Source organism: Streptomyces sp. NPDC058307, from assembly GCF_042880295.1.
Classification (GTDB): Bacteria; Actinomycetota; Actinomycetes; order Streptomycetales; family Streptomycetaceae; genus Streptomyces.
In genome coordinates, this window is sequence record NZ_JBHVYZ010000040.1 from 1 (window position 1) to 56,505 (window position 56,505).

General features: G+C 71.7%; 50 protein-coding genes and 2 pseudogenes (1 of these 52 only partly in view). 25 read left to right on the forward strand and 27 right to left on the reverse strand.

The genetic code is table 11. From position 1 onward, the window contains the following. The 4 genes from ACFVYN_RS26155 to ACFVYN_RS26170 all read right to left on the reverse strand — a co-directional run. A partial coding sequence (locus ACFVYN_RS26155; protein ID WP_390002368.1) for a phosphatase PAP2 family protein occupies positions 1 to 565 on the reverse strand: 565 nt, incomplete at its 3' end. Then, positions 562 to 729 carry a hypothetical protein gene (locus ACFVYN_RS26160; RefSeq protein ID WP_390002370.1) on the reverse strand — a complete coding sequence of 56 codons (168 nt, stop codon included), beginning with the start codon at positions 727 to 729 and terminating at the stop codon, positions 562 to 564. The genes ACFVYN_RS26155 and ACFVYN_RS26160, both read right to left, overlap by 4 nt. A 79-nt stretch (positions 730 to 808) precedes the next feature. Then, a complete protein-coding gene (locus ACFVYN_RS26165; RefSeq protein WP_390002372.1) occupies positions 809 to 1,408 on the reverse strand; it encodes an acyltransferase in 600 nt (199 codons plus the stop codon). A 151-nt stretch (positions 1,409 to 1,559) separates the two neighbouring features. Beyond that, entirely contained in the window at positions 1,560 to 2,576 is a 1,017-nt protein-coding gene (locus ACFVYN_RS26170; protein ID WP_390002505.1) for a zinc-binding dehydrogenase, read from the reverse strand. A 739-nt stretch (positions 2,577 to 3,315) separates the two neighbouring features. On the opposite strand from ACFVYN_RS26170, the gene ACFVYN_RS26175 reads away from it, so the two are divergent. From ACFVYN_RS26175 to ACFVYN_RS26210, 8 genes are all read left to right on the forward strand, one after another. Further along, entirely contained in the window at positions 3,316 to 5,028 is a 1,713-nt protein-coding gene (locus ACFVYN_RS26175; protein WP_390002373.1) for an IlvD/Edd family dehydratase, read from the forward strand. A 110-nt stretch (positions 5,029 to 5,138) separates the two neighbouring features. Next, positions 5,139 to 5,261, forward strand: coding sequence for a putative leader peptide (locus ACFVYN_RS26180; RefSeq protein ID WP_390002375.1), 123 nt, complete (start codon positions 5,139 to 5,141; stop codon positions 5,259 to 5,261). Between the two features lie 107 nt (positions 5,262 to 5,368). Continuing rightward, positions 5,369 to 6,235: a glutathione S-transferase C-terminal domain-containing protein gene (locus ACFVYN_RS26185; protein ID WP_390002377.1), complete on the forward strand. Its 867-nt coding sequence runs from the start codon at positions 5,369 to 5,371 to the stop codon at positions 6,233 to 6,235. Between the two features lie 441 nt (positions 6,236 to 6,676). Further along, entirely contained in the window at positions 6,677 to 7,660 is a 984-nt protein-coding gene (locus tag ACFVYN_RS26190; protein WP_390002379.1) for an amino acid ABC transporter permease, read from the forward strand. Further along, a complete protein-coding gene (locus ACFVYN_RS26195) occupies positions 7,657 to 8,421 on the forward strand; it encodes an amino acid ABC transporter ATP-binding protein (RefSeq protein ID WP_390002381.1) in 765 nt (254 codons plus the stop codon). Before ACFVYN_RS26190 ends, ACFVYN_RS26195 begins: the two co-directional genes overlap by 4 nt. 46 nt (positions 8,422 to 8,467) lie before the next feature. Then, positions 8,468 to 9,490 (forward strand): transporter substrate-binding domain-containing protein, encoded by a 1,023-nt coding sequence (locus ACFVYN_RS26200; RefSeq protein ID WP_390002383.1) that lies wholly within the window; start codon positions 8,468 to 8,470, stop codon positions 9,488 to 9,490. Positions 9,491 to 9,890: 400 nt separating this feature from the next. Continuing rightward, the gene (locus ACFVYN_RS26205) at positions 9,891 to 11,093 is read left to right on the forward strand and encodes an LLM class flavin-dependent oxidoreductase (protein ID WP_390002385.1); all 1,203 of its coding nucleotides are present in this window, start codon (positions 9,891 to 9,893) and stop codon (positions 11,091 to 11,093) included. Positions 11,094 to 11,123: 30 nt separating this feature from the next. After that, positions 11,124 to 12,503, forward strand: coding sequence for an NtaA/DmoA family FMN-dependent monooxygenase (locus ACFVYN_RS26210; protein ID WP_390002387.1), 1,380 nt, complete (start codon positions 11,124 to 11,126; stop codon positions 12,501 to 12,503). 7 nt (positions 12,504 to 12,510) lie between these two features. Here ACFVYN_RS26210 and ACFVYN_RS26215 read toward each other — a convergent pair whose 3' ends face one another. Further along, complete coding sequence (locus tag ACFVYN_RS26215; RefSeq protein ID WP_390002389.1) at positions 12,511 to 12,879, reverse strand: hypothetical protein; 369 nt, start codon at positions 12,877 to 12,879, stop codon at positions 12,511 to 12,513. 472 nt (positions 12,880 to 13,351) lie between these two features. On the opposite strand from ACFVYN_RS26215, the gene ACFVYN_RS26220 reads away from it, so the two are divergent. After that, positions 13,352 to 13,807: a GNAT family N-acetyltransferase gene (locus tag ACFVYN_RS26220; protein WP_390002508.1), complete on the forward strand. Its 456-nt coding sequence runs from the start codon at positions 13,352 to 13,354 to the stop codon at positions 13,805 to 13,807. On the opposite strand, the pseudogene ACFVYN_RS26225 reads toward ACFVYN_RS26220, so the two are convergent. After that, positions 13,788 to 14,299 (reverse strand): annotated as a pseudogene (locus tag ACFVYN_RS26225) (AAA family ATPase). The gene ACFVYN_RS26220 and the pseudogene ACFVYN_RS26225 overlap by 20 nt on opposite strands. Positions 14,300 to 14,441: 142 nt before the next feature. Further along, a complete protein-coding gene (locus ACFVYN_RS26230) occupies positions 14,442 to 15,527 on the reverse strand; it encodes a M12 family metallopeptidase (RefSeq protein WP_390002391.1) in 1,086 nt (361 codons plus the stop codon). Positions 15,528 to 15,622: 95 nt separating this feature from the next. Here ACFVYN_RS26230 and ACFVYN_RS26235 point away from each other — a divergent pair, with 95 nt between their 5' ends. Next, complete coding sequence (locus ACFVYN_RS26235; RefSeq protein WP_390002393.1) at positions 15,623 to 17,473, forward strand: LuxR C-terminal-related transcriptional regulator; 1,851 nt, start codon at positions 15,623 to 15,625, stop codon at positions 17,471 to 17,473. Between the two features lie 137 nt (positions 17,474 to 17,610). Here the strand turns inward: ACFVYN_RS26235 and ACFVYN_RS26240 are convergent, their stop codons facing one another. Beyond that, positions 17,611 to 20,178: a CHAT domain-containing protein gene (locus ACFVYN_RS26240; protein ID WP_390002510.1), complete on the reverse strand. Its 2,568-nt coding sequence runs from the start codon at positions 20,176 to 20,178 to the stop codon at positions 17,611 to 17,613. 148 nt (positions 20,179 to 20,326) lie between these two features. Here ACFVYN_RS26240 and ACFVYN_RS26245 point away from each other — a divergent pair, with 148 nt between their 5' ends. The 3 genes from ACFVYN_RS26245 to ACFVYN_RS26255 are packed head-to-tail and all read left to right on the forward strand — an operon-like array spanning position 20,327 to position 22,889. Then, positions 20,327 to 21,754: a S8/S53 family peptidase gene (locus ACFVYN_RS26245; RefSeq protein WP_390002395.1), complete on the forward strand. Its 1,428-nt coding sequence runs from the start codon at positions 20,327 to 20,329 to the stop codon at positions 21,752 to 21,754. A 59-nt stretch (positions 21,755 to 21,813) separates the two neighbouring features. Continuing rightward, positions 21,814 to 22,389 (forward strand): RNA polymerase sigma factor, encoded by a 576-nt coding sequence (locus ACFVYN_RS26250; RefSeq protein ID WP_390002396.1) that lies wholly within the window; start codon positions 21,814 to 21,816, stop codon positions 22,387 to 22,389. After that, positions 22,386 to 22,889 (forward strand): hypothetical protein, encoded by a 504-nt coding sequence (locus ACFVYN_RS26255; RefSeq protein WP_390002398.1) that lies wholly within the window; start codon positions 22,386 to 22,388, stop codon positions 22,887 to 22,889. The genes ACFVYN_RS26250 and ACFVYN_RS26255 overlap by 4 nt, the downstream gene beginning before the upstream one ends. On the opposite strand, the gene ACFVYN_RS26260 is transcribed toward ACFVYN_RS26255, so the two are convergent. After that, complete coding sequence (locus tag ACFVYN_RS26260) at positions 22,890 to 23,675, reverse strand: N-formylglutamate amidohydrolase (RefSeq protein WP_390002399.1); 786 nt, start codon at positions 23,673 to 23,675, stop codon at positions 22,890 to 22,892. A 130-nt stretch (positions 23,676 to 23,805) separates the two neighbouring features. After that, complete coding sequence (locus ACFVYN_RS26265; protein WP_390002400.1) at positions 23,806 to 26,025, reverse strand: NADP-dependent isocitrate dehydrogenase; 2,220 nt, start codon at positions 26,023 to 26,025, stop codon at positions 23,806 to 23,808. A gap of 224 nt (positions 26,026 to 26,249) precedes the next feature. Between ACFVYN_RS26265 and ACFVYN_RS26270 the strand changes: the two genes are divergently transcribed. Continuing rightward, positions 26,250 to 27,782, forward strand: coding sequence for a M1 family metallopeptidase (locus tag ACFVYN_RS26270; protein ID WP_390002401.1), 1,533 nt, complete (start codon positions 26,250 to 26,252; stop codon positions 27,780 to 27,782). A gap of 5 nt (positions 27,783 to 27,787) precedes the next feature. Here ACFVYN_RS26270 and ACFVYN_RS26275 read toward each other — a convergent pair whose 3' ends face one another. From ACFVYN_RS26275 to ACFVYN_RS26285, 3 genes are all read right to left on the reverse strand, one after another. Continuing rightward, complete coding sequence (locus ACFVYN_RS26275) at positions 27,788 to 28,873, reverse strand: mechanosensitive ion channel family protein (RefSeq protein WP_390002512.1); 1,086 nt, start codon at positions 28,871 to 28,873, stop codon at positions 27,788 to 27,790. A 161-nt stretch (positions 28,874 to 29,034) separates the two neighbouring features. Next, on the reverse strand, positions 29,035 to 30,558 hold the full coding sequence (locus tag ACFVYN_RS26280) for an amino acid permease (RefSeq protein ID WP_390002403.1): 1,524 nt from the start codon (positions 30,556 to 30,558) through the stop codon (positions 29,035 to 29,037). 39 nt (positions 30,559 to 30,597) lie between these two features. Continuing rightward, on the reverse strand, positions 30,598 to 31,587 hold the full coding sequence (locus ACFVYN_RS26285) for a hypothetical protein (protein WP_390002405.1): 990 nt from the start codon (positions 31,585 to 31,587) through the stop codon (positions 30,598 to 30,600). Positions 31,588 to 31,929: 342 nt separating this feature from the next. Here ACFVYN_RS26285 and ACFVYN_RS26290 point away from each other — a divergent pair, with 342 nt between their 5' ends. From ACFVYN_RS26290 to ACFVYN_RS26300, 3 genes are all read left to right on the forward strand, one after another. Next, entirely contained in the window at positions 31,930 to 33,369 is a 1,440-nt protein-coding gene (locus ACFVYN_RS26290) for an FGGY family carbohydrate kinase (RefSeq protein WP_390002406.1), read from the forward strand. 88 nt (positions 33,370 to 33,457) lie between these two features. Beyond that, positions 33,458 to 34,906 (forward strand): FAD-dependent oxidoreductase, encoded by a 1,449-nt coding sequence (locus ACFVYN_RS26295; RefSeq protein WP_390002408.1) that lies wholly within the window; start codon positions 33,458 to 33,460, stop codon positions 34,904 to 34,906. Further along, positions 34,903 to 36,135 (forward strand): NAD(P)/FAD-dependent oxidoreductase, encoded by a 1,233-nt coding sequence (locus tag ACFVYN_RS26300; RefSeq protein ID WP_390002410.1) that lies wholly within the window; start codon positions 34,903 to 34,905, stop codon positions 36,133 to 36,135. Before ACFVYN_RS26295 ends, ACFVYN_RS26300 begins: the two co-directional genes overlap by 4 nt. Positions 36,136 to 36,159: 24 nt before the next feature. Here the strand turns inward: ACFVYN_RS26300 and ACFVYN_RS26305 are convergent, their stop codons facing one another. Beyond that, the gene (locus tag ACFVYN_RS26305; RefSeq protein ID WP_390002412.1) at positions 36,160 to 37,134 is read right to left on the reverse strand and encodes a YbhN family protein; all 975 of its coding nucleotides are present in this window, start codon (positions 37,132 to 37,134) and stop codon (positions 36,160 to 36,162) included. 150 nt (positions 37,135 to 37,284) lie between these two features. On the opposite strand from ACFVYN_RS26305, the gene ACFVYN_RS26310 reads away from it, so the two are divergent. Next, positions 37,285 to 39,171, forward strand: a complete 1,887-nt coding sequence (locus ACFVYN_RS26310; RefSeq protein WP_390002514.1) for an ABC transporter ATP-binding protein — start codon at positions 37,285 to 37,287, stop codon at positions 39,169 to 39,171. A gap of 92 nt (positions 39,172 to 39,263) precedes the next feature. Here the strand turns inward: ACFVYN_RS26310 and ACFVYN_RS26315 are convergent, their stop codons facing one another. From ACFVYN_RS26315 to ACFVYN_RS26360, 10 genes are all read right to left on the reverse strand, one after another. Continuing rightward, the gene (locus ACFVYN_RS26315) at positions 39,264 to 39,833 is read right to left on the reverse strand and encodes a hemerythrin domain-containing protein (RefSeq protein ID WP_390002414.1); all 570 of its coding nucleotides are present in this window, start codon (positions 39,831 to 39,833) and stop codon (positions 39,264 to 39,266) included. Position 39,834: 1 nt separating this feature from the next. Continuing rightward, positions 39,835 to 41,037 (reverse strand): hypothetical protein, encoded by a 1,203-nt coding sequence (locus ACFVYN_RS26320; RefSeq protein ID WP_390002415.1) that lies wholly within the window; start codon positions 41,035 to 41,037, stop codon positions 39,835 to 39,837. A gap of 130 nt (positions 41,038 to 41,167) precedes the next feature. Then, positions 41,168 to 41,740: a hypothetical protein gene (locus tag ACFVYN_RS26325; protein WP_390002417.1), complete on the reverse strand. Its 573-nt coding sequence runs from the start codon at positions 41,738 to 41,740 to the stop codon at positions 41,168 to 41,170. Further along, complete coding sequence (locus ACFVYN_RS26330) at positions 41,737 to 42,612, reverse strand: cytochrome c oxidase assembly protein (RefSeq protein ID WP_390002419.1); 876 nt, start codon at positions 42,610 to 42,612, stop codon at positions 41,737 to 41,739. The genes ACFVYN_RS26325 and ACFVYN_RS26330 overlap by 4 nt, the downstream gene beginning before the upstream one ends. After that, positions 42,609 to 43,112 carry a DUF2243 domain-containing protein gene (locus tag ACFVYN_RS26335; RefSeq protein WP_390002421.1) on the reverse strand — a complete coding sequence of 168 codons (504 nt, stop codon included), beginning with the start codon at positions 43,110 to 43,112 and terminating at the stop codon, positions 42,609 to 42,611. Before ACFVYN_RS26335 ends, ACFVYN_RS26330 begins: the two co-directional genes overlap by 4 nt. 23 nt (positions 43,113 to 43,135) lie before the next feature. After that, positions 43,136 to 44,839 carry a cytochrome c oxidase subunit I gene (ctaD, locus tag ACFVYN_RS26340; protein ID WP_390002422.1) on the reverse strand — a complete coding sequence of 568 codons (1,704 nt, stop codon included), beginning with the start codon at positions 44,837 to 44,839 and terminating at the stop codon, positions 43,136 to 43,138. A gap of 171 nt (positions 44,840 to 45,010) precedes the next feature. After that, a complete protein-coding gene (locus ACFVYN_RS26345; protein WP_390002424.1) occupies positions 45,011 to 45,178 on the reverse strand; it encodes a hypothetical protein in 168 nt (55 codons plus the stop codon). 53 nt (positions 45,179 to 45,231) lie between these two features. Further along, positions 45,232 to 45,612, reverse strand: coding sequence for a hypothetical protein (locus ACFVYN_RS26350; RefSeq protein WP_390002426.1), 381 nt, complete (start codon positions 45,610 to 45,612; stop codon positions 45,232 to 45,234). A gap of 47 nt (positions 45,613 to 45,659) precedes the next feature. Further along, positions 45,660 to 46,271 carry a hypothetical protein gene (locus ACFVYN_RS26355; protein WP_390002428.1) on the reverse strand — a complete coding sequence of 204 codons (612 nt, stop codon included), beginning with the start codon at positions 46,269 to 46,271 and terminating at the stop codon, positions 45,660 to 45,662. Beyond that, complete coding sequence (locus ACFVYN_RS26360) at positions 46,268 to 46,978, reverse strand: YqjF family protein (RefSeq protein ID WP_390002430.1); 711 nt, start codon at positions 46,976 to 46,978, stop codon at positions 46,268 to 46,270. The genes ACFVYN_RS26355 and ACFVYN_RS26360 overlap by 4 nt, the downstream gene beginning before the upstream one ends. Before the next feature lie 200 nt (positions 46,979 to 47,178). Between ACFVYN_RS26360 and panD the strand changes: the two genes are divergently transcribed. Both panD and ACFVYN_RS26370 read left to right on the forward strand, forming a co-directional pair. Then, positions 47,179 to 47,598: an aspartate 1-decarboxylase gene (gene panD / locus ACFVYN_RS26365; RefSeq protein WP_390002432.1), complete on the forward strand. Its 420-nt coding sequence runs from the start codon at positions 47,179 to 47,181 to the stop codon at positions 47,596 to 47,598. Between the two features lie 34 nt (positions 47,599 to 47,632). Beyond that, complete coding sequence (locus ACFVYN_RS26370) at positions 47,633 to 47,983, forward strand: GNAT family N-acetyltransferase (protein WP_390002433.1); 351 nt, start codon at positions 47,633 to 47,635, stop codon at positions 47,981 to 47,983. A gap of 380 nt (positions 47,984 to 48,363) precedes the next feature. Here ACFVYN_RS26370 and gndA read toward each other — a convergent pair whose 3' ends face one another. Further along, on the reverse strand, positions 48,364 to 49,803 hold the full coding sequence (gene gndA, locus ACFVYN_RS26375; protein ID WP_390002435.1) for an NADP-dependent phosphogluconate dehydrogenase: 1,440 nt from the start codon (positions 49,801 to 49,803) through the stop codon (positions 48,364 to 48,366). 270 nt (positions 49,804 to 50,073) lie between these two features. Here gndA and ACFVYN_RS26380 point away from each other — a divergent pair, with 270 nt between their 5' ends. Continuing rightward, on the forward strand, positions 50,074 to 51,243 hold the full coding sequence (locus tag ACFVYN_RS26380; protein ID WP_390002437.1) for a transglycosylase family protein: 1,170 nt from the start codon (positions 50,074 to 50,076) through the stop codon (positions 51,241 to 51,243). Here the strand turns inward: ACFVYN_RS26380 and ACFVYN_RS26385 are convergent. Next, a complete protein-coding gene (locus tag ACFVYN_RS26385; protein WP_390002439.1) occupies positions 51,233 to 52,366 on the reverse strand; it encodes a DMT family transporter in 1,134 nt (377 codons plus the stop codon). The genes ACFVYN_RS26380 and ACFVYN_RS26385 overlap by 11 nt on opposite strands. A gap of 210 nt (positions 52,367 to 52,576) precedes the next feature. Here ACFVYN_RS26385 and ACFVYN_RS26390 point away from each other — a divergent pair, with 210 nt between their 5' ends. From ACFVYN_RS26390 to glgC, 3 genes are read left to right on the forward strand one after another with little or no spacing between them, the layout of a single operon-like run. After that, the gene (locus tag ACFVYN_RS26390) at positions 52,577 to 53,323 is read left to right on the forward strand and encodes a (2Fe-2S)-binding protein (protein ID WP_390002516.1); all 747 of its coding nucleotides are present in this window, start codon (positions 52,577 to 52,579) and stop codon (positions 53,321 to 53,323) included. Between the two features lie 38 nt (positions 53,324 to 53,361). After that, positions 53,362 to 54,525 (forward strand): glycogen synthase, encoded by a 1,164-nt coding sequence (gene glgA, locus ACFVYN_RS26395; RefSeq protein ID WP_390002441.1) that lies wholly within the window; start codon positions 53,362 to 53,364, stop codon positions 54,523 to 54,525. Between the two features lie 51 nt (positions 54,526 to 54,576). After that, positions 54,577 to 55,797 carry a glucose-1-phosphate adenylyltransferase gene (glgC, locus tag ACFVYN_RS26400; RefSeq protein WP_390002443.1) on the forward strand — a complete coding sequence of 407 codons (1,221 nt, stop codon included), beginning with the start codon at positions 54,577 to 54,579 and terminating at the stop codon, positions 55,795 to 55,797. Between the two features lie 129 nt (positions 55,798 to 55,926). Here the strand turns inward: glgC and ACFVYN_RS26405 are convergent, their stop codons facing one another. Beyond that, a complete protein-coding gene (locus ACFVYN_RS26405; protein ID WP_390002445.1) occupies positions 55,927 to 56,310 on the reverse strand; it encodes a hypothetical protein in 384 nt (127 codons plus the stop codon). A gap of 75 nt (positions 56,311 to 56,385) precedes the next feature. On the opposite strand from ACFVYN_RS26405, the pseudogene ACFVYN_RS26410 reads away from it, so the two are divergent. Continuing rightward, positions 56,386 to 56,505, forward strand: a pseudogene (locus ACFVYN_RS26410) (hypothetical protein) (its annotated part continues 60 nt past the right edge of the window); the annotation flags it as partial.

Sequence of the window (56,505 nt, forward strand, 5' to 3'; positions counted from 1 at the left end):
CGGTGGGGTAGTGCGCGCCCAGGGCGACCTCTGCCCATCCCATCGCGGCGCCGGCCAGGAGCGCCGCGCAGAGTACGAGTGACGTGCCGGCCGTTCTGCCGAGGCCGAGCCGGTCGGTCGCGAGCAGCGCCACGACGAGGGCGAGTGCGGTGAAGAAGGCGGTGTGCCCGCTCGGATAGGACAGGTTGTCGGCGCCGTGGATGGTGCGCCCCACCAGATGCTTGAGCAGCGTCGCCGTCCCCACGACCATGGCGGCGCCGGCGACGGCGAGCACCGCGGCGCGTGGACGGCGAAGCAGCAGGCAGCCCGCCACGACGACCATGACCAGCAGCACCGAACCGGCAGGCTCTCCCAGGAAATCCAGAGCCAGAGCGACGTGCCGCCACGGGGGCCGCACACTGTCCGCAGTCGGCGGGATGATCCACCTGTCCACCCTGCCGGGCCGGCTGTGGTCGGCGTACAGAGCCCCGAGCGCGATGACCACCAGCGCGGCGAGGGCCGCGACCGGCCCGAGTGGCGCGCGCAGCGACGGGGGCAGTAAAGCGGGCGTCGGCCGACCGGTCACACGCCCACCGCGTCCCGTCCAACCGCGGTGACCGTCTTGTCCGCCCTGCGCGGCGTCGGGCGTCGCGGAACCCTCTCGCCGCCCTGCCGGCGCGGTTCCTGCCGGCCCTCGGTGAAAGCATTCCGGACGCGGTCCACCGTGCCCTTGATCTCACCCGTGATCACGGGCGCCACGTTATCGGAAGGCGCAGGCAGCCGTGGCCGGTCGGTGGCATCCGCGGCGGCGCCGCGGTGGAAACAGGCGTCATGCGCGCTCGACGAGTCCGCCGTCCTTCTCGTCGTACAGCGCACCCGTCTGGGGGCACTCCCACACGTCCGGTTCGCCCGCCCGCCCGACCAGTCGTACGCCGGCCCGGCCCACCCAGCCGATGCGGCGCGCCGGAACGCCGGCCACGAGCGCGTGGTCGGGCACGTCCCGGGTCACCACGGCGCCCGCCGCGACCAGTGCCCAGCGGCCGACGCGGACCGGTGCCACACACACCGAGCGCGCCCCGAGGGACGCCCCTTCGGCCACCTCCACGGCCACGGCCTCCCAGTCGCCGCCGCGCTTGAGCTTGCCCTCCGGGTCCACCGACCTGGGGAAGCAGTCGTTGGTGAGGACCGCGGCCGGGCCGACGAACACCCCGTCGCCGAGCACGGCGGGCTCGTAGACCAGCGCGTAGTTCTGGAGCTTCACGTTGTCGCCGATCCGCACGCCGGGGCCGACGTAGGCGCCCCGGCCCACGATGCATCCGCTGCCCAGCCGGGCGTCCTCGCGGATCTGGGCCAGATCCCAGACGGTCGTCCCGTCGCCGATCGCCGCCGTCTCGTCGACCTGGGCGGTGGGCTGCACCTTGAAGTTCACGGGGCTGAATCCTTCGTCTCGTCGAGCATGTCTGGTCGTCGAGCATGTCGACGGTGTCCTTGTCGACGGTGTCCTTGAGGGACCGAGTCTGATCACCGCGTCGGCGGAATACCGGCCTCCCTTCGTGAGCGCGTCCGCTGCGGGGACGGTCTCAGACCAGGCCGGGATCGACGTGGATCTTCGGGCCGGGACCGGCACCGGGCGGGCGTTCGCCCGCGAGTACGGCGCCGATCGCGTCCAGTGCGACGGTGGCGGCCACCAGCGGCCTCGGGTCGATGACCTTGTCGGCGTACGCCCTGATGGTGGCGTCGAGCCCGGGGGAGGCCGACAGGACGCCCACCGCCGTCACGTCCTTGAGGACGAGCATGCGGGTGTCGATCCGGCTGGGCTCGCCGGCCAGCCCGATGTACACGAGCCGCCCGCCCGGTTCCACCAGCTCCTGGGCCAGGGCGGGCAGACGGACCGCGTTGGTGGCGTCGACGACCGCGTCGAACGGCAGGTCCGGCAGCGTGTCCTCGCGCCACGCGTGCGGGAAGCCCAGTGAGCGCGCGAAGGCGAGGGAGGCCTCGGTGGCGCCCATCAGGTGCACCTCCGCCCCGGCGGCCCGGACGAACAGTGCGACCAGCAGCCCGATGGTGCCCGGCCCCAGCACCAGGACCCGGTCGCCGGGCCCCGCACCGGTGGCCCGCGCGGCGCGCAGGGCGTTGCCGCCGGGCTCGACGAGCGCGCCGAGCTGCGGGTCCACGGAGTCCGGCAGAACGTGCAACGAGGCTGCGGGCACCGCGAGCTGCTCGGCCAGGGCGCCCGCTCGGCCGCCCCGGATGCCCACCTCCTCCCGCTTCTCGCACACATGCCGGCGTCCCCGCCGGCAGCGGCGGCAGGTCCCGCAGCCGAGCATGGTGTCGCCCATGACCCGGCGCCCGACCCAGCCGGCATCGACCCCGGCGCCCACCGCACGCACCCGGCCGGTCCACTCGTGGCCCAGCCGCATCGGATAGCCGGCGTGCCCCTGGTGGAGGTAGGCCATGGCACCGGTGAAGAACTCCAGATCGGTGCCGCACACGCCGACCCGCTCGACGTCGACGACGACCTCACCGGGCGCGGCGACGGGCGCGGGCACCTCCTGGACCGCGAACTCGCCGGGTGCGGTGAGGACGAAGGCCCGCATCTGGCGGCCCGCCGCGGAGGGGAGGTTCACAGAAGGGGCTCCTTCAGGGACTGTGGGTGAGGTGCCGGACCGGGACAGGGCGAGGCAGCCGACGCCCGTCTCGTTCTCCCGGTGGTCCTGGGCGTACCGCCGCCGGCGGTGCAACTCCTCGACCCCACACGGCGTTCGGGGCGGCCGGCGTTCCGGTTCCAGGGGGACCTCGCCGACCCGTTGCCGTACGGCGGCGAGGTGACCGACTCGTGGGCGGCGGCGCGCGGCAGACGACCTCCGGGCCGTCCAGGACGGCGCACTGGGCCGTCTCGCCGAACCTGCCGGCCGGGGTCTCCCGCAGCGGCCGCACACGCATGTGTCCGAGGTGGGACCCGCGAGGGGCGAACGCCATCCGCGGGAACTCGTCGCCGAGCAGCCGACGGCCGCCGGAGTCCTGACCGGCCGGACCGCCGCCCTGCAGGGGGCCGCCGTGTGGGTGCGGTCCCCCGAGCCTGGGTTGCACGTGCGACCGGAGTCCGGTGCACCGTCGGCTCGGGGGTGTCGACCGTCCGGGTGAGTTCGTGGAGCGCCACCCCGCCCGCCTGCCGGGAGCGCTTCAGAGGCACGGCGAGCACCCGGGCCGAGCCCACCGCGCGGTCGCCCTCCGCGCGGTCCGTGACGGGGGCTGTCGAAGCGGAGAACGGCTGCGTAAGCTGCATCGCGTTCCGGATGGTAGACCGCCGTACCGATCACCCGAAAGGGCCGAGCGATGGGCCTTCGCAGCGCGCAGTGGTACGCGGGACAGGACCGCAACGCCTACATCCACCGGGCCTGGATGCGCCGGGGCGTCCCGGCCGACGCCTTCACCGGCCGGCCCCAGATCGCCATCGCCAACACCGCCTCCGACCTCACCCCCTGCAACGCGCACCTGGACGAGGTGGCCAGGTCCGTCCGCGACGGGGTGTACGAGGCGGGCGGTATCCCCCTCGACCTGCCCGTGGTGTCGCTGGGCGAGACCAACGTGCGGCCCACGGCGATGCTCTGGCGCAACATGGCGGCGATGGCCACGGAGGAGATGCTGCGGGCCAACCCCCTCGACGGAGTGGTCCTGCTGGGCGGCTGCGACAAGACGATCCCGTCCCTGCTGATGGCCGCCGCCTCGGTGGACCTGCCCGCCGTGGTCGTGCCCGGCGGCCCGATGCTCACCGGCACCTTCCGCGGCACTCCGCTGGGCTGCGGCACGGACGTGTGGCGGCTGTCGGAGGAGGTCCGGGCCGGGACCCTGTCCCAGGAGGAGTTCACCCGTTCCGAGTCGTCGATGATCCGCAGCCGCGGGCACTGCAACACCATGGGTACGGCCTCGACGATGGCGCTGGTCGCCGAGGCGCTGGGCACGGTCGTTCCCGGGGTCGCCGGAACGCCCGCGCCGGACAGCCGGCTGCTGGAGGCCGCGCACGGCACCGGACGCCTCGCGGTGGAGCTCGTGGCGGCCGAGCGACGCCCGAGCACCTTCCTGACCGAGGGGTCCTTCCACAACGCGATCGTCGCGCTGGCCGCGATCGGCGGCTCCACCAACGCCGTCGTCCATCTCCTCGCCATCGCGGGCCGGCTGGGCATCGAACTGACCCTGGACGACTTCGACCGCATCGGCTCCCGGGTGCCGGTGCTGGTGGACCTCCAGCCCGCCGGGCGCTTCCTCATGGAGGACTTCCACCGGGCCGGCGGACTGCTCGCCGTGCTGCGCGAGGTCGCCGACCTCCTGGACCCCGACGCACTGACCGTGACCGGAAAGCCCCTGGTGGACCACCTCACCGACGCCCCGATCTGGGACCCCGAGGTGATCAGGACCCGGGCCCGGCCCCTCGTCGAGGAGGGCGGCATCGCCGTCCTGCGCGGCAGCCTCGCCCCCGACGGGGCACTGATCAAACCCGCGGCGGCCTCGGCGCATCTGCTGCGCCACCGGGGCCGGGCGGTCGTCTTCGACAGCATCGAGGACTTCCACGCCCGCGTCGACGACCCGGACCTGGACGTCGACGCGGACTCCGTCCTGGTCCTGCGCGGCTGCGGACCCAAGGGCTACCCGGGCATGCCCGAGGTGGCCAACATGCCGCTGCCCACCAAGCTGCTGGAGCAGGGCGTGCGGGACATGGTCCGCGTCTGTGACGGCCGGATGAGCGGCACCGCGTACGGCACGGTCGTACTGCACGTGGCCCCGGAGGCGGCGGCGGGCGGCCCGCTCGCCCTGGTACGGACCGGCGACGTCATCAGCCTCGACGTCGAGGCCCGCCGCATCGACCTGGAGGTGCCCGCCGCCGAACTCGCCGCCCGCACCCCGAACGCGGCCACCGTGGCGGGCTTCGCGAACCCGAGGCGCGGCTGGGAGCGGCTGTACGTCGACCACGTCCAACAGGCCGACCAGGGCGCCGACCTCGACTTCCTCGTCGGCTCCAGCGGCTCCGAGGTCAGCCGCGAGTCGCACTGACCAGGAGGGGGGCGGCGCCCGCGTTCGCCCACCTCGTGGACGCCCCCTTGACGTGCGCCCCGGCCCGATCGACACTCCAAATGGGAATCCTAGTGAACGGGTAGGGAAACATGGGGCGCCTTGAACCGGCCATCGGCCGAGTGAGCCGTACACCTCGGCCTTCGCCTCTTCTGACCTCCCGCCGCCACATCGACCTGCAGCGCGTCTGCAGCGCGATCAGGACCCTGGGCTGAGCCCGGCCGTAGCCGCCCGCGCCGCCCCTCCCTGTCCCGACCCCCCTTCCGGCCCGACGACGCTTCCGCCGCGCGTACGTCTGCGCACCGACACCCCGGGGAGACCTATGTCCGTCACACCGCTCGCCCATGTCCCGGCCACCTACCCGGCCCCCGCCTTCCGGGGCCGGATCGGACGGGACGCGCGCAGTGGGCACTACGCCGTGCCGCGCCGCTACCGGCTCCACCTGGCCGCCGCCTGTGCCGACGGCCTGCGCATCGCCGTCGTGCACAGCCTGCTCGGCCTCGACGACGTCTGTCCCGTGACCTTCCTGGACCCGGTCCCCGACTGTCCCGACGGGGGGCATTCCGCGCTGCGGCCGCTGTACGAGGCCAGCGCGCACCGGTACACCGGCGCGGCCGTCGCGCCGGTGCTCAGCGACGACTGGTCGGGGCGGATCGTCAGCACCCACGCCGCCGACATCACCCGCGACCTCGCCCGGCACTTCGGCGGCGGCCGCCCGGCGCTGTACCCGTGCGGAGCGGAGTCCGAGACCGAGGCCGTCGAGCGGATGGGCAGGGCCATCGAGCAGGCCGCGCAGCACGCCGGGTCGGCGGGCGGCGACAACGCGGACCGTGCCGCCGCGCTGGAGCGACTGCTGGACAGCTTGGGCTCGCTGGAGCGCTGGCTGGAAGGCCGTGCCTACCTGATCCGGGATCACATCACCGCGGCCGACGTCGAGTTGTGGGTCACACTGGTGCAACTCGACATCGTGCACCGCGACCACCTCGACGCCGCCGCGGTACAGCGCATCGCCGACCACCCCACCCTGTGGGCCTACGCCCGCCGGCTGACCGCCCACCCGGCCTTCGGCACCCACCTCGACCTCGACGGCATCGCCCGCAGGCACCACGCCCACTGCCGGGGCCTGGAGGCCGCAGGGGCCGCCGTGCAGATTCTGGACTGGGCCTCGCACACCGCCCGTACGCCCTGACCGTTCCACCTGATGGACCGGCATTGACACCGGTTCGGACCATTGCCTTAACCTACGGGTCAATCAGGGACCTGTTTCAGCCACAGGTCCACCAGGGTCCCGCGAGACCCCCGAGAACAGCGACGGTGACCGACATGTACGCAGCTCCCAGGACGGCCGCACGCCGTTCTCCGGGCTGCGTACGGCCGTACGGCGACCCTCTCGTCGCCAACCGGGCCGTCGACCTGCTCCGCGTGAGCAGCGCACTGTGTACCGCACCGGGCCGTGCCCGCTGTCGGGGCTGACCTTCTGCCTCCGCAGCCCCCGCGTTCCTGACGAACACCGCGCTCGCGGTGTGCCGTTGTCCGCCCCGCCCCCGGTTCCCGTGCGTCGCGTCCTGCGCCTGTAGTACGCCGTGTTCGCCGCGTCCCCGGGGAATCCCGACTCCGCCGGAGCCCCCTCATGAGTGAACCCCCAGGCGCCGCCGTGTCCGTCACCGAGGCACCGCCGCGGGCCGACACACCGTCAGAACAACTGTCCGCCCAGCGGGTGCTGCCCCTGCGGCGGCCCGGCCGCTGGATCGCCACCGCAGTCGTCCTGGTCCTGGCGGCCCAGTTCGTGCACGGTCTGGCGACCAACCCGTTCTACCAGTGGGACCGCTTCGGCTACTGGTTCCTGCGCCCCACCGTCCTGGACGGGCTCCTCATCACCCTCGAAGTCACGGCGTACAGCGCGGTGTTGGGGCTCCTCGGCGGCATTCTGCTGGCCCTGGCCCGGCTCTCGAAGAGTCCGGTACTGCGGGCGGTGAGCTGGACCTATGTCTGGGCGCTGCGCTCGATACCGCTGATCGTCCTGCTGCTCTTCCTCTACAACTTCTCGGCCCTGTACAAGACGTTGAGCGTGGGTGTGCCCTTCGGGCCGGCCTTCTTCTCCTTCGACGAGTCCCGGCTCGCCACCGACATGGTCATCGCGGTGATCGGCCTCAGCCTCAACGAGGCCGCCTACGCGGCCGAGGTGGTGCGCGGCGGCATCCTCTCCGTCGACCAGGGCCAGCACGAGGCGGCCTCCGCCCTCGGCCTGCCGAAGAGCTACCAGTTCCGCAGGATCGTCTTCCCGCAGGCGCTGCGCTCCATCACCCCGAACTACGTCAACCAGCTCATCGGCCTGATCAAGAGCACCTCGCTGGTCTTCTACGTCTCGCTGCTTGACCTGTTCGGCACGGTGCAGTCCATGGGCTCCACCTACCCCGGCGACATCGTGCCGCTGCTGCTGGTCGCCACCGTCTGGTACCTGATCCTGACCAGCGCCGTCTCCGTCGTCCAGTTCTATGTCGAGCGGCACTACGCCCGGGGCGCCACCCGCTCCCTGCCGCCGACGCCGCTGCAGAAGCTCCGGGCCGGTCTGGGCGACCTGCGGGCCCGCATCCGCCGGGAGGCCGCCGTATGACCGCCACAGCCGTCGAGGTGCACGGGGTGCACAAGTGGTACGGCGCGCACCGCGTCCTGGACGGGGTCGACCTGAACGTGCGCCCCGGCGAGGTCACCGTGATCCTCGGCCCGTCAGGGTCCGGCAAGTCCACCCTGCTGCGGGTCATCAACCACCTGGAGAAGCCGGAGATCGGCCACGTCAGCATGAACGGCGAGCTGATCGGCGTCCGTCGGCAGGGCGGCCGGCTGAAGGAGCTCAGCGAGCGGGCGATCCGTGCCCAGCGTGGCCGGATCGGGTTCGTCTTCCAGAACTTCAACCTCTTCCCGCACCTGACCGTTCTGGACAACGTGGCCGCCGCCCCGGTCGCGACCGGCAAGCTCCCGAAGGGAGAAGCCCGGCAGCTGGCGCGTGACCTTCTCGGCAGGGTCGGTCTGGGCGACAAGGCGGCCGCCTATCCACGGCAGTTGTCGGGCGGCCAGCAGCAGCGGGTGGCCATCGCCCGCGCCCTGGCCCTGCGCCCGGGTGTCATTCTCTTCGACGAGCCGACCTCCGCCCTGGACCCGGAGCTCGTCGGCGAAGTCCTGGCGGTCATCAAGGACTTGGCGACCAGCGGCACCACGCTCGTCATCGTCACCCACGAGATCGGCTTCGCCCGGGAGATCGCCGACCGGGTGGTCTTCATCGACGGCGGACGCATCGTCGAGCAGGGGCCGCCCTCCGAGGTCCTGGACCGGCCGCGGCACGAACGGACCCGGGACTTCCTCAGCAAGGTCCTCTGAACGCCCTCTTTCCCCACTCCCGTTTCTCGAACTCCTAAGGACAGTCATGCCCGTTCACCCCTCCCGGCGCAGCCTGATACGCGGCCTCACCGCGGCGACCACCGTCGCCGCCCTCGCCGGCGGGCTCGCCGCCTGCGGCGGTGACAGCGACGCCGCCACCAGGACGACCGACAGTGCCGGCACGGTCACCGTGGGCCGGCTCTCCAACGGCGCCGCCAAGGAGACCGCGCTGAAGGTGTCCGAGGTGAAGTCCATCAGCGCCGAACTGCCAGCCGTGGTCAAGAAGAGCGGCAAGCTCGTCATCGGGTCCGGCACCCTGCCCTCCGGCTCCCCGCCGCTCGGCTTCGTGGGCAGCGACCAGAAGACTCTCACCGGCTCCGAGAGCGACCTGGCCCGCCTGGTCGCCGCCGTCCTCGGTCTGCAGCCCGAGGTCAAGCGGTTCACCTGGGAGAACCTCTTCGTCGGCATCGACAGCGGCAAGGTGAACGTCGGCTTCTCCAACATCACCGACACCGAGGAGCGCAAGCAGAAGTACGAGTTCGCCTCCTACCGCAAGGACGACCTCGCCTTCGAGACGCTCAAGACGTCGAAGTGGACCTTCGACGGCGACTACGAGGCCCTCGCGGGCAAGACCGTCTCGGTCGGCGCCGGCACCAACCAGGAGCGGATCCTGCTGGAGTGGCAGGCCAAGCTGAAGAAGGAGGGCAAGAAGCTGACCATCAAGTACTTCCAGGACAGCCCCAGCATCTACCTGGCCCTCGGCAGCGGCAAGATCGACGCCTACCTGGGCCCCAGCCCCAACTCCTCCTACCACGTCACCCAGACCGCGAACACACCCAACGCGACCCGCATCGCGGGCCAGTACTCCGGTGCCGGCGAGACGCTCCAGGGCCTGATCGCCGCGACCGCGAAGAAGGACAGCGGCCTCGCCAAGCCCCTCGCCGACGCGATCAACTACCTGATCGACAACGGCCAGTACGCCAAGTGGCTCACCGCGTGGAACCTCTCCAACGACGCCGTTTCCAGGTCGGAGGTCAACCCGCCGGGGCTGCCGCTGGACAACTCCTGACACACGGCACGGTCCGGACAGGTCCGGCCCACCGGGGCCGGGCCCTGACCACCCGGCTGGACCACCGCCCACCACCCACCGCGCATGCTGGCTCGGTTTCACCTGTGCCGCCGTTCGCCCGGACTGCCGGTCCGCAGCCCGGGAACACGCCGCGAGGCCGGGGTGTTGTGACTCATGACGAGATCCGCCGGGCGCCGTCGTGCGCCCAGAAGGAGGAGGTGACGGGCGTGACCAGCACACTCCGCTCCGTCCACCTCCACTCCCGGGCGCATATCGACCTCCTGCGCGTGTCTGCCGCGCTCTGTTGTTCCTGACCCGTTCTTCTGCTGTCCCAGCCGCCGTGTCCTGCCCCCGCCCGTGGGCCGGCTTTCTCGTACGGACCTCCAGGAAGGCACCACCCGTGTCCCCTTCTTCTTTGTTGCATCTGGCCGTCGCCCTGGACGGCACCGGCTGGCACCCCGCCTCCTGGCGCGAGCCGGTGGCCCGGCCCCGTGACCTGCTCACCGCCGGATACTGGGCCGACCTCGTCGCCGAGGCCGAGCGCGGCCTGCTCGACTTCGTTACCATCGAGGACGGACTCGGCCCGCAGTCCAGCCACTTCCTGGACCCGGACGAGCGCACCGACCAGGTCCGCGGCCGCCTCGACGCCGTGCTCGTCGCCTCGCGCATCGCCCCGCTCACCCGGCACATAGGTCTGGTGCCGACCGCGGTGGTCACCCATACGGAGCCCTTCCACATCTCCAAGGCGATCGCGACCCTGGATTACGTCAGCAGCGGCCGGGCGGGGGTGCGGGTGCAGATCACCGCCCGCCCGAACGAGGCCGCGCACTTCGGGCGCCGCACCATCCCGCGCATTGAGGCCTACGACAGCCCCGAGACCCAGGAACTCGTCACCGACCTCTTCGACGAGGCCGCCGACTACGTGGAGGCCGTCCGCCGGCTGTGGGACAGCTGGGAGGACGACGCCGAGATCCGGGATGCGGAAACCGGCCGTTTCATCGACCGGGACAAGCTGCACTACATCGACTTCCAGGGCCGGCACTTCAGTGTCAAGGGCCCCTCCATCACACCGCGCCCGCCGCAGGGCCAGCCCCTGGTCACCGCTCTCGGCCACCAGAGCGTGCCCTACCGGCTCATCGCCCGCCAGGCGGACGTCGGTTACGTCACCCCGCACGACAGCGGGCAGGCCCGGACGATCGTCGCCGACATCCGGGCCGAGCAGGAGGCGGCAGGGCGCGGCAGCGAACTCCTGCATGTCTTCGGTGACTTGGTGGTCTTCCTCGACGACGACCCGGCCGACGCCGCCGCCCGCCGGGACCGTCTCGACACGCTCGCGGGAGAGCCGTACCAGAGCGACGCCCGCATCTTCACCGGCACCCCTTCCCAACTGGCCGACCTGTTGCAGGAGTTCGCTGAGGAGGGGCTGAGCGGCTTCCGGCTGCGGCCCGCCGTCCTGGGCCACGACCTCCCGGCCATCACCCGCGCCCTGGTTCCCGAGCTCCAGCGCCGAGGCGTCTTCCGCACCGCCTACGAGGCAGACACTCTGCGCGGTCTGCTGGGCCTGGCCCGTCCCGCCAACCGCTACGCCGCAGCGACCGCCTGAGCTTCCTTGAGCCGGAAGGACCGTACCGACATGAGCAGCAAGCCCCAGAAGCAGATCCATCTGGCCGCACATTTCCCGGGCGTCAACAACACCACCGTGTGGAGCGACCCGAAGGCCGGCAGTCATATCGAGTTCAGCTCCTTCGCGCATTTCGCCAGGACCGCCGAACGCGCCAAGTTCGACTTCCTCTTCCTCGCCGAGGGCCTGCGGCTGCGCGAACAGGGCGGGAAGATCTACGACTTGGACGTCGTCGGCCGCCCCGACACCTTCACCGTGCTGTCCGCGCTGGCCGCCGTCACCGAGCACCTCGGCCTGACCGGCACCATCAACTCCACCTTCAACGAGCCCTACGAGGTGGCCCGCCAGTTCGCCAGCCTGGACCACCTCTCCGGCGGCCGCTCCGCATGGAACGTGGTCACCTCCTGGGACGCCTTCACCGGCGAGAACTTCCGCCGCGGCGGCTTCCTGCCCCAGGAGGAGCGCTACTCCCGCGCCAAGGAGTTCCTCGCCACCACCCAGGAGCTGTTCGACTCCTGGCACGGTGACGAGATCCTCGCCGACCAGGAGGCGGGGGTGTTCCTGCGGGACGCGAAGGCCGGCTCCTTCGTGCACACGGGTCAGCACTTCGACATCCACGGGCAGTTCAACGTCCCGCGCTCCCCGCAGGGCCGCCCGGTCATCTTCCAGGCCGGCGACTCCGAGGAGGGCCGCGAGTTCGCCGCCTCCTCCGCTGACGCGATCTTCAGCCGGTACGCCACCCTCAAGGAGGGCCAGGCCTTCTACACCGACGTCAAGAACCGTCTCGCCAAGTACGGCCGCCGCCACGACCAGCTGCTGATCCTGCCCGCCGCCTCCTTCGCCCTCGCGGACACCGACGCCGAGGCCGAGGAACTGGCGCGGACCGTCCGACGCCAGCAGGTCAGCGGCGCCACCGCCCTCAAGCACCTGGAGTTCGTCTGGAACCGGGACCTGTCGTCGTACGACCCCGAAGGGCCGTTGCCCGACATCGACCCGGATGTCAGTGAGAACCACATCTCCAAGGGGCGGGCCCAGGTCCGGATGTACCGGGACCCGCTGGCCACCGCCCGCGAATGGCGCGAACTGGCCGCCGCCAACAAGTGGTCCATCCGTGACCTGGTCATCAACACGGGCAACCGGCAGAACTTCATCGGCTCACCGCAGACCATCGCCCGCACGATCAACGAGTATGTGCAGGCCGACGCCAGCGACGGCTTCATCCTCGTCCCGCACATCACCCCGACCGGCCTGGACGACTTCGCCGACAAGGTCGTCCCGCTCCTCCAGGAACAGGGCGTCTTCCGCGCCGACTACGAGGGCCCGACCCTGCGCCACCACCTCGGCCTCGCCCATCCGGACGACGTCCACGACGAGCAGCGGGCGGCGTCATGAAGCGAGGTCACTCCTCCCAGTCGAGCTGATGCACGGGCGTACCCACCGACCGCCCGTACTCCACCGCTTCGGTGCGGCCCGCCTCGTCGCCGCGCCGATAGCGGAACACCTTCCCCGCGAAGACGACCACGCGCTCGTCCCCGGCGGTGAAATCGGCGTACCAGCCGAGCTCCGGCTCCAGCGCCGAGGCCAAGGCGTCCGCGAGCGCACCGACGTCCTCGCTGTCGGTCTCCCACTCGACGAGCGTCCACACGGGTGGCTGCGCGTCGCTCGCCCCGCCGATCTCGACCCTGCTGACCTTCCGCAACCGCAGTCCGCGCGGCTCGAACACCGCGCCGGCCCGAAGGCTCTCGCCGATGACATATCCGGTGATCACGTGCTGTCTCCCTGCTGATCGGGGGCTTCGCGGACGACGCTACGGCCGTCAGTCAAACGTCGATGAGGTGATCGCCCGAAACCGGCCGCGGAACGCGAGGTGTCGGTCCGCACCGTCCACCGGGGCCTCAGGCACGATCGCGGTGGGCGCACCGGTGGAGGCGAGCGGCGGCCCGGGCGGCGGTCGCCGCCTCATGCAGGGCCGGCGCAGTCCGCAGCTCGGCATCAGCGCGGAGGAGGCGGTCGCGTCGCTGGCGGTCGCCTCCGGAAGCGGCCCGCTGCAACGGATCGCGCTGGGCGACGCATTGGCCCAGACGCACCTGACGGCGAGCCGCTTCCACATCGACGCCCAGGCCTGGTTCAAGCGGCCGGAACAGGTCCTCGTTGCGAAGGCAGGCGTCCGGTACCTGGTCACCGTAAGCCTGTCGCCCGCAGGGCTCGCCGCCCTTGCGCAGGTACTCCCGCCCCATGCCATGATCGACGTCATGGCCGTCCGAATCGACCTCGCCGATGTCAGCGACCTCCACCAGGTCCTGGCGGACCACGCCCGGTACTGGGGCGAGCGCGACCTCCGCGCACTCCATCTCACGGCACTGGTGCGGGAGTTCGGCTCCACCTGTCTGGTCGGCAGAGCCGAGGACGGAATCCGCGGCTACCTCTTCGGATTCGTCACCCCCGACCACACCGGATACGTCCACCTGATCGCCACCCGCGACGACACCCGCGGCACCGGTCTCGGCCGTACCCTCTACGAGGCCTTCACCGAGACCGCCCGCCGCCAGGGAGCGGTCCGCCTCAAGGCGATCACCTCGGTCACCAACGAGGGCTCCATCGCCTTCCACCGCAGCCTCGGCTTCGACGACCGAGTGGTGGAGGACTACGACGGCCCCGGCCACGCCCGCGTCGTCTTCACCCGCGAGCTGCGGTGAGGATCGCGTCGAGCAGCGGGCCCAGCGACTCCTTGGGCTCCTGTCCCGCGGTGTCGATCACGACGCGCGCCCGGTGCCACGGCTCGTACTCCCGGTCGGTGATCTGCTGCCAGGTGGGCAGCGGCAGGTCGGGGATGTCCACCGTGCGTGAGTCCGCGCGGCGCCGGTGCTCCTCCGGGTCGGAACAGACGACCTCCACCTCGACCACGGGAACCCCGGCCCGCGTCCCCGCGCCGCGCCAGGCATCGCGCGTGATCGCCAGTGGGTTGACGGACTCCGCGATCACCGTGAGCCCCTGCCGCAGCTGCTCCTCGGCCAGGGCGTACCCCACGGCATAGCCCACCGGGCCTACAGGGTGCCGGGTCAGTCCGGAGCGGACGACCGCCTGCTCGATGGTGTCGATCCGCAGATGGACCGCGCCCGTCCTGGCGGCCAGGAGCCGGGCGAGGGTGGTCTGCCGGTGGCCGGCAGGCCGCCGATGACGATCAGCATGCCCACACTCTTTCACCCGGAAGTCCCGCTGAACGCCGTGTGGCCGGAAGTACGTTTCCCTCCCCCGAAGGCTACGTACTTCCGGCCATTCCCCCGGCGCCGGACAGTGGTCCAGCCTCGCCCGTGCGGCCCGTCTGTGCTGTCACCAGCACATGACCGCGGTTTCCCCCGAACCCCACGCGGAGTACAGGCGCACACGGACGAAGTAGCGGCGGCCCTTCACGAGACGGGCCCTGATCGTGGCGTTGTGCGGAGTGCCTCCGTCGTCCCGGCCAGTGAGGTAGCGGGGTTCCCCGCCCCGCTCCTCGAAGACCACGACGACGGTGTCGCCGTCGCCGAAGGTGCCCACGGTGTACTCGCGGGTCTCCGGCGGTTCCACGGTGAAGTCGGCCTGCTCACCCGGGCCGAGCCCGAGCGGCGCGGACCGGAAGGGGGCCAGTGCCGGCGGCCGGGTCGGTTCGGCCGGCGGGTACCAGCGCAGGACGTACTCCTTGTCGGCGGCCGACAGGGTGCCGGGCGGATTGAGACCCGCGCGGAACTGCTCCGGCTCCAGGACCAGCCCCGCCTCGAAGGGATACTCCATGATCGACTGCGGGTCCCAGACGGAGCCGTTGACCTCGTCCGGGTCGAGCTTGCGCAGGATGTTGAAGAACGTCCGGTCCCGGCTCCAGAAGTTCGGCGGGCCCGCCAGATCGGCGTAGACGGCCTCGTCGTCCCAGTGGATCCCGGCGAACGGACTCTGGTGCTCGTGCAGCATGCCGAGCGCGTGCCCGATCTCGTGCAGGGCCGTCCCGCGCTCCCCGGGCGCGGTCAGGTCCCATCCGAAGTTCATGGTGCGTTCGTTCAGTCCGACCAGGAGCGCGTCCTTGCCCACGGTCGACCAGGAGCCGTCGCCGCTCTGGAACCCGATCCGCAGTTCGGCCTCCGAACGGTCGTCGACCTCGGCGAACCTCACCCCGATCCCGAGATCCTGCCACTCCTGGAAGCACTCGCGCACCACGTCCCGCTGCTCCTTGGCGCCGACCCACGACACCCGACGGGACTGCCCGGTCCCCGGAACCGAGATGACCGAACCGTCGGTGTCGCCGTCGAAGAAGCAGTAGTGCAGGACCGTGCCGTTCACCCACACCCGGCTGCCGCCGATGAGCGCACTCAGCCGCTCGGCGGCCAGCCCCGGGACGAACGCCGGAGCCGACTGCTGCGCGAGGGAGCAGTAGCGTGCGGTCATGGGGTTCAGCGTGCCGTCGGGCGCCCCGGGACGCCTGAGTCGGGGGCTACTCAAGTCTCCCTGTATCAGGACTGAGTAGCGGTGCTCTAGCTTCCGTGACGATATTCGAACGGGACGCGAAGACCCTGGAGCTGCCCTGGCCGTTCACCGGGCGGGAGGACGAACTCGAGCTGGTACGCAGGTCTGTTGCCGGAGGACGGCAGGGCATCGTGGTGACCGGTCCCGCGGGCCGCGGCAAGACCAGGCTCGTCACGGAGGCCGTACGCGGCACGGAGTGCGTCAGGGTGGCGGGCACACCCGGGACCCGAGGGCTTCCGTTCGCCGCCTTCGCGCACCTTCTGCCGGAGCCGGTGTCCCTGCATCGGGCGGTCCAACTCCTTTCGTCCGTACGGCTGCTGCTCGTCGACGACGCCCATCTGCTGGACGACGCCTCGGCGGCCCTGGTCCACCAGCTGGCGGTGCACGGCCGCACCCGGCTCCTGGTCGTCGCCACCGAGGGCACGCGGGCGCCGGGCGCGATCTCCCGGCTGTGGACCGGAGAGCTCCTGCCGCGTCTCGCTCTGGAGCCGCTGCCCCACGAGGAGACCGCACAACTGCTCGCGGTCGGCGCCGGCGGCCCGGAAGCCCTCACCGTGAACCGGCTGTACCGCCTGTGCCGGGGCGATCTGCGACTGCTGCGCGAACTGGTGGACGCGGTGCGAGAGCGGGGGCTGCTGCACCGGGTCCCGGACTCGGCCGAGTGGGAGTGGCGCGGTCCGGTTCCGGTCACCGCGACCGTACGCGAGCGCACCGCGCACCTCCTCGACCGCACCGGGCCCGGCGAGCGGGAGACCCTGGACCGCCTGGCTTTCGGCGAGCCGCTCCCGATGGACGCCGGCACGCTCGACCTGGAGGCCCTCGAAGCCCTGGAGGCCGACGGTCTGGTCCACGTCGACGAGCAGGGCGCCGCCCGCCTCGCCCACCCCCTCCACGGCCCCCTGCTGCGAGCCGCCGCCGGACGCCTGAAGACCCTGCGCCTGGCCCGCACCCCGGCCGACCGTACCGAGGCGCTGGAGGCCGAGACGGCCGCACTGGTCCGGGCGATCGCCGAGCGGGACGTACGGGCCTTCTCCACGCCGGTGGGGGAGTGGCTGCTGGACGAGGGCACCGGCGTACCGGCCCCGCACGCCGCGGTACGGGCACGGTTCGCACGCCTGCGGGGGGAACTGCGGGAGGCCGCGGCCTGGGCGAGGGAAGGGCTGCGGGCCGCTGCCGATGACCGGATCTGCCGTCTCGAACTCGCCCTGGCGGCGGCACAGTCGGGGCAGCAGGAGCTCATGGCACCTCCGGGCGGCTCCGGCAGCGGCCGCTTCACCGGGGTCTCGGGCGTGCCGTCGCAGATCGCCGAATGTTCGGCGGCCACCTGGTGGGCCGCCGCTCACGGTGATCTCGACGCGGCTCTCGGCATCCTCGGGGAGGAGCCGTACGACGCCGTCCGCCTGGGTGCGCCCGACCGGGCCGTCGGCCGGCTGACCGGTGTCTTTGCCGAGCACGCCGAGGCACTCGCGCACGACGACGGCCCTGCCCTCGACCGTGCCGCACGGGCCCTGGAGGAGCGCGGTTTCCTGCTCTTCGCTGCGGAGGCGTACGCCCAGGCCGTACGGGCGCACCGCGACCCGAGCGCCGCCCGCATCTCCCGCACCCGGGCCGTCGCCCTCGCCCGGCGCTGCCAGGGTGCCCGCACCCCGGCCCTGTCCGGCCTCGTCCTCGGCGAACTCACCGCGCGCCAGCGGCAGATCGTCACCCTCGCGGCCGCCGGTCTGAGCAACCGCCAGATCGCGGAGCAACTCACCCTGTCCGTCCGTACGGTCGGCAACCACCTCTACAGCGCGTACGCCCGCCTCGGCGCGAGCGACCGCGACGCGCTGCCGTGCCTGGTGGAGCTGGAGCAGGCACAGCCGGCCTGAGCCGGACACCGGACCGGGGCGGTCTGACCCCCAGTATTCGGGGGAGGGGTCAGGCCGCCCCGCACTTCACGCGCCCCCGCACTTCACGCGCCCCCGCACTTCGGGCACTCCTCGGCACTTCACGCACCCCTCGGCCGTCACGCCGCCCCGAACGCCGAGAACGCCCACCCCGTCGCCTGGTGCACCGCGTCCCCCGGCAGCGCGGACCGCGCGTCCCGCAGCGCCTCCGCCATGGACGCCCCCGCACTCAACCCCTTGTGCAGCGTCAGCATCAACGGCACCACCGCCTCGTCGTTGACCGGCGCACTGCACGCCACCACCCCCGCCGTACCCAGCGGCAGCAGCGCGGTGACCAGGCCGAGCAGTTCGTCCGCGCCGACCGAGGCGAACCGGGCGGTGTCGCAGCAGGACAGGATGATCCGGTACGGGCTGCGCTCCAGGCGCTCGAAGTCGTGCACGATGAGCGGCCCGTCGGCCATCCCCAACGACGAGAACAGCGGGCTGTCCGCCCGGAACGTGCCGTGCGCGGCGATGTGCGCCAGCGCCGCCCCGTCCAGTTCCGCCAACACCCGCGGCACGCGCGCGTCGTCGTACTCCAGGACGGTGGCGGAGCCGTACCGTCCGGCCAGTTCGGGCACCTCGGCGCCCTCGGTCGCGAGCCCGGGCCCGCGTACCAGCACCTGACGCCCGCCCGGCGGCGGCACGGTGTCCCGGGCCCGCAGCCAGCTGCTCGCCGACGGCGACACGCTGAACACCCGCTCCCGCAGCGAGGGCAGCAGCGCCCACGGCACCCGGTGCAGCCGCCCCGGCGGTACCACCACGACCGGTCCGGAGCCGAGCTGCGCCGCCGCAGGACCGAGCAGCAGCTCCTCCAGCCGCCGCCCGGCCGCCTCCACCACCGGAAGCCGGGCCTCCGCCCCCGGGTGGGCCAGCCGTCTGAGGCCCGCCTGGACATGCTCCGCCTCGCGCTCGGCGTCGGCCAGCAGTCCGCCCTCGAACCGCCGCACCCGCCCCTGCGCGCACAGCAGCACCTGAACCCGCCCGTCCAGCACGGCGAGTTCGACCAGCCTTACGTCGTCACCGAGCCGTTCCAGCAGTCTGCCGGGCTCGAACCGGTAACCGTCACCGGGAGCGTCACCGCGCATGTGGAGGGTCCGGGAGCGGATCTCCCGTTCCAGGCGGCGCTGTTCGCGCTCCAGCGTCGGCACCGGCCGGCCCTCCATCCGGGCTCCCTCCGCGCGTGCCGCGATCTCCCGGAAGGCGGTCAGGTCGCTGAGCAGTTCGGGATCGGCCGGCGGGCGGGTCGGCGGCGCGGACAGCACGGTGGCCCGCCAGCGCTCGCTCCACACCAGCAGCCGCCGCGGCCCGCCCGACGTGAGCGAGGCCCGCGCCGCGAGTCCGGCCAGCTCGGCGCCCTGAGCGGTGGCCCGCGCCCGCAGTTCGGAGGCGCCGAGCGTCGTACGGTGGTCGTCGAGCACGTCCAGACCCCGGCGGCAGGCTTCCAGGACCCGCCGGTCGGACCCCACGGCCCGCGCCCACAGCGCCCGCGCCGCCCAGCCCGTCATCCGCGCCAGCGGCGGGCCGCTGTGCCGGCTGCGGGCGGCCACCTCCAGATGCCGCCGGGCATCCTCCCGCCACCCCAGGCCGAGCGCGATCCGGCCCGCCAGCAGCGAGGCCTCCGGGGCGGCCGGCGCCCCGAAGGAGGCCAGCCGGTCGGCGACCGCCGCCGCGTCCGCGACCAGCCGGCCCGAGCCGCGCCCGGCGGCGACCCGCGCCTCGATCAGCACCAGCCGGGCATGCGTCTCCCACCAGGTGCGCCGCTGCCCGGCGAACAGCCGCACCGCCATGTCGGCACGCGCGATCGCGGTGTGCGCGTCACCCGCGTGCCGGGCCGCCCGCGCGGCGGCGAGCAGCAGCTCCGCCTTGAGCGTGGACTGTCCGCCGATCCCGTCGAGCACCCTGATCGCCGCGTCCGCCTCCGCGAGCGCCTCCGGGGCGAGCCCCGCGGCCATCAGGACCTCACAGCGCCGGATGGTGAGCATGAACGTCGGTGTGCCGAGCTTGGCGTACCGCTCCTGTGCCTCGTCGAGCAGCCGCAGCGCGGCGGGAATGTCCCCCGACCGGTACGCGGCAAGTCCCCGGCTCTCCACCACGTCGGCCTTGTCGTGCTCCTGGCCGGTCGTGTCCCACAGCGCCTCCGCCGCCGTGAAGTCGGCATCCGCCCGCTCCACCGCCCCGAGCGCCAGATGCACGGTGGCCCGCAGGGTCAGCGCCCGTGCCGTCCAGATCACGTCGTCCGCCTGCCGCAGCACCGGAATCGCCCGCCGTACGTCCTCCAGCGCCGCCCGGTGATGCCCCAGCACCCAGGACGCGTAGGCACGCCGGAACAGAACACGCGCGCGGGTGTGCCCGCTGCCTACCTCGACACCCCGCTCCAGCGCCGCGAGACCCTGCCGGGTGCGCCCCGCGACCACCAGCGCCACCCCGAGCGCGGCCAGCACGTCCGCCTCCCGGTCGGCCGACCCCGAGCGGGCCGCCAGATCGCGGGCCCGGCGCAGATGGTGCAGGGCGAGCCGCATGTCGCCCCAGTCCCGCTGCCAGATGCCGATGACCTGGTGGGCGACGGAGGCATGGAGCGGTGAGGGATCCGAGCCGAGTACTTCCTCTGCCCTCGCCAGCGCCTGGTTGGGGGCGGCGAACACCATCGGCAGCAATTCGAGAATCGGGTCGCTTCCCGCTGTCACTCCATGGATGGTAGTGGCCCAGGTGGCAGGCCACACCGGTTTGGCGCTGTATCAATCACCGGCCCCGCGGCTCTGACTGACGACCGCCGCCTCAGTGGGAGGAAACGCCATGGCACCTCAGCGATTCCACGAGCAGTTCGACCAGATCCAGCGTTCCATGCCCGACGTCCCGCTGGCACTGGGGCCCGACGACGCCTCCGAGTTCATCTACGAGAAGGGCGTGGTCCTCGCCCGGGACGGCCGCGACGCGGCGCTGGTCGAGGAGACCGTGCGCACCCACTTCACCGAGGCCACCGGCCTGACCGGCGACCACGTGCGCCGGGACAGCCCCGAGACCAACCGCTCGGGCATCACCCGGATCAGGGTCGGGGACCCGGGCCACGGAGACCGGCGCGGCGACCGCGCTGTCACCCACGCCCTGCGCGCCATGAGCGAACGCGAGGGACGCGCCGGACACCGCCTGGTCAGCCGCAACCACGTGGTGTCGATCGCGGTCAACTCCTGCCCCGGCGACGAGCCGGTTCCCGCCGCGCTCAGCCAGGGCACCAACCCGGCCCCCGCGGAGGCGGGTCACGACCCCGACACCGCCGTCGGCGTCCTCGTCGTCGACAACGGCCTCACCCACGACCACGCGCTCGTCCCGCTGCTCGCCCATGTCGAGGGCGACCTGCACGGCACCGAGACCGACGGGGCCGGGAACCTCCTCCAGTACGTCGGCCACGGCACGTTCATCGCCGGTGTCCTCGCGGCCGTCGCGCCCAACACCGACATCACCGTCCGCAACACCCTCAACGACGCGGGCGCCATCCTGGAGTCCGAACTCGGCGAGAAGCTCTTCGAGGCGGTCGCCGACGGCTGGCCCGACATCATCAGCCTCTCCGCGGGCACCTCCAACGGCCGCACCGACGGCCTGCTCGGCATGGACGCCTTCATGCGGGAACTGCGCGCCCACGACACCCTGTTGGTCGCCGCGGCCGGCAACAACGCCAGCGCCAGCCCCTTCTGGCCCGCCGCCTACGCCGACCTGCCCGACTACCAGGGCGCCGTCCTGTCGGTCGGCGCGCTGCGCGGCGACGGCGAGTTCGGCGCCTGCTTCAGCAACCACGGCCCCTGGGTGCAGGTCTACGCCCCCGGCGAGCGCCTCACCAGCACCCTCACCGGCTTCGACGCACCGGTGCCGTACCTCTACCAGCACTCCACCTACGAGGCCTGCCGGTACGGCTTCACCTACGTGTGCACCTGCCAGTCGCCTTCCCACACCGGTGCGTTGAGCGAGGACGGCACCACGGCGAAGCCGGACCAGGTGATGTTCGAGGGGTACGCGCACTGGAGCGGCACCTCCTTCGCCACCCCGGTCGTGGCGGGCCTGGTCGCCGCCCACATGACCGCGAACAAGGAGACCGACCCGCGCGCCGCCCGGCAGCAACTCCTTGCCACCACCACGCAGTTCGCCGAAGTGCGCGGCGCGCACGTACCGGCGCTGAAGCCGGCCGGCTGGCGGCCGGTGCCGGTCGTGCAGCGCCCGCTCGGCACATGACGGCCGGAGTGGTCCCTTCCACGGCGTACGATGACTTGCCGTACACGAGGGGTGGGACCGTGGACCGAGCAGATGTCGGTGCGCTGGTCCAGTCCGCCGTCGACGGTGACGCGGCGGCCTGGAAGGCGCTCGTGGAAGGGCTGAGCCCCCTGGTGTGGGCCGTGGTGCGCGCGCACCGGCTCTCCGACGCCGACGCGCACGAGGTGTACCAGACGGTCTGGTTCCGCTTCGCCCAGCACCTCGGACGGATCCGGGAACCCGACAAGGCCAAGTCCTGGCTGGCGAGCACCGCGCGCCACGAGTGCCTGAAGGTGCTCAAGAGCTTGAGGCGGCTGACCGTCACGGACGATCCGCAGCTCCTGGACCGGATCAGCGAGGACCGTACGCCCGAGCAGTCGTTCCTCGACTCCGAGGAGGCCGCCGCCCAGAGCGAGCGCGTCCAGTCCCTGTGGCAGGAGTTCGAGGAACTGGGCGAGCGCTGCCGTCAGTTGCTGCGCATTCTGATGGCCTCGCCGAAGCCCGGCTACCAGGAGGTGTCCGCCGCCCTGGGGATCGCGGTGGGCAGCATCGGACCACTGCGCCAGCGCTGTCTGAGGCGGCTGCGGGCGCGGCTCGAAGCCCGGGGGGCGGTATGAGCGACATGTACGACGATCGCGACGATCAGGACGCAGCCTTCGACGAAGAGGCCTTGCCGGACGAGGAGTTCGCCCTCGAACTGCTGGAGGAGGAGCTCCGGCAGGCGGCGGCCATCCTGGACCCGGTGCCGCCCGCCCTGCGGCACCTCGCCGTGGAGGCGTTCGCACTGCACGACCTGGACATCCGCATCGCCGAACTCTCCTTCGACTCGGTGGTGGACGCCCTGCCGGTGAGGGGAGCGACGGGGGCGCCGCGGATGCTGACCTTCCACGCGGGGGAGGTGACGGTCGACGTCGAACTCACCCCGCAGGGCCTGATGGGGCAGGTGCTGCCGCCCCGGTCGGCCCGGATCGAGGTGCTCAGCGGCCCGCAGGCGGGCTCACCGCTCACGACCGACGACATGGGCCGCTTCACCTGTGAGACGTCCCCCGCCGGGCCTTTCGCGCTACGGCTGCGGACCGACGAGGGAGTGATCGTCACCGACTGGCTCACGGTCTGACTACGCGCCAGGAGACTCCAGAGCGTCCACGAGAACGGCGAGTGCCTGCGCGAGCCGGTGGAGTCCCGGCCCGGCGGGTCCGCCCGGTTCCGTCATGTACGTGTCCCGCCGGATCTCCACCATCAGGGCACTCACCCGGGGATCGCGACCGTAGAACTCCAGCGGCACGTACGTCCCGCTGAACGGACTGTCCAGCCCGACCTCCCCGAACGCCTCCCGGGCCGCGGTGAGCAGCTCGGGCGGCGTGTGGAAGGGATCGGTACCGAGACAGACCGGTGGCCGGGGCCCCTCGCCGTGCAGCTCGTAGGGAAGCGGCGCGCTGGGATAGGAGTGCACGTCGATGACGACGGCCCGCCCCGTGACGTCAAGCCGCCGGGCCACGGCTTCGGTCATGGCCCGGGCGTACGGCCGGAAGTAGCGCGCGACGATCGGCTCGGGGTCGGTGTCCGCGGGCCGCAGCTCCTCCCCGTGCGTGGTCCGCGTGTACACGGCCCCCATCCCCACGGCGAGCATCTCCTCCCGCCCGTCCGGAAACCGCTCGGGATCGACGACCAGCCGCGACAGCCGGTTCACGAACCGCCACGGCGTCGTCCGCACCAGTCCGGCCGCCCTCTCGGCGAGCTCCGCCGTGTGCGCGTCGACGATGTGGTCGAGCTCCCGCTCCAGCGCGAGGTCGTCCAGCACGATCCCGGCCCGCACCTCGGCCGGTATCTCCCGCGCGGAGTGCGGCACATGGAGGATCACCGACGACTGCTCGGCGCCGGGCAACAGATCGAACGAGGGCATACGGCTGCTCCGGGGGCGTCGTCAGTGGCGTGGTGCACCATCTCAGCACGGGTTCGCCGACGCCGACGGGAGACGACCCCGCCCCGGTCGGCAGAAGCCGGCCGGGGCGGGGTCATCGAGAGAGCGGGTGTCAGCTCAGGGACGCCAGCGTCTCGGTCCACGTCGTCGACGGGCGCATGATCTTCGCGGCCTTGGCCGGGTCGGGCTGGTAGTAGCCGCCGATGTCGGCCGGCTTGCCCTGGACGGCGTTCAGCTCGTCGATGATCTTCTGCTCGTTCGCCGCGAGGGCCTCGGCGAGCGGGGCGAAGGCCTTCGCCAGGTCCACGTCGTCGCTCTGCGCGGCCAGCTCCTGGGCCCAGTACAAAGACAGGAAGAAGTGGCTGCCGCGGTTGTCGATGCCGCCGACGCGACGGGTCGGGGACTTGTCCTCGTTGAGGAAGGTCGCCGTGGCGCGGTCGAGGGTGTCGGCGAGGACCTTCGCGCGGGCGTTGCCCGTGAAGTCGGCGTACTGCTCAAGCGACGGGACCAGCGCGAAGAACTCACCGAGGGAGTCCCAGCGCAGGTAGTTCTCCTTGACCAGCTGCTGGACGTGCTTCGGGGCGGAACCGCCGGCGCCCGTCTCGAACAGGCCGCCGCCCGCCATCAGCGGGACGACCGACAGCATCTTGGCGCTGGTGCCCAGCTCCAGGATCGGGAAGAGGTCGGTGAGGTAGTCACGCAGGACGTTGCCGGTCACCGAGATGGTGTCCTCGCCGCGGCGGATGCGCTCCACCGACAGCTTGGTCGCCTCGACCGGGTTCAGGATCCGGATGTCCAGGCCCTCGGTGTCGTGCTCGGACAGGTACGACTTGACCTTGGCGATCAGGTTGGCGTCGTGCGCGCGGGTCTCGTCCAGCCAGAACACGGCCGGGCTGCCGGTGGCGCGGGCGCGGGTGACGGCCAGCTTGACCCAGTCGCGGATCGGCGCATCCTTGGTCTGGCAGGCGCGGAAGATGTCGCCGGCGGAGACCGTCTGCTCGATCACCACGTTGCCGGCCTGGTCGACGAGGCGGACCGTGCCGGTGGTCGGGATCTCGAAGGTCTTGTCGTGGGAGCCGTACTCCTCGGCCTTCTGCGCCATGAGGCCGACGTTCGGCACCGAGCCCATGGTCGAGGGGTCGTAGGCGCCGTTGGCGCGGCAGTCCTCGATCACGGCCTGGTAGACACCGGCGTACGACGAGTCCGGCAGCACCGCGAGGGTGTCGGCCTCCTCGCCGTCCGGGCCCCACATGTGACCGGAGGTGCGGATCATGGCCGGCATCGAGGCGTCCACGATCACGTCGGACGGCACGTGCAGGTTGGTGATGCCCTTGTCGGAGTCGACCATCGCGAGAGCCGGGCCCTCGGCGAGCTCGGCGTCGAAGGACGCCTTGACCGCGGCGCCCTCGGGCAGGGACTCCAGGCCCTTGTAGATGCCGCCCAGACCGTCGTTCGGGGTCAGACCGGCCGCGGCGAGCGTCTGGCCGTACTGCGCGAAGGTCTTCGGGAAGAACGCCCGCACCACGTGACCGAAGATGATCGGGTCCGAGACCTTCATCATCGTGGCCTTCAGGTGCACGGAGAACAGCACGTCCTCCGCCTTGGCGCGGGCGATCTGCGCGGTGAGGAACTCCCGCAGCGGGGCCACGTGCAGCACCGACGCGTCGACGACCTCGCCCTCGAGGACGGGTACGGACTCGCGCAGCACGGTGGTGGAGCCGTCGTCGCCGACCAGCTCGATCCTCAGCGAGCCGGCCTCGGAGATCACGACCGACTTCTCGGTGGAGCGGAAGTCGTCCACGCCCATGGTCGCCACGTTGGTCTTGGACTCCGAGGACCACGCGCCCATGCGGTGCGGGTGGTTCTTGGCGTAGTTCTTGACCGAGGCGGGGGCGCGGCGGTCGGAGTTGCCCTCGCGCAGGACCGGGTTCACGGCGGAGCCCTTGACCTTGTCGTAGCGGGCCTGGATGTCCCGCTCCTCGTCGGTCTTGGGGTCGTCCGGGTAGTCCGGCAGCGCGTAGCCCTGGGCCTGCAGCTCGGCGACGGCGGCCTTGAGCTGCGGGATCGACGCCGAGATGTTCGGCAGCTTGATGATGTTGGCCTCGGGCGTCTTGGCCAGTTCGCCCAGCTCGTGCAGGGCGTCCGGGATCCGCTGGTCCTCGGTCAGGTACTCCGGGAACACGGCGATGATCCGCCCGGCCAGCGAGATGTCCCGCGTCTCCACGGAGACCCCCGCCTGCGAGGCGTACGCCTGGACCACCGGCAGGAAGGAATACGTCGCCAGGGCCGGGGCCTCGTCAGTGTGCGTATAGATGATGGTCGAGTCAGTCACCGGGTGCTCCGCTCCACGTCTGCAACATTGCTCGACATCAAGATATCTCGTGACCGACCCGGGCTCGACAGCGGTCCTCGCCCACTTCCGAAGATCTCGCCCACTTCGAAGATCTCGTGCCTCCTCCGGTGCAACCAAGGCGTCTGATCTTGCGGTCATGCACGGTGATCGCAGTCATCCGACGGCCGGACCCGACCAGCCGGCCGCCCGAGGGAAAGCAGACCATGAGATATCGCACCAGAGTGACGGCCCCCGCAGCGCTGCTCGGCACCGTGGCGGCCCTGTCCGTGTCCGCCCCGGCGCACGCGGACCCGGAGACCGCCACCCCTGGCCCGGAGACCCTCGGGGACCCCGTCTTCCCGAGCCTCGGCAACGACGGCTACCGCGTCTCGTCGTACCACCTCGACCTCGCGTACGACGCCACGACCCGGCTCGTCGACGCGAAGGCGACCCTGACGCTCACCACCACCCAGGAGCTGAGCCGCCTCTCCCTGGACGCGCTCGGCCTCGACATACACGAGGTGCTGCTCGACGGCGTCCGGGCCGACCGGGAGCAGGTCGGCCAGAAGCTGCGGATCACGCCGGCCGCCTCCCTGGCCGCGCAGGCCACGGCGACCGTCACCGTGACGTACACGGCGGACCCGCGCGCCGCCGTCGCCCCCACCGCCTGGGTGCCCACCCCGGACGGCTTCGCGATCTGCCCCCAGCCCAACGCGGCGCACACCGTCTTCCCGTGCAACGACCACCCCTCGGACAAGGCGGACTTCACCTTCCGCGTCACCGTCCCCGCCGGTCTCAAGGGCGTCGCGAGCGGCCACCTGGTGAGCACCGAGGACCTCGGCGACGGCCGGACCGCGTACTGCTACCGGTCCCGGGAGCCGATGGCCACGGAGCTCGTGCAGATCACGGTCGGCGACTACATGGTCAAGGACCGTCAGGGCCCGCACGGCCTGCCGCTCAGGGACGTCGTCCCGACCGCCCGGGCCGCCGCCCTGGAGCCCGCGCTCGCCCTCACCCCGAACCTGGTGAGCTGGATCGAGCAGCGGCTCGGGGCCTTCCCCTTCGAGACGTACGGCCTGCTGCCCTGCAACAGCGACGCCTCGAACGCCTTCGACTTCACGGGCCTGGAGACCCAGACCCTCACCCTGTACAAGCCGAACTTCCTGCTCCAGGCGGAGAAGAACATCGGCTCGCACATGATGCACGAGCTGGTCCACTCCTACTTCGGCAACAGCGTGAGCCCCGCCACCTGGTCCGACCTGTGGCTCAACGAGGGCCACGCCGACTTCTACGGGCTGCTGTACCGCTACGAGCGCGGCTGGACCGACTCCCTCGGTCTCACCACCATGGAAGCCCGCATGAAGGACACGTACGCGCGTGGCGACCAGTGGCGCAAGTCCTCGGGCCCGGTCGCCGCCCCGAACGAGGCCGACCTCTTCGACAGCCAGCGCTATCTCGGCGGCGTCCTCGTCCTGTACGCGCTGCGCCAGCAGGTCGGCGAGAGCGTCTTCGGCGCGATCGAGTCGACGTTCCTGGAGCGCTTCCGCAACGCCTCGGCGTCGACCGAGGACTACATCGCCGTCGCCTCGGAGGTCTCCGGCACCGACCAGTCCGGCTTCCTGCGGGACTGGCTGTACGGCACGAAGACCCCGAGGATGCCCGGTCACCCGGACTGGACGGTGACGCCGGTCAGCTCGGCGCTGCGCCAGCCGCAGAACCGGCCGAGCGCCCCGCACGACAACTCGGCCACCCTGTAGGGCACTCAGTCGAGCCGGGCGGCGGACACCTCGCCCGGCTCGACCACGACCTGTCCGCCCCTCTGGTGCGGGATGGACACCGAGCCCTGCTGAAGGGCCACGGTCCGCGTCGGCGCCGGGATCCGGATGCCCTCCTCGCGATAGCGCTTGTGCAGCTGCTTGATGAACTCGTGCTTGATGCGGAACTGGTCGCTGAACTCGCCGACGCCCAGGATGACGGTGAAGCCGATCCGGGAGTCGCCGAAGGTGTGGAAGCGGACCAGCGGTTCGTGCTCGGGGAGCGCGCCCTCGACCCTCGTCATGACTTCGGTGACGACCTCGCAGGTGACCCGCTCCACGTGCTCCAGATCGCTGTCGTACGCCACCCCGACCTGGACCAGGATTGTCAACTCCTGCTCGGGACGCATGAAGTTGGTCATGTTCGTCTTGGCGAGCTCGCCGTTGGGGACGACGATCAGGTTGTTGGAGAGCGCGCGGACGGTCGTCTGGCGCCAGTTGATGTCCTCGACGTAGCCCTCCTCGCCACTGGCCAGCCGGATGTAGTCGCCGGGCTGGACCGTTTTGGAGGCGAGGATGTGGATGCCCGCGAAGAGGTTGGCGAGCGTGTCCTGGAGGGCGAGCGCGACCGCGAGACCGCCGACGCCGAGGGCGGTGAGCATCGGCGCTATGGAGATGCCGAGGGTCTGGAGCACGACCAGGAAACCGATCGCCAGGACCAGCACCCTCGTGATGTTGACGAAGATCGTCGCCGACCCGGCGACCCCGGAGCGGGACGCGGTGACCGTGCGCACGAGCCCCGCGACCAGCCGGGCCGCCGCCACCGTGACGACGAAGATCAGCAGCACGGTCAGCACCTGGTTGACCGTGCGCTGGACGCCCTTGGTCAGCGGCAGCGCCGCCGCGGCGACGGCGATGCCGCCCGCGATCGCCGCCGAGGGCACCACGGTCCGCAGCGCGGCCACGAGGACGTCGTCGCCGCCCCACCTGGTGCGGTCCGCGTGCTTGCCCAGCCACTTGAGCAGCATGCGCAGCAGGAAAGCCGCCACCAGGCCCGCGACCACGGCGATACCGGCGCCGAGCATGTCGTCCATGGTGAGATCCCGTTGAAATGCCGTCACGTTGCCACCTGTTCGAGAATTGCGGGATGTGCGATCGCGTCGGCCGGGTGAAGGTTCCGTGGCCGACGCGACCGCTCATCCTGCCGTATCCGGCACGGCAGTTCGTACCTGGCCCGACGCCGGATCGCCGGGTTTCAGACGATCCCCTCGGAGAGTTCGGCCTGCTCCCGGTCCGAGTACGCGGCCGTCGTGGGCGTTCCGTACGACCGCCGGGCCACGAACCACCACACCGTGGCGAGAAGCAGGACGACGGCCAGGGCCACGGAGGCGTAGTTCATCGTGTCCACCGTCACCGGCGAGGACTGCGGCAGGCAGAACAGCACCGTCACACAGGCCACCCACGCCACGGCCGTCCATCCAATGGGCTTGCTCCACCTGCCCAGGCTCCACGGACCCGGCTGAAAACGACTCCCCGCGCGCAGCCGCAGGAACACCGGGATGGCGTACGCGGGTGTGATGCCGATGACGTTGATCGCGGTCACCGCGCCGTACGCCGTCGCCGAGTACAGCGACGGCAGTGCGAGCACCCCGGCGACCACGACCGCCAGCCACACGGCGGCGACCGGCGTCTGGGTGCGGGCGCTGACCTTCCGCCAGAGCGCCGAGCCCGGCAGGGCCTTGTCCCGGCTGAACGCGAACACCATCCGGCTGGCCGCGGCCACCTCGGCGTTCCCGCAGAACAGCTGCGCCACGATCACCACGACGAGCAGCGCGCTCGCGCCGTCCGTGCCGAGACCGTCGAGCAGGATCTGGGCCGGCGGCACCCCGGTCGCGCTGGTCCGCGTGGCGTCGTAGTCCTGGATCGCGAAGGTGAGCCCCGCGAGCAGCACGAACCCGGCGATCCACGACACCCAGATCGCCCGCACGATGCCCTTGGCCGCCGACACCGAGGCGTTGGAGGTCTCCTCGGACAGGTGGGCGGAGGCGTCGTAGCCGGAGAAGGTGTACTGCGCGAGCAGCAGGCCGATCGCGGCCACGTAGACGGGGTTGTGCCAGCCGGTGTCGTTGACGAACTCCGTGAACACGAAGGACGGCGACCGGTGGCTGTCCGGGACGATCCACAGGGCGCCGACGATCACCGCCACGCCGGCCAGGTGCCACCACACGCTGACCGAGTTGAGCACGGAGACCAGCCGCACACCGAACAGGTTCAGGACGGCGTGCAGTAACAGGATCGCCGCGAAGATCAGCATGGTCTTGACCGGCGTCGGCTCGAAGCCCCACTGGAGGTTGGCGAACGCGCCCGCGAACAGGGCGGCGCCGTAGTCGATCCCGGCGATCGCGCCGAGCAGCCCGAGCAGGTTCAGCCAGCCCGTGTACCAGCCCCAGCGGCGGCCGCCGAGCCGGTCCGCCATGTAGTAGAGGGCGCCGGACGTCGGATACGCGCTGGTGACCTCGGCCAGCGCCAGTCCCACGCACAGCACGAACAGCCCGACGCCCGCCCAGCCCCACAGCATCACCGCGGGGCCGCCCGCGCCCATGCCGAAGCCGTACAGGGTCATGCAGCCGGACAGGATCGAGATCACCGAGAAGCTGATCGCGAAGTTGCCGAAGCCGCCCATGCGCCGGGCCAGCACGGGCCGGTAGCCGAGTTCCCGCAGCCGCTGTTCCTCGTCGGGCTGCGGGACTTCCGGGGAGACCGATGGTGCGGACGACATGCGGAGACCTCCGATGAAGTAGCGGGAGTGGTACGGGAGTCAGGGACCGGGCGTCGCGGACCGGCTGCGCGCCCGCGCCTGGAGGAAGATCTGCACGCCCTGCCCCGGCTCGCCGCTCGCGTCGGCGCGGTAGGACCAGGGCAGCGGCGTGTAGTACGGGCCGAGCGCGTCGAACACCCCGGTCGCCGCCTCGAACCGCAGCGCGCCCCACAGGGCGTGGGCGAGATGGTTGAGGTCGAGCGGGGTGCGCTCCTCGGCGGGGGCCCGGTCGAACCAGGCGTCGTGCGCCCGGACCGCCTCCCGGACCGCGTCCTCGGCCACCCAGTGCAGGTCGAGCGCGGCACTGCGCCCGGCGTCGCGCCGGTACCGCTCGGCCCGCACATACAGCGGCAGAACGTGCAGCGCGGACCCCGGTGGGGCGGATTCGGCGGCCCAGTGCGCGTAGCCGACGGCCTCCGCCAGCCGCCCCGAGGACGCCTGCGCGTACAGGAACTGGAGCATGCGGTGGTGGGCCTCGCGGTTGTACGGGTCCCGCTTGCCGGCCTCGGCCAGCAGCCCCCACGGCCCCGGAGGCAGCACCGGGGCCGGCGGCTTCGCCCGGTGCTCCTCCCACAGCAGCCGCTGGTCCAGCTGCGCCAGGGCCAGCAGGCACACCCAGGGCACCGGGTCGTGGGCCGCGACCCGGGCGGCGGTCCGGCTGACGTCCCAGGCCTCGATCCACAGTTCGTGCGTACGGCGGTGCCGCTCGCGCCGGGCCCGCAGCGCGCGCTCCACGGCGACCCGGGCCCGCATCACCGTGGCCGGCACGCTGCCGGGCTCCTCGGCGAGCCAGGTCCGCACCACATCGGTGCCCGCGGCCGCCGCGGCCAGCACCTGGGTGCGCTGGGTCCACTGCCACCAGGCGGTCGTCCGCTCCAGCAGGGTCCGCATCGACATCCAGCGCCCGGCGCGGACCTCCTGGAGGGCCGCGCGCAGTTCCGGGTCGTGGCCTGCGGGGTCGTAGACGGGGCGTGCTCCTTCTCTGGCCATCACCTGCCCGCCCCGGGCGTGGGACCGGTCAGGACGGCAGGGTGGAGTAACAACAGCCCTCCTCGGGGCGGCGGTTGAGGAGATCGCGGTGGTCGGCGGTCACTATAGGGGCGGAGAATCGCAGGCACACCACCTTCCCGATCATTGAGAACTTCTTGTCATGGAAGGGGAGTTGACTGACGATCAGCCAGTCAACACGGCCGCGTAACCGCTGGTGGGGACGGCTTGACGGGGCACGGACACCGACGGCAGGCTGTCGGACCGTGATCTCTCGGGGAGGGACGTTCGGGTAGGGACGTTCGTGGAGGGACGTTCGGGTAGGGACGTTCGGGGAGGGGTGTGATGACCGGTCCGGTGCTTGCCGTCGACCAGGGCACCTCCGGCACCAAGGCCCTGGTGATCTGTCCCGAACGCGGTGTCATCGGCGCCGGGTTCGCGGAGGTGCGGCCCCGCCACCTGCCCGGCGGACTGGCCGAGGTCGACCCGACGCAGCTGTACGACTCGGTGATCGAGGCGGGTTCGCGGGCGCTGGCCGAGGCGGGCGAGTCCGTGGTCGCGCTGGGCCTCGCCAACCAGGGCGAGACCGTGCTCGCCTGGGACCCGGCGACGGGCCGGCCGCTCACCGACGCACTCGTGTGGCAGGACCGCCGGGCACAGAGCGTGTGCACCGAACTCCGCCCGCATGCGGAGGAGTTGCGGGCCCTGACCGGCCTTCCGCTGGACCCGTACTTCGCCGCTCCAAAGATGGCCTGGATACGACGGCACCGCACCCGCGAGGGAGTCGTCACCACCAGTGACGCCTGGCTGGTCCACCGGCTCACCGGCGCCTTCGTCACGGACGCCGCCACCGCCGGGCGCACCCAGCTCCTCGACCTCGACAGCGCGCAGTGGTCGCGACGCGCCCTCGACCTGTACGGCCTCACGGACGAACGGCTCCCCGAGGTCGTCGGCAATGCCCGACAGGTCGGTGTGACCAGGGCGTTCGGCCCGGCGATCCCGCTCACCGGGCTGGCCGTGGACCAGCAGGCCGCCCTGCTCGCCCAGCGCGTCACGGCACCCGGCGGCGCCAAGTGCACCTACGGGACGGGTGCGTTCCTGCTCGCGCACACCGGGTCCGTGCCCCGGCGCGGTGACGCGGGACTGGTCAGCTGTGTGGCCTGGCAGCTCGGCGGGCGGACCAGCTACTGCCTCGACGGCCAGGTGTACACGGCCGCGTCCGCGGTCCGCTGGCTCACCGATCTGGGCGTCATCCAGGGCGCCGCCGACCTCGACACGGTGGGCGGCACGGTGCCCGACAGCGGCGGGGTCACCTTCGTCCCGGCCCTCGCCGGGCTCGCGGCCCCGTGGTGGCGGGGTGACCTGCGGGGCTCCCTCACGGGCCTGGGCCTCGACACCGGACCCGGGCATCTGGTGCGGGCGCTCTGCGACGGCCTGGCCGCACAGGTCGTCCTGCTCGCCGAGGCCGCCGCCACGGATCTCGGTTCGCCCCTGGACGTCCTGCGCGTCGACGGCGGCCTCACCCGCTCCGCCCTCCTCATGCAGACCCAGGCGGACCTGCTGCGACGCCCCGTGGAGGTGTCGGCACTGCCGGACGCGACCGCGCTGGGCGTGGGTGCGCTGGCGCGGCTCGGCGCGGAACCCGGCCTCGAGGTGGCCGACGCACTGCCGCACTGGAAGCCGGCCGCCGTGTACGAGCCGCGGGTGTCGGCCCAGGAGGCGGGAGAGCGCATGGGCAGATTCCGGGCCGCGGTCGACATGCTGCTCCGGGAGGCGGACGGATGAGGGGGCGGCCGTCGGGCAGGGGTGGTCCGCGGCACCGTCGTGGCGGGTCACGTGGTTCCCCGCGCCCCTTCCTGGCCGGCGGACGCGCATGACGGGCCGTGCGCACGGCGCCGTCACCCGCCGGGGTCCCCTGCCCACGTCGCCCTACGACATCGCCGTCGTCGGCGCCGGAGTGGTCGGCACAGCGATCGCCCGCTCCCTCGCCCGCCACCCCCACCTCCGCGTCGCCCTCGTGGAAGCACAGGACGACGTCGGTGAGGGCAGCTCGAAGGCCAACACCGCGATCCTGCACACCGGTTTCGACGCCACCCCCGGCACCCTGGAGGCACGCCTGGTCCGGGAGGGCTCACGACTGCTCGCCGCCTACGCGGCAGCGTCCGGCATCCCCGTCGAACCCGTCGGCGCCCTCCTCGTGGCCTGGGACGAGGAGCAACTCGCCGCCCTGCCCCGCCTCGCGGAGAAGGCCGAGCGCAACGACTGCCCCGACACCCGCCTGATCGGCCCCGAGGAGCTCTACGACCGCGAGCCGCGCCTCGGCCCCGGCGCGCTCGGCGCGCTGCACGTCCCCGGCGAGAGCATCATCTGCCCCTGGACGACGACCCTGGCGTACGCCACCCAGGCGGTCCGCAACGGAGTCGACCTCCACCTCAACGCCCGCGTGGAGCAGGTGAGTCACCCGGACGGCACGCATCACCTGACGACGTCCCGGGGCACCCTGCTCACCCGTTGGCTCGTCAACGCCGCCGGCCTGCACGCCGACACCCTCGACCGGGCCCTCGGCCACGACGACTTCACCGTCACCCCGCGCCGCGGTCAGCTCCTCGTGTTCGACAAGTTCGCCCGCGACCTCGTGCGGCACATCCTCCTGCCGGTCCCCACCGCCCTCGGCAAGGGCGTCCTGGTCGCCCCCACCGTGTACGGCAACGTCCTGCTCGGCCCCACCGCCGAGGACCTGGACGACAAGCGGGCCACCGGCTCCACCGCCGACGGCCTGGAGGGGCTCCGCGACAAGGGCCACCGCATCCTCCCCGGCCTGCTCGACGAGGAGGTCACCGCCGTCTACGCCGGTCTGCGCGCCGCCACCGAACACGAGGACTACCGCATCTCGGCCCACCCAGAGCAGGCGTACGTCACGGTCGGAGGCATCCGCTCGACAGGACTGACCGCCTCGCTCGCCATCGCCGCGCACGTGAGAGACCTGCTCGCCGACACCGGCCTGGACCTCGGGCCCGCCACGCAACTGGAACCGGTCCGCATGCCCAACCTCGGCGAGTCCTTCCCCCGCCCCTACCAGCGGCCCGAACTCATTGCCGCCGACCCGGAGTACGGCACCCTCGTCTGCCACTGCGAACGCGTGACCCGCGGTGAGATCCGCGACGCCCTCACCGGCACCATCCCCCCGGCCGGCCTCGACGGCCTGCGCCGCCGGACCCGGGCCCGGGCGGGGCGCTGCCAGGGATTCTACTGCGGGGCGGCGGTACGGGAGTTGTTCGAGAGGGCCCGGCCCGCTGCGCAGCCCGAGAAGGTCCGCCCATGACCGCCGTACGCGAGGTCGACGTGCTGATCGTCGGGGCCGGGCCCGCCGGGCTCGTGGCCGCTGCTCGCTTGGCCGACGCCCAAGTGGCACGCGTCGAGGTCCTGGAGCGTGAGCAGCACGCCGGGGGAGTGCCTCGGCACTGTGCCCACGGCGGCTACGGCACCTGGCTGCACCCCCTGACCGGCCCCGCCTACGCCCGACTCCTCGTCGCCGCCGCCGAGGGGGCCGGAGCCGTCGTACGTACCGGAGTCACCGCCCTCGACTGGGCGGGCCCGCTGGCGCTGGACACCGTCGGGGCGCGCGGCCACGAGACGATCCGGGCACGGGCGGTCGTCCTGGCCACCGGAGCCCGGGAACGCCCGCGCTCCGCACGGCTGGTGCCCGGCACCCGCCCGGCCGGCGTCCTCACCACGGGCGAACTCCAGCAGGCCGTGCACCTCTACGGCCAGCGCATCGGCGAGCGTGCGGTCGTGGTCGGCGCCGAGGACGTCTCCTACGCTGCCGCCGCCACCGTACGGGCCGCCGGAGCGGTGGTCGTCGCCATGGTCGCCGAGGGGCCGCGGGCACGGACCATGCCCGCCCGCGCCGCCGACGCCCGCCTCCGGCAAGGGATTCCGCTCCTCACCGACACCACGGTCACCGAACTCCTCGGACACGGACGGCTGTCGGGCGTCCGCGTGCGGCACCGGGACGGCAGGACCGCCGTACTGCCCTGTGACACGGTCGTGTTCACCGGTGACTTCGTGCCCGAACACGAGCTCGCCCGGCGCGGCGGACTGACCCTGGACGGCGGCACCCAGGGCCCGGCCGTCGACGGGGCGCTGCGCACCTCACGGCCCGGCGTGTTCGCGGTCGGCAGTGTGCTGCACCCGGTGGAGAGCGCGGCGACCGCGGCTCGCGAGGGGGCGCACGTGGCCGGTGCCGTTCTGGAGGCCCTCGCCGAAGCCGAACGACCCGGACCCGACAGTGTGCCCCTGCTGGTCGAACCGCCGCTGCGCTGGATCGCCCCGAACCGCGTCACCCCGGCCGACCACGGACTGCCGTACCTCCTGCGCACGACATCCCCCCTGTACCGCCCGCTCCTCCAGATCACCCAGGCCGACCGCACGCTGCACCGCCAACGCCTTCCCAGGGCGCTTCCGCATCGGACCGTCAGCCTCAGCCCACGCTGGACACACCGCGTCGACCCCCACGGCGGCCCCGTACGGGTACGGCTCACGGACCGGTGAACGACGGGCCGGAACCGTGACCGGTCAGATCACCTTCAGCCGCACCAGCGCACCCAGCGTCACCGCTCCCGGCACCAGCGGCACCCAGACCGTCATGATCCGGTACGCGAGCACCACCGCCGTGGCCACGGACGCCGGGCCACCGGCCGCCACCAGCGCCACCACCAGGGCCGCCTCCACCGAGCCGACCCCGCCCGGCGTGGGTACCAGGGCCACCGCACAGGTCGCCGCGAGGTAGGCGAGGGCCACGTGCGCGGGCGGCACCGACAGCCCCAGCGCCTGCCCCACCGCGGCAAGGCCCGCCGCCTGGAGCGCCGGGAAGGCGAGCGAACCGCCCCACAGGGCGAGCGCCCGGGACGGCCGGGTGTGCACCGAGCGCGCCTCGCACAGCGCGGTCCGCAGGAAGGAGCCCACCGCCGTCCGCACCCGGCGGACACCGGCGAGGACGCCCACGGCCGCCATCAGCACCGCGCCCAGACCCAGCAGCAGCGGACCCATCGCGGTGCCGGGCAACAGCGCGCCGAGCCGCAGCGCGTCCGGGAAGGCGATGAACAACGCGGTCAGCAGGGTGAGCCGGCCGATCGACTCCGCCAGCAGATACAGGGCCAGCGCGGCCGAGGCGCGGGTGAGCGGAACCCCGCACACGGTCATGAACCGCAGGTTGACCGCGCTCGCGCCGAGGCCCGTCGGCAGCAGATGGTTGGCCGCCCCGGCCGCGAACTGCGTGGCCAGCAGCCGTCGCCGGGGCAGCCCTTCCACGACGGCGCCCTGCCGGGTGAAGGAGGCGGCGAGCCACGTCAGACAGGTGGTGCCGACCGCGACCAGGAGCCATGGCCACTCGGCGTGCCGCAGCTGACCGAAGCCCTCCGCGAGCACGGAACGGTGCTGCACCGCCACGACGGTGACCAGCAGGAGCGGGACCAGACACAGGGTCTGGCGGATACGGCGGACGGGGAGGCGCTGGAGAGGGCGTCCCTGGGGGAGTTCTACCGCTGTCACACCAGGAGAGGTTCTCCCCGCCCCGCCAACGGCGGGTTGCGGAAGCGGGGCCAGGGCCTTACGTACGGTCATCGAGTCCTTCCGGCGGAGGGAAGATGGTCGGTCATTGACCTCAAGAACGCTTGAGGTCGTACGTTCTCTCCCATGAGCATGGAGACCACAGCCTGGACACAGCTGCACAGTGTCATGAACGCCGAGCAGGAGCGCCGCCCGTTCGCCCGCGCGACCCTGCGCCGCATCGGCGCGTTCGCCCGCCCGCACCGTACCCGTATCGCCCGCTTCGTCGTACTCGGCGTGGCGACCGCGCTGCTCGCCGTGGCCACGCCCGTACTCGCCGGCAAAGTCGTGGACGCGATCGTGTCGGGCGACGACGAGGGCAAGGTCGTACACCTGGCCCTGCTCATCGCCCTCATCGCGGTCGCGGAGGCGGCGCTCGGCATCCTCGCCCGGCGCCTGTCGTCCACGCTCGGGGAGGGACTCATCCTCGATCTGCGCACGGCTGTGTTCGATCATGTGCAGCGCATGCCGGTCGCGTTCTTCACACGCACTCGTACGGGAGCGCTGGTCTCCCGTCTCAACAACGACGTCATCGGCGCCCAGCGCGCCTTCAGCAACACCCTGTCGGGCGTGGTCAGCAACCTGGTCACCCTGCTGCTGACCCTTGTGGTGATGCTCACGCTGTCCTGGCAGATCACCCTGCTGGCGCTCGCGCTGCTCCCGGTGTTCGTGATCCCCGCCCGGCGCATGGGCAGCAGGATGGCCAGGATGCAGCGGGAGGCGGCCACCCTGAACGCGGCCATGGGCACCAGGATGACCGAGCGCTTCTCCGCGCCCGGCGCCACCCTGGTCAAGCTCTTCGGCCGCCCGGAGCAGGAGTCCGTGGAATTCGCGGCCCGGGCCCGGCAGGTGGCGGACATCGGGGTGCGCACGGCCACCGCCCAGTCGGTGTTCATCACCGCCCTGACCCTGGTCTCCGCCCTGGCCCTCGCCCTGGTCTACGGCCTCGGCGGCTGGTTCGCCCTGCGCGGCAGCCTGGAGCCCGGCGCCGTGGTCTCCCTCGCGCTGCTCCTGACCCGCATGTACGCCCCGCTCACCGCCCTGGCCGGCGCCCGCGTCGAGGTGATGAGCGCTCTGGTGAGCTTCGAGCGGGTCTTCGAGGTACTGGACCTGAAGCCACTGATCGCGGAGAAGCCGGACGCCCGTGAGGTGCCCGAGGGACCGGTGGCCGTCGAGTTCTCGGACGTCCGCTTCGGCTACCCGTCCGCCGACAAGGTCTCCCTGGCCTCCCTGGAGGAGGTCGCCTCCCTCGACACCCGCGGCGGCGCCGAGGTCCTGCACGGCGTCTCCTTCCGCGCCGAACCCGGCCAGACCGTCGCGCTCGTCGGCTCGTCCGGCGCCGGCAAGTCGACCGTCGCGCAACTGCTGCCGAGGCTCTACGACGCCGACGAGGGCGCCGTCCGCATCGGCGGCGTCGATGTCCGCGACCTGACCGCCGGTTCCCTGCGGGCCACCCTCGGCATGGTCACCCAGGACGGCCACCTCTTCCACGACAGCGTCCGCGCGAACCTGCTGCTGGCCCGCCCGGAGGCGACCGAGACGGAGCTGTGGGACGCGCTGCGCCGCTCCCGCCTGGAGGCTCTCGTACGGTCCCTGCCCGACGGCCTCGACACCGTGGTCGGCGAACGCGGCTACCGGCTCTCCGGCGGCGAACGCCAGCGCATGACCATCGCCCGCCTCCTGCTGGCCCGCCAGCGTGTCGTCATCCTCGACGAGGCCACCGCCCATCTGGACAACACCTCGGAGGCCGCCGTCCAGGAGGCGCTCACGGAGGCGCTGGAGGGCAGGACGGCGATCGTGATCGCCCACCGTCTGTCCACCATCCGCACGGCCGACCTGATCCTGGTGGTCGAGGACGGGCGGATCGCGGAGCGGGGCACGCACGAGGAACTCCTCGCCCTCGACGGCCGGTACGCCGAGCTCTACCGGACCCAGTTCGCCCCGCACGACGAAGGAGTGACGGAGACCACCGCGGTGTAGCCCCGAGGGACGTCCGGGCACCTGACTCCTGAGCCGCGGCCGTCACTGCCGAAGCCACAGCCCAGGGTCGTTCCGCCTGACAAGGGTGCCGGTCAGCCGTCCTTGCCCATGGCCTTGCGTACGGCGTCCCGGGTGCGGTCGACCAGAGCGGCGACCGGCCCCAGGGCCATGTTCTTGGCCGCCGACTCGGTCCCCGGGTGCGGGTGGGTCGGGGCCATGGCCTCGGCCGCCCTCAGGGCGGTGGACATGGAGGCCAGGCGTGCCTTGTCCGCGTGGCGGCGGATGTGGTTGAACTCGTACCGCTCCTCGGCGCGAGCGTGATGCATCACGTCCAGGCGCAGCGTCAGGAGCTCGGGCAGGAACTTCGGGTCGTCGGTGTCCATGCCGTCGAGCCGCGACAGCAGTTCCTTCGCCTCCCGCTCCTCGGCCAGCCGCTCGTCCGCCACCTTCGCGCCGTCCGGCACGGAGGAGCGGGTGAAGGGACGGATGACCTCTTCCTCGGCCGTCTCGTGGACGGCGAGAAGCCGGACCAGGTTCCGGAACGCCGCCCGGCGCTCGTCCCCGGCCGTCCGCTCCACCTCGTCGAAGAGGTTGCGGATGTCACCGTGCTGACGCATCAGCAGGGCCACGACGTCGGCGTCGCTCGCCGCGATCCCGGCCATGTCAGCTCCTCTCCCGGGAGGCGAAGTCGGGGTGCTCGCCCTCCGTCTCGATGCGGTACTCACGGCCGAACAGCTCCCGGTGCTGGGCCATCACCCGCTCACTGGGCGGCTCCTCGCCACCGTGGATCTGCTCCTGCATCTTCTCGAACCGCTCGTGGGCGTCCCGGACGTAGCCGGTGCCCAGGGTGGTCAGATCCATCTGGGTGTCCAGCAGACCCCGTACGAACTGCTTGTTCTCCTCGAAGGTCAGCACGTTCGGCAGCTCCGGAGCGAGGATCTCCTGGGGCTCACGGCCGTCGTGACGGCGCATCAGATCGCAGGCGATCCGCAGGTGTTCGAGCTCCATGTTCAGGTGGAGCTCCCAGATCGCCTTCACCTTGGGGTCGGGCTCCTGCTCCATGAAGGAGTGGTAGAGGTAGCACTCGTTGTACTCGTGGTTGACGAGCTGCTCCCACCACGTCTCGCCCGGGTCGACCAGGGACTCGTAGTGCGTGACGTGCTCCTCCTCGATCAGCCCGATCTCCTGGTACAGCTGGCGGGCGATCGGCTCCATGTACTGGGGGCCGACGTTCATGTAGAAGTTCATGGTCTGCTGCTCGGCCGCCATGATGGTCAGCGCGTGCAGCCGGGAGAGCGGGTTGACCGTCGAACGGTCGTAGGGTTCGCGCACGTTGTCGGCAGGGTTGCGGTGGTGGAACTTGGTCGGCCGTCCCGGCATCACCTCCGTGAGCCCCTCGACGATCGACTCCGCCTTGCGGTGCTCGATCATCTCGTAGAGGTTGGCGTACCGGTACAGGTGGTCGAAGTCCTCCAGGACGCCGAACTCGTACGCCTGCTTCAGATACGGGTCGGGCTCGTGGCGGGCGATCCAGCCGGTGAGGTCGACCGCGACCTGCTCGTAGGAGATGGTCGTCTCCAGGACCGAGGCGAGGCCGGGCAGCAGCCAGTTGACGGCCTTCTGCTGCTGGGCCTCGATGTAGCGGACCTGCGCCAGTTGGCGCTTGACGTCCGGGTCGGGACAGTGGCGGGCGAACTGGTGGCTGAACAGGATCGCCTCGACCTCGATGCCGTTCATCGCGATGATGCGGCACTTGGTGTACGGGTCACCGTGGTCGGGGTCGACAGGCTCGACGTCGAGCTCACGCCAGTTGCGCAGCTGACGGTCCAGCGGGATTCCTTGGTGTTCCAGGGGGTTGAAGCCCATGAGGGTCTCCTAGGCTGTGGGCCGGAAGAGAGCCGCGCGAGTACCCGTGCCGGTGCGGTGTAACCAAACGGTGAAGGCGATGGTCGAACGGAATCGGCCAGATGGACGAGGGCCGTCCGCGCCGACGCGGTCAGCTCGATGAGCTCGTCCCCGCCGTGGGCGTCGACTCCGGTTGCGGCTGCATCGCGGGAAACAGCAGGCTCGTGGCGGCCCTGGCATGCAGGGAGTCCAGTGTCTTGATCTGCCCCACCGCCCTGCGCAGCAACTCCTCCAGCCGGTCGGCGTCCAGGCGCGAGTCCTGTACCGACCCGGCGAGCAGCCCGCGCCACAGCGAGGCCTTGCCCTGCGCTCCCAGCCGCAGCGCTTCGAGCTCGACCAGCAGGGCGAGGCCGGAGCGGCGCAGCAGGCGGCCGTTGGGCTTCAGCCGCGCGGCCTTCTCGCCCAGCCATGCCCCGTACGTCTTGTAGCGCCTGACGGGGATGTCGAGGTCGGCGAGCAGGCGTACCAGGGCCTGCCGGTCCTGGGAGATCTCCTTCCGCAGGCTCTCCAGGGTCTCGCCGTAGGGCGAGGCGTGGTGCTCCTGCGCCATGCGACGGGCCAGTTCGACGCCCGCCGTCGCGCCGGCCAGGTGGTCGTTGAGATAGATCACCAGCCGTTTCTGCCGCGTCGGACCGTCGAGTGAGGTCCGCGTCGTCGTGTTCATGATTCCCCTCCGGTTGCGGGAGTTTGTGACGGCCTCCGAGTGCCCCCGCCGGGCCGGTCCACCACCTCGTCCTCGCGACCCCGGCGCAGGCGGCGGGCCCGGGCCCGCCAGGCACCTGCGTACCAGGCCACCCCCATCAGCACGGCCAGCCCCGCTTCCACGAGGTCGCCGCCGTAGTACATCCACCGGGCGCCGATATGCAGGTCGGCGGTGGTGAAGGCGGTGCCGGGCGGCGGCCGGGAGTAGAGCGTGCGGGCCAGCACGGCGTGCGCGGTACCGGCGGCCAGAACGGTCGCGCCGCGCACGGCGAGACTCCAGCGGCGGCGCATCGGGTCGAGCCCGCACACCGCGAAGGTGAACAGCACTCCCGCCGCCGCCATGTGCACCTGCACCGCGCTGTGCAGCAGCGGCCGGTGCGCCGTCGCCGCGAACAGCTCCGTGCGGTACAGCAGCCACACCCCGCCGACGTCCAGTACGGCCGCCAGGGGAGGGAAGAGCAGCAGCCCGACGGCACCGGAGTGCGCGAAGGCCACCAGGCGCCGCCGTACCGCGCCGGGGGAGAGGGCGCGCAGGGCGAGGGTGAGGGGATGGGCCGCGACGAACAGCAGGGGGGCCGCCATGCCGACGACCAGATGCCGTACCACGTGCTGGGTGAACGGCCCGCCCCACGGTTCGCCCAGGAGCGCCCAGACCGTGCCCAGACCTCCCGCCGCGAACGAGACGTCCCGGGCCAGGGGCCAGGAGTCACCGCGCCGCCGCAGCCGCCCCGCCGCCGTCAGATAGCCGACGGTCGCCAGCAGCACGGCCGCGCTGACGACCAGCTCGGCCGGTCCCGGTCCCGCCTGCCCCGGGTGGACGTGCGCGGGAGTCACTGCGCCGGTTCGCCCTCACCGTGCCGCCGCGCCGCGCGCACGGCGAGGCCCGCGCCGATGAGCAGCAGGACCAGGCCGGCGAGGTTCCAGGCCAGGTCGTAGGGGGTGACGTCCACGCCGTAGCGGATCTGGTGCAGGCGCAGCAGCTTGTGGTCCACGATGCCGTCGAACAGCTGGAAGGCGCCCATGCCGAGGAAGAGGCCCGCCCAGGCGTGCGCCGCCGCCAGGGAGCGGCGGCGGCGCAGATCGGCGTAGAGGAAGAACCCGGCGCACAGGGCGAGCAGTTCGGCGGTGTGCAGGAGCCCGTCGGAGAGCAGGCCCGCGCTCGTGGTGGCGCGGTCGTAGAAGTGGTGCCAGCCCAGGAGCTGGTGGAAGACGATCTCGTCGACCGCGGCCGTCACCGCCGCCCCGATCAGCGCGCACACGGCCATCGACCTGCGCGGCTCGACGCGGGGGGCGGGGACGCTGTCCGGCCGGTCGGAGGTCCTCGTGGGTCTCATGGGCTCCGCCCTCCTCAGGGCTGTCAGCCCTCGTGTCCTGCGGCGTCGATGGCGTCGCGCCTGCCGGAGTGGTGTTTCTGGTCGTGGAGGGCGACTTCGGGATGGTGGATGTCGAAGGCGGGGGATTCGGAGCGGATGCGGGGCAGGGCGGTGAAGTTGTGGCGTGGGGGTGGGCAGGAGGTGGCCCATTCCAGGGAGCGGCCGTAGCCCCAGGGGTCGTCGACCTCGATGCGTTCGCCGTGTTTGGCGGTCTTCCACACGTTGTAGAGGAAGGGCAGGGTGGACAGGCCCAGCAGGAAGGCGCCGATGGAGGAGACGGTGTTCAGGGCGGTGAAGCCGTCGGCGGCCAGGTAGTCGGCGTAGCGGCGGGGCATGCCCTCCGCGCCGAGCCAGTGCTGGACGAGGAAGGTGGTGTGGAAGCCGACGAAGAGCGTCCAGAAGTGGATCTTCTCCAGGCGGTGGTCGAGCATGGTGCCGGTCATCTTGGGCCACCAGAAGCTGAAGCCCCCGAACATCGCGAAGACGATCGTCCCGAACAGCACGTAGTGGAAGTGCGCGACCACGAAGTAGCTGTCGGTGACGTGCCAGTCCAGCGGCGGGGAGCCCAGGATCACCCCGGTCAGACCGCCGAACAGGAAGGTGACCAGGAAGCCCGCCGCCCACAGCATCGGGGGCTCGAAGGACAGCGAGCCCCTGAACATCGTGCCGATCCAGTTGAAGAACTTCACGCCTGTGGGCACGGCGATGAGGTAGGTCATGAAGGAGAAGAACGGCAGCAGGACCGCGCCGGTGGCGAACATGTGGTGCGCCCACACGGTGACGGACAGGCCGGCGATGGCGATGGTCGCGCCGACCAGGCCCATATAGCCGAAGATCGGTTTGCGGGAGAACACCGGGATGATCTCGGTGATCACCCCGAAGAACGGCAGCGCCAGGATGTACACCTCCGGATGCCCGAAGAACCAGAACAGGTGCTGCCACAACAGCGCCCCGCCGTACTGCGCGTCAAAGACGTGGGAGCCGAAGCGCCGGTCGGCCTCCAGGGCGAACAGGGCGGCCGCCAGGACCGGGAAGGCCAGCAGCACCAGGACCGAGGTGAGCAGCACGTTCCAGGTGAAGATCGGCATGCGGAACATGGTCATGCCGGGGGCGCGCATGCAGATGATGGTGGTGATGAAGTTGACCGCGCCCAGGATGGTGCCGAACCCGGCCAGTGCGAGTCCCATGATCCACAGGTCGGCGCCGGTGTAGCCGCTGCGGATCGGGCCGCTCAGGGGCGTGTAGGCGGTCCAGCCGTAGTCGGCGGCGCCCTGCGGGGTCAGGAAGCTGCCCATCACGATCAGGCCACCGAAGAGGAACAGCCAGTAGGAGAACATGTTCAGCCGGGGGAAGGCGACGTCGGGGGAGCCGATCTGCAGCGGCATGATGGCGTTGGCGAACCCGGCGAAGGTCGGGGTGGCGAAGAGCAGCAGCATGATCGTGCCGTGCATCGTGAACGCCTGGTTGTACTGCTCGGTGGACAGGAACTGCAGCCCGGGCCGGGCCAGTTCGGCCCGGATCGCCATGGCCAGGACCCCGCCGACCAGGAAGAAGCAGAACGACGTGATCAGATACAGGTGCCCGATCTTCTTGTGATCGGTCGTGCTCAGCCAGGACACGATCACCTGGCCCCGGCTCCGGCGCTCAGCCGCCGGGGCCGGGGCGACCGGTTCGGTGTATGTCGCCATGTGCCCGCCCTACGGTGCCTCGTGAAGTATCCGTGTAGGGCGCTGTGTAACCAGCCTGCCGGGGGCCATTCATCGAACTTTTCGCACGGCCCGGCGGGCTGCCTTCCACTCACGTACCGGCGGGGGCCGCTGCCTTCCACTCACGTACCGGCGGGGGCCGCTGCCTTCCTCTCAGGTACCGGCGGGGCCGTTCTCCGCGTCCGTGCTCTCGGTGTCGTCACCCTCCGCCTGCGAGGGAGTCGTCCGGGGCACGTCACGCCGGCCGGATGTCTCCTGCTCGGCGTCCTGCGCGGTCTCCCGGCGCTCGCCCTCCGCCTGGAACGGGGTCTGCTCACTCATGGTCGCCTCCCTCTCGGGGTTCGTGATGGTTGTACGGGTGCCCTTGCCGCCGCTCACGACTTCTCCCCGCCGGCGGCTCGCAGCCAGGCGCCGATCCAGCCGGTCTGCATCACCGCGTCGAGGAGGTACGTCGGCCGGATCCGCCCCTTGGGCACATAGACAAGGTCCACGGCCAGCAGGGTCAGGGCGGTGCCGAGGCCGATGCGGCGGGCCTGGGCCGGGCCGTGCGGGCCGGGGGCCGCGGCGAGCTGGGCGACGCCCGCGGAGACGAGCAGTCCGCCCGTGGTCATCTGCAGCCACACGTCCGTCTTCGGACCGAAGACCCACTCGAAACTGCGCAGATGCACCAGCGGCCACAGACCGCCCACGATGTTGAAGAGACCGTGCGTGACCGCGAGGGTGTCCGCCGTGCCCCGCGTGCTCGTCCTGCCCATGCGCCACTCCTTGTCCGGACGGCCGGGTACCCCCGGCCGGGCGTCCCTCACTCCGGGGCCAGCTCCACCGTGGTCGTGACGCGGGTGAGGGAGGGTTTCCTCGCCACGGACCCGAACCCGAAGCGCACGGGCGGGACGACGGGCGCCGCCGCACCGAGGTCGTCGCCCTCGAAGACCCCCGACACCGTGAGGACCGGCCGCAGGTCCCGGGCCCCGTACCACTCCCGGCGCCCCGCACCCGCACTGCCACGGGTGCGCACACCCGGCAGCAGCACGCGGGCGGGCAGCGAGATGAACGTGCACCAGGCCGGCTGCCGGGCGAGCACACCGGGCACCGCGCGCAGCACCAGCCCGAGGAGTCGTCGGCGGCCCGTCGTGAAGCGCAGGTCGAGCGGGCCGGCCGTGACGCTCCAGGTCCGCCCGGAGACCCGCACGTCGACCGGGACGACGCGCACGGTGTCGAAGACGTAAGTGCCGCTGACGAAATCCGCCGTGCGCCGCGTGGGGGCGAGCAGCAGCCGCTCTCCGTCGGGTCGCTCCAGCATCACATCGCTGAACGGCCCGAACGGCGACCGTGGCCAGTGCCCCAGCACGACACGGGTCCCGGAGGCCGTGCCCAGCCCGGCGATCCAGCCGTCGAAGCGCAGCCGTCCGCTCATGTGAAGAGGGGCCGGGAGGGTCCCAGCCGGACGTGCCGGACCCCCGGGGAGTAGTGCACGACGGGTTCGTCGAGCGGGGCGGGCAGGCCCACCGCGGCGGTCAGCGTCTCCTCCAGCACGTCGACGGCCGCCCCGGCCAGCGGCCACGGCTCGTGCTCCACGGGCGTCTCCAGCACCACCCCCAACTGACGGGTGTACGCCCGCCACCGCGAGGTCAGCCACACGTCCCGCTCCGTCGGCTGGAGGGGCTCGCCGGGACGCACGTCCAGACGGTACGAGACGCGGCCGGCCCCTCGCGAGCCCGTGTACGACACGGTGTCGCCGTCCGTGGTGACGCGCAGGTCGCCCAGCGTGTACGGCGCCCCGACGGCACGAGCCGCCAGCATCAGCGGGCAGGCCACCTCGATGGACAGAAACCAGATCCCGTCCCGTCCGTCCTCCCGCCGCACATAGGTCCGCAGGTTGGTCTCGGCGAACGTCGGGAGCCAGGGTGCCGAGGCGGGAACGCCCGGCGGGCGTACGTCCGCCATCACGAACGGCGTGAAGCCCACCCACGCCGCCCCGTCGTACTGGTCCACGACCAGTCCGGGTGGCAGGAGAGCCTGCACATCCTCCGGCCGGAACGGCCAGTGGACGAAGGTCTGCCGCAGCCACCGGGCCCGCAAGGCCGGTACCCGCACCCGCTGTTCCGCTCCGTAGGCCACCACGGGCGCCGGGTCCCCACCCGGAGCCGCCGGAAACGCACAGGCCACGGGGAGGGCCCGGCCGCAGCGAGGTCCACCCGGCTGTGGCGATGGTCACGAACTCCGCCGGGCCGAAGGCGGGACGCCGGACCCGCAGTAAAATCCCCCAACAGCCCTTGACCTGCAAAAACGCAGGCAGGGAGCCTACGTTCAGGAGTGCCCCGATGCTGCGCACCATGTTCAAGTCCAAGATCCACCGAGCCACCGTCACCCAGGCCGACCTGCACTACGTGGGATCGGTGACCATCGACGCGGAGCTCCTCGACGCCGCCGACCTGCTGCCCGGTGAGCTCGTCCACATCGTCGACATCACCAACGGCGCCCGGCTGGAGACGTACGTCATCGAAGGCGAGCGCGGTTCGGGGGTGATCGGCATCAACGGTGCCGCCGCCCATCTCGTCCACCCCGGAGATCTGGTGATCATCATCAGTTACGCTCAGGTGACCGACGCCGAGGCGCGGGCACTTGAACCCCGGGTCGTGCACGTGGACCGCGACAACCGTGTCGTCGCTCTGGGGGCCGATCCGTCCGAGCCGGTGCCCGGTTCGGACCAGGAGCGCAGCCCGCAGGCGGTGCCGGCCTGACCTGCTCGACGACCTTCGGACCAGGAGCGTGCCCATGAGCGACATAGAGATCCGCGACGACCGACAGGCCGGGCGGCTGGAGGCCCTCGGTCCCGGGGGAGGCGAAGTCGTCGGCCACATCCAGTACTTCGTCCTCGAATCGCCCGAGCGCGCCCTGGTCCCCGTCCACACCCTCGTGGAACCGGCCCACGAGGGGCAGGGCATCGCGGGCTCCCTGGCCCGCGAGCTCTACGGCATCGCGGCTCGCGAGGGCATCCCCGTCGCCCCGCTCTGCCCGTACGTCGTCAAGTGGGCCGAACGCCACCCCGACGAGGCCCCTGCGGCGAGCCCGGAGTTGCTCCGCGCGGCGAAGCGCTGGCTGGCGGCCCACCCCGAGGGCTTCTGATCCGAGAGCCCACCCGGGTGACTGCGGTTGCCGCCCGAGGGTAGGCGGGGGAGTAGTCCAGAGCCGACGTCGACCGACTGGCCGGAGGACCTCATGACCAACCCGTACCCCGACCCCGTCCCACCGGGCCCCACTCCGGGCCCCGGCCCGGTCCCCACGCCGCCGGGCCCCACTCCGGAGCCACCGTCACCCCCGAACCCGGACCCGACTCCGGGACCGGGCCCGGTCCCCGACCCCTCACCGTCTCCGGTCCCGCCGGGCCCGGAGCCGGTGCCGAACCCGGAACCGGGGCCACCGCTCAGCTGACGCCGACCACGTGAACACAGGGGAGGAGGGACACCGAACGGTGGCCCTCCTCCCCTGTCGGGCTCAGACGACGCTCAGCCCGTCACCTCGGACCGGTCCCCGCCCCACAGCGTGTGGAACGAGCCGTCCCGGTCCGTGCGCCGGTAGGTGTGCGCCCCGAAGAAGTCCCGCTGCCCCTGCGTGAGCGCGGCGGGCAGCCGCTCGGCGCGCAGCGCGTCGTAGTAGGCCAGCGCCGCCGCGAAGCCCGGGGTCGGCACACCCTGCCGCGTCGCCGCCACAAGGACCTCGCGCCAGTCGTCCTGGGCGTCGGCGATCTCCTGCGCGAACGTGTCGTCGGACAGCAGGCTCGGCAGGTCCGCGCGGGTGTCGTAGGCGGACCGGATGCGGTCCAGGAAGGCCGCGCGGATGATGCAGCCACCGCGCCAGATCGCCGAGACGGCACCCAGGTCGATGTCCCAGTCGTACTCCTCACGGGCCGCCGCGATCTCGTGGAAGCCCTGCGTGTACGACACGATCTTCGAGGCGTACAGCGCCTGCTCGACCCGGTCGGCGAAGGCACCCGCCTCCGACTCGCTCAGCGGCGACGCCTTGGGCCCGGCGAGACCGCGGGACGCCTCACGCAGCTCCGCGTGCCCCGACAGGGACCGCGCGAAGACCGCCTCCGCGATGCCCGACACCGGGACACCCAGGTCCAGGGCGATCTGCACGGTCCAGCGGCCCGTGCCCTTCTGCTCCGCCTGGTCCACCACGACGTCCACGAACGGCTTGCCCGTCGCCTCGTCCACGTGGGAGAGCACCTCGGCCGTGATCTCGATCAGGTACGAGTCCAGGCGACCCGTGTTCCAGGTGCGGAAGATGTCGGCGATCTGGCTCGGGGAGTACCCGGCCACGTCCCGCAGCAACTGGTAGGCCTCACCGATCAGTTGCATGTCGGCGTACTCGATGCCGTTGTGGACCATCTTCACGAAGTGCCCGGCGCCGTCAGGGCCGACGTGCGTCACACAGGGCGCCCCGTCCGCGGCCTTCGCGGAGATCTTCTCCAGCATGGGGCCGAGAGAGTCGTACGACTCCTTCGGGCCGCCCGGCATGATGCTCGGGCCGTGCAGCGCGCCCTCCTCGCCGCCGGAGACCCCCATGCCCACGAAGTGGATGCCCTGCTCGCGCAGTTCGCGCTCCCGGCGCCGGGTGTCCGCGAAGTGCGCGTTGCCGCCGTCGATGATCATGTCGCCGGGCTCGAGCAGCGGCGCGAACTCCTGGATCACCGCGTCGGTCGGCTCACCGGCCTTCACCATGATGACCAGCCGCCGCGGCCGCTCCAGCGCCGCCACGAACTCCTTGGCGGTCTCGGCCGCGATGAAGTCGCCCTCGGAGCCGAACTCCTCGACCAGGGCGTGCGTGCGCGACGCGGTCCGGTTGTGGAGGGCGACCGTATAGCCGTTGCGGGCGAAGTTGCGGGCCAGGTTGCGGCCCATGACCGCGAGGCCCGTGACGCCGATCTGCGCTGTGTTGCTCATACCGCCTGCTCCCAAAAGATCCTGTGGATCGCGTAGGTCATGTATCGCTGCTGCAAGTCCTGCTTGTCAGTATCGTCCACCGGACATCCTGGCCTGTCGGAGGAGTGTCCGCACACCAGGGATACGGTTCGGGCGCCTCGTTGCGTTCAGCCGGGGACACCGGTCCGAAGAGCGCCCCTACGCGGCTGGTTGCCGCCTTGTCATGGCCTGTTCGCCGCGCTTACTTTTGCCCCTCCTGGCGCATTGACGCATGTTTAGGGGGAGGCCTCCATGGCCGTACGCGGCCGGCACCGCCGGTATCAGCCGAACAGGATCAACCGCGCCTCGCTCACCGTCACCGCGGGCGGCGTCGGCATCGCGGTCCCGCTCATCGGCACCGGCACCGCCCACGCCGCCGACGTGGACACCTGGAACAAGGTCGCCGCGTGCGAGTCCAGCAGCAACTGGAGTATCAACACGGGCAACGGCTATTACGGCGGGCTCCAGTTCACCCAGTCCACCTGGGAGGCGTACGGCGGCGCCCGGTACGCGGGGCGAGCGGATCTGGCCACCAGGGACCAGCAGATCGCCGTGGCCGAGAAGGTGCTGGACGGACAGGGACCGGGCGCCTGGCCGGCGTGCTCGGTGCGGGCCGGGCTGACGCGCGGGGGCTCCACCCCGGACATCCAGCCGCCGACGAGGAAGACGTCCTCCGGCCAGGGCGTCCAGCCGCTCACCGAGAAGACCGCCTCCGTGCGGGACGTCCAGCCGCAGACCACCCCGCAGTCGCGGGCCGGGTCCGCCCAGATGTACACCGTGGTCCGGGGCGACTCGCTCTCCGCGATCGCCGACGCGCACAAGGTCCGGGGCGGCTGGCGGGGGCTGTACGCCGCCAACCGGCAGACGGTCGGGGCCGATCCCGACCTGATCCTGCCCGGCCAGCGGCTGGAACTACGGGCCACCGCCACCACGCCGACCACCACCGGCCACACCTCGACGAAGAAGACGTCCTCCGACACCCGCAAGAGGACCGAGAAGACCGAGAAGGCCGCGGACACCGGCCTGGTGGCCCCCGTGCACGCCGCCCTCGGCACCCCGTACCGCAAGGCGGGCTCCGCCTGGTCGAAGGGCTATCACACCGGCGTCGACTTCGCGGTGCCCACCGGGACGTCCGTGAAGGCGGTCGCGGCCGGGAAGGTCGTCACCTCGGGGTGGGGCGGCTCCTTCGGCTACCAGGTGGTGATCCGGCACGCCGACGGCCGCTACACGCAGTACGCCCACCTGTCCGCGATCTCCGTGAAGGCGGGACAGTCGGTGGGCGGCGGGCAGCGTATAGGCCGTTCGGGTTCCACCGGCAACAGCACGGGCCCGCATCTGCACTTCGAGGTGCGGACGGGGCCCGGCTTCGGTTCGGACATCGACCCGGTGGCGTATCTCCGGGCCGGCGGCATCAGGATTTGACACGGGTGCGGTGCCGGTCCAGGACCGGCATCGGGATGTACGCGGCGCCGTAGAAGGGGCCGTAGTACGCCGGGGGCTCGCCGCCCGGGTCCGGGAGCTCCTCTTCGGACGAGCCGTCCCCCGGCGCCGTCTGGGGCGCGGCGGGGGCCGGCATCAGCAACTCCTCGCGCAGGGCGGCGACCTGCTCGACGAACACGCCCTCGCGCACGAGAGCATCGGCCGGTTCCTCGGCGGGCGCCGGGACGAACACGTCCTCGTCGTCGAGGACCGCGGCCTGCGACGGCTCGGCGTGGGTGCGCTGGATCCGCTCCGTCGTCAGCAGGATCAGTCCGCCCGCCGCCACCACACCGCAGCTCAGGGCGAGCGCGGTGCCCGTGGTGCCGTAGCGGAAGGTTTCTCCGAACATCGTGATGCCGACCACCGCCGCCACCACCGGGTTCACGACCGTCAGTGTCGCCAGCGGGGCCGCGAGACCGGCGCCGCGGTAGGAGGCCTGCGACAGCATCAGTCCGGCGGTGGCCAGGACGGCGATCGCGGCCAGCGAGGGCACCTCCGCCGCCGACACGCCGCCGTCCCAGTCGACGGCGACGGTCTTCGTGAACACCGAGGACATGCCGAACGCTATGCCGGACGCGGTCGCGAGCAGCACGCTGCGCACCACCGGGTGCCGGTGCGCGGCCCGGCCCGCGATCATCAGCGCGACCACCGCGGCGGCCGTCACCAGCCCGGCGAACACCCGCTGCGGCGTGCTCAGCGAGTGCGCGTCGGAGGTTCCCACCAGGGAGAGCAGACCGGCCAGACCCACCGTCGCCATGATCGCGCCCCGCCAGGCGGTGGCGCCGGCCCTGCGGCCGACGAACAGCGCGGCCATCGGCAGCGCGAACACGATCGTCAGGGCGCCCAGCGGCTGGACCAGGCTGAGCGGCCCGTAGGCGAGCGCCACCACGTGCAGCAGTCCACCGAGGCCGTTCAGCGCGACCGCCGCCCACCAGCTCGGCCGGCGCAGCGGCGCGTACTGCTCGTCGGGGTGCGACACCGCGACCTGCTCCTGCACGATCGCTCCGCCCGCGTAGGCGACGGCGGAGACGAGGGAGAGGAGCACGGACAACGCGAGGGCACTCATGAGCTGCTCCTCTGCGTGAAGCGGGGGCTGGCTGCCCGGCGCGACGAACGGTCGTCTTCCATGACCAACACGATGCCGGGAAAAGTTCTTCCCGTCGTCGTACCTGAGCACGCAATGGGTCCTACTGCCGATGGAGTACAAAGGGGTCCGTGTCCTCCCCAAGGCGGGTGACACGGGGTGGAGGCCCCCTGAGGGGTACCCCTACGGGCCCTGGTACTACTGCTGGTCGTGGACCTGGACCCTGATCTCACGGCGCTGCGACCGCTCGGCGCCTTCTTCGTACTACGCACGATCGGCGGCACTGCCGCGACATCACGTCCGGCGCTGCCGACCCTCGCACAAGTCTACGAGAATCGGGGATCGGATGTTTACGGAAATGCACTGACTTATCGGGTCCAGAAGGTCGCTGGCGCCCTGCGTGCTCCCGAGCCCCGGATCGCCGCCTCCATCGCCCACCAGGGCCTCGCGGCCCGGCTGTGGTCGGTGGCGCTCGGCTGCGCGGCCGTGTACGGCCGGATTCCCGACCTCGCGCCCCGGCGGTTGCACTGGGACCCCGCCGCGAGCGCCCCCGGCGACCTGTGGCTGGATGAGGTCGAGCCGCTGCCGGGCGACGCCGAGACCGTCGCCGATGTCGTGCTGCACGGCCACCTCGAACCGCTCACGGCGGCGCTGCACGCCGAGTACCGGCTCGCCACCGGACTGCTGTGGGGCAACGCCGCCTCGGCGCTCGCGGGCGCCGCCCGTCAGCTGCTGGCCCACCGCCCGGACGTCTCCGCGCGCACCCGCGACCTCACGGCAGGGCTCCTCGCCCACCCTCTGCTCACCGGCACGCTCGACGGCACCACCCTCCGCCGCCGCTCCTGCTGCCTGTACTACCGGTTGCCGGGAGGCGGGGTGTGCGGTGACTGTTGCTTCACACGAGCCCCGCGCTCTTCCCCGCGCGGCGCATCTGGGTGACCATGAAAGCCGATCAGCCGCTGAGAAGGGGGTACCGGGTGCGTGTGGGCCTGCTGACCCGGGAGTACCCGCCGGACGTGTACGGCGGCGCGGGTGTCCATGTCGAGTTCCTTTCCCGCGAGCTGAGGTCCCTCGTCGACCTCGACGTGCACTGCTGGGGGGAGGTCTCCCTGAAGGAGCGGGCCGCGGGCGTGATCCGGCACCGGCCCTGGTCCGCGCTGGACACCGCCAACGACGCGCTGCGCACCTTCTCCGTGGACCTCTCCATGGCCGCGGGCCTCGAAGACCGCGAACTGGTCCACTCCCACACCTGGTACGCCAACCTCGCCGGCCACCTCGGCAAGCTGCTGCACGGCATCCCGCACGTGATGACCGCCCACTCCCTGGAGCCCCTGCGCCCCTGGAAGGCCGAGCAGCTCGGCGGCGGGTACGCGCTGTCCAGCTGGGCCGAGCGCACCGCGATCGAGTCCGCCGACGCGGTGATCGCCGTGTCGGGAGCCATGCGCGAGGACATCCTCGGCTGCTACCCGGCGCTGGATCCGGCCAAGGTCCACATCGTGCACAACGGCATCGACACCGCCCTGTACCGGCCCGACCACGGCACCGAGGTACTGGACCGCATCGGCCTTGACCGCGATCGCCCGTTCGTGCTGTTCGTCGGCCGCATCACCCGCCAGAAGGGCGTACCGCACCTGTTGCGCGCGGTGCGGGACATCGATCCGGCCGCGCAGGTCGTGCTGTGCGCGGGCGCCCCGGACACTCCCGAGATCGACCGGGAGTTCCGCGAGCTCTTCGAGGAACTGAGCCGGGTCCGTGAGGGCGTGTACTGGATCCCGCAGATGCTGCCGCGCCCCGAGGTGATCCAGCTGCTGACCCATGCGGCCGTGTTCGTCTGCCCGTCGGTGTACGAACCCCTCGGCATCGTCAACCTGGAGGCGATGGCCTGCGGCACTCCCGTGGTGGCCTCGCGGGTCGGCGGTATCCCCGAGGTCGTGGACGACGGCAGGACGGGACTGCTCGTGACCGTGGACGACGCGTTCGAGACGGCCCTCGCCGGGGCACTCGACTCGGTGATCGGCGATCCGGCGACGGCACGCCGGATGGGCGAGGCGGGCCGGGAGCGCGCGGTGGGCGAGTTCGGCTGGGACGCGGTCGCCCGGCGTACGGTCCGGTTGTACGAGGAGATCGTCAAACAGGCGTAGTAGACCCCGCACAAGGGCAGTGATGGATCAACCAGGGTGAGGGGAGCGGCCATGCGTCGTGGCGGACCTTCGGTGCTCGGCATCGTACTCGCGGGCGGAGAGGGCAAACGCCTGATGCCCTTGACCACAGACCGCGCCAAGCCGGCGGTCACCTTCGGAGGCACGTACCGGCTGGTCGACTTCGTCCTGTCCAACCTCGTCAACGCCGACATCCTGCGCATCTGCGTGCTCACGCAGTACAAGTCGCACTCGCTGGACCGGCACATCACGACCACCTGGCGGATGTCGAGCCTGTTGGGCAACTACATCACGCCGGTGCCCGCCCAGCAGCGCCTCGGACCGCGCTGGTACCTGGGCAGCGCGGACGCGATCCTGCAGTCCCTGAACCTGCTCTACGACGAGCGCCCCGAGTACGTCGCGGTCTTCGGCGCGGACCACGTGTACCGCATGGACCCGCGCCAGATGCTCGCGCAGCACATCGAGTCCGGCGCGGGCGTCACGGTGGCCGGGATCCGCGTCCCGCGCTCCGAGTCCCCGTCGTTCGGGGTGATCTCCCCGGGCTCGGACGGCCTCACGGTGGAACGCTTCCTGGAGAAGCCCGCCGACCCGCCCGGCCTCACGGACGACCCGGAGCGCGTGTTCGCCTCCATGGGCAACTACATCTTCACCACCAAGGCCCTGATCGAGGCGCTCCAGCGGGACTCCGAGGACGAGCACTCCGTGCACGACATGGGCGGCTCGATCCTCCCGCAGCTCACCGACCGCGGCGAGGCCCAGCTCTACGACTTCAGCGCCAACCACGTACCGGGTGAGACCACCCGTGACCAGGGCTACTGGCGGGACGTCGGCACCCTGGACGCCTATTACGACGCCCATATGGACCTGATCGCCGAGCGCCCGGCCTTCAACCTCTACAACCGGCAGTGGCCCATCTACACCCACTCCGGCCAGCTCTCCCCGGCCCGCTTCAACTCCGGCGGCATCGCCAGCGAGTCCATCATCAGCGCGGGCTGCCTGATCCGGGGCCAGGTCACCCGGTCCGTGCTCTCACCCGGCGTCCTGGTCGACCCGGGGGCCGTGGTCCAGGGCTCGGTGCTGCACGACAACGTCAAGATCGGGCGGGGCGCGGTGGTCCGCGGCGCCGTCCTCGACAAGAACGTCGAGGTCCCGCCGGGCGCCACGATCGGCGTGAACCCGGAGCGGGACGCTGAGCTGTACACCGTGTCCAAGGGCGGGGTGATCGCGCTCGGGAAGGGGCAGCTGGTGTCCTAGGGGCCCGTCCGGCGGGTCAGGCCTGCGTCCGGGGCATCGAGGGGGTCGGCGCCCACTCCTCGAGCGGGTGTCCCAGCGGCGTTGCCGTCACTCGCCGGCTCGGCCGGGCGAAGCCGGCCGTCCGCCGGGTCAGTCCTGTCCTCGCAGGGACTGGAAGTTCTTCATGATCACTTCACTGGTCCTGCGCAGCTCGTCCGAGGGACTGATCTGCAGATACTCGCTGCCCGGTTCGGTGTGGACGGGCACATGCCCCGCGGGGGCGTAGAACGCGTCGCCCTCGTGGTACACCTCGTCGTGGTCCGCGAAGTGGAAGGTGAGTTCGCCCCGGAAGACGTAGCCCCAGTGCGGGCACTGGCAGCGGTCGTCGGGCAGCCCCTTGAGCAGGGGCCGGTGGTCGACGTCCTCGCGGAATGTCAGGAAGTCGACCGTGTAGTCGCCGAACTCCTCGGCGCGGTCGACGACCGCCCCGAAGTCGCCGCCCTGGGTGGCCGTGTCACGGGAAACCTTCGGCATCTCCGTCGCCTTCTTCCGGCAGAGGAGGGTTCTTGTGCCCATTGTCCGCGCGGGGCGGGCCGACGGCATGCGCTGGCGCACTTGTGCCGCGGCGGCAACGGCGCCGTCTACACCCAGATCTCGGACGTCGAGGGTGAGCTGAACGGGCTGCTCACCTACGACCGCGAGGTCCTCGAACCGGACGTCGAACGGGTC

Coding starts and splice junctions, on each gene's coding strand:
- ACFVYN_RS26170 (WP_390002505.1), bottom strand. CDS start 2,576: ATGCGGGCCTTCGTCCTCACCGCACCCGGCGAGTTCGCGGTCCAGGAG.
- ACFVYN_RS26175 (WP_390002373.1), top strand. CDS start 3,316: ATGGGCCTTCGCAGCGCGCAGTGGTACGCGGGACAGGACCGCAACGCC.
- ACFVYN_RS26180 (WP_390002375.1), top strand. CDS start 5,139: ATGGGGCGCCTTGAACCGGCCATCGGCCGAGTGAGCCGTACACCTCGG.
- ACFVYN_RS26185 (WP_390002377.1), top strand. CDS start 5,369: ATGTCCGTCACACCGCTCGCCCATGTCCCGGCCACCTACCCGGCCCCC.
- ACFVYN_RS26190 (WP_390002379.1), top strand. CDS start 6,677: ATGAGTGAACCCCCAGGCGCCGCCGTGTCCGTCACCGAGGCACCGCCG.
- ACFVYN_RS26195 (WP_390002381.1), top strand. CDS start 7,657: ATGACCGCCACAGCCGTCGAGGTGCACGGGGTGCACAAGTGGTACGGC.
- ACFVYN_RS26200 (WP_390002383.1), top strand. CDS start 8,468: ATGCCCGTTCACCCCTCCCGGCGCAGCCTGATACGCGGCCTCACCGCG.
- ACFVYN_RS26210 (WP_390002387.1), top strand. CDS start 11,124: ATGAGCAGCAAGCCCCAGAAGCAGATCCATCTGGCCGCACATTTCCCG.
- ACFVYN_RS26220 (WP_390002508.1), top strand. CDS start 13,352: ATGATCGACGTCATGGCCGTCCGAATCGACCTCGCCGATGTCAGCGAC.
- ACFVYN_RS26230 (WP_390002391.1), bottom strand. CDS start 15,527: ATGACCGCACGCTACTGCTCCCTCGCGCAGCAGTCGGCTCCGGCGTTC.
- ACFVYN_RS26240 (WP_390002510.1), bottom strand. CDS start 20,178: ATGGTGTTCGCCGCCCCCAACCAGGCGCTGGCGAGGGCAGAGGAAGTA.
- ACFVYN_RS26245 (WP_390002395.1), top strand. CDS start 20,327: ATGGCACCTCAGCGATTCCACGAGCAGTTCGACCAGATCCAGCGTTCC.
- ACFVYN_RS26255 (WP_390002398.1), top strand. CDS start 22,386: ATGAGCGACATGTACGACGATCGCGACGATCAGGACGCAGCCTTCGAC.
- ACFVYN_RS26260 (WP_390002399.1), bottom strand. CDS start 23,675: ATGCCCTCGTTCGATCTGTTGCCCGGCGCCGAGCAGTCGTCGGTGATC.
- ACFVYN_RS26270 (WP_390002401.1), top strand. CDS start 26,250: ATGAGATATCGCACCAGAGTGACGGCCCCCGCAGCGCTGCTCGGCACC.
- ACFVYN_RS26275 (WP_390002512.1), bottom strand. CDS start 28,873: ATGGACGACATGCTCGGCGCCGGTATCGCCGTGGTCGCGGGCCTGGTG.
- ACFVYN_RS26280 (WP_390002403.1), bottom strand. CDS start 30,558: ATGTCGTCCGCACCATCGGTCTCCCCGGAAGTCCCGCAGCCCGACGAG.
- ACFVYN_RS26285 (WP_390002405.1), bottom strand. CDS start 31,587: ATGGCCAGAGAAGGAGCACGCCCCGTCTACGACCCCGCAGGCCACGAC.
- ACFVYN_RS26290 (WP_390002406.1), top strand. CDS start 31,930: ATGACCGGTCCGGTGCTTGCCGTCGACCAGGGCACCTCCGGCACCAAG.
- ACFVYN_RS26295 (WP_390002408.1), top strand. CDS start 33,458: ATGACGGGCCGTGCGCACGGCGCCGTCACCCGCCGGGGTCCCCTGCCC.
- ACFVYN_RS26300 (WP_390002410.1), top strand. CDS start 34,903: ATGACCGCCGTACGCGAGGTCGACGTGCTGATCGTCGGGGCCGGGCCC.
- ACFVYN_RS26310 (WP_390002514.1), top strand. CDS start 37,285: ATGGAGACCACAGCCTGGACACAGCTGCACAGTGTCATGAACGCCGAG.
- ACFVYN_RS26315 (WP_390002414.1), bottom strand. CDS start 39,833: ATGGCCGGGATCGCGGCGAGCGACGCCGACGTCGTGGCCCTGCTGATG.
- ACFVYN_RS26320 (WP_390002415.1), bottom strand. CDS start 41,037: ATGGGCTTCAACCCCCTGGAACACCAAGGAATCCCGCTGGACCGTCAG.
- ACFVYN_RS26325 (WP_390002417.1), bottom strand. CDS start 41,740: ATGAACACGACGACGCGGACCTCACTCGACGGTCCGACGCGGCAGAAA.
- ACFVYN_RS26335 (WP_390002421.1), bottom strand. CDS start 43,112: ATGAGACCCACGAGGACCTCCGACCGGCCGGACAGCGTCCCCGCCCCC.
- ctaD (WP_390002422.1), bottom strand. CDS start 44,839: ATGGCGACATACACCGAACCGGTCGCCCCGGCCCCGGCGGCTGAGCGC.
- ACFVYN_RS26345 (WP_390002424.1), bottom strand. CDS start 45,178: ATGAGTGAGCAGACCCCGTTCCAGGCGGAGGGCGAGCGCCGGGAGACC.
- ACFVYN_RS26350 (WP_390002426.1), bottom strand. CDS start 45,612: ATGGGCAGGACGAGCACGCGGGGCACGGCGGACACCCTCGCGGTCACG.
- ACFVYN_RS26355 (WP_390002428.1), bottom strand. CDS start 46,271: ATGAGCGGACGGCTGCGCTTCGACGGCTGGATCGCCGGGCTGGGCACG.
- panD (WP_390002432.1), top strand. CDS start 47,179: ATGCTGCGCACCATGTTCAAGTCCAAGATCCACCGAGCCACCGTCACC.
- ACFVYN_RS26370 (WP_390002433.1), top strand. CDS start 47,633: ATGAGCGACATAGAGATCCGCGACGACCGACAGGCCGGGCGGCTGGAG.
- gndA (WP_390002435.1), bottom strand. CDS start 49,803: ATGAGCAACACAGCGCAGATCGGCGTCACGGGCCTCGCGGTCATGGGC.
- ACFVYN_RS26380 (WP_390002437.1), top strand. CDS start 50,074: ATGGCCGTACGCGGCCGGCACCGCCGGTATCAGCCGAACAGGATCAAC.
- ACFVYN_RS26385 (WP_390002439.1), bottom strand. CDS start 52,366: ATGAGTGCCCTCGCGTTGTCCGTGCTCCTCTCCCTCGTCTCCGCCGTC.
- glgC (WP_390002443.1), top strand. CDS start 54,577: ATGCGTCGTGGCGGACCTTCGGTGCTCGGCATCGTACTCGCGGGCGGA.
- ACFVYN_RS26405 (WP_390002445.1), bottom strand. CDS start 56,310: ATGCCGAAGGTTTCCCGTGACACGGCCACCCAGGGCGGCGACTTCGGG.